The sequence below is a fragment of the Prauserella endophytica genome (assembly GCF_005146945.1).
GTDB classification, from domain to species: domain Bacteria; phylum Actinomycetota; class Actinomycetes; order Mycobacteriales; family Pseudonocardiaceae; genus Prauserella_A; species Prauserella_A endophytica.
The window spans coordinates 1-41,774 of sequence record NZ_SWMS01000038.1; the positions used below are offsets into that span (position 1 = coordinate 1).

A 41,774-nucleotide genomic window follows, 5' to 3' on the forward strand; every position below is an offset into this window, starting at 1 on the left:
CCTGCACAGATCAACCCTGGGCGGCACTATGTGACACTCGTTGACACCGCAAACCCGGGGATTAAAAGTCCTTTGCTCTACCAACTGAGCTAGCGGCCCTCCGCCAGTCTAACGATGGTCCGCTGATTGCGAGCACGCCGGGGCGGTACCAGTGGTCGTGAGTGACGAGGTTGACGCTGCGCTGTCAGCGCGAGGCACCGGGGCGAATCGCTCTCCGACACCGACGATCGCCGACGTCGAACAAACGACGGGGCGCGAAGGAACTGGCCGATGATGTCGACCTATGGATAAAGATCTGCGCTGGTTCGCATGCGCGAGCTGACCAGTACGTACAGCGCCCCACCGCCGCGCAATCGCTTGTGTCTTGACTGGTGAGCACAAGACCTGGACAGATCTGTCCTCCCGCGAAGGCTGCCTACGCGGCGGACGATGCGTCACGGTGGGGTCATGCGAGCCGATCGATACCAGGGACTCCGAGTTAGTTGGGGAGCGGTGTTCCTGGTCGCCCCGGTAGCAGGGAACACCATCCCAGGCGTCGCTGACATCGACTTGCTGGAAACAGCGGAAGCTCGAGGCGATGCTCCAGTCCGAGAGATTGACAACTCTAGGACGCAAAACGGGGACCTTGTCTGCCGGAGCACCAGTTGCTTCCGGCTTGTGCGGTGCGGCGGTTGCCAGGAACTCGGCCTACGCGTCCGCCGCACCGCCACATTGCATCAACCCCGATGGTCCGGCAGGAGCGCATAATGGCCCACTTCCTCCTCCGTTGCTCTCACACACGACCACTGGACGAAACCGATGACGCCGAAGTCGGCGAACTCGTCGACAATCCTGAGTCCATACCTCGGTTCGTGTGGTGCGACGCCTGCACCGTCTGGCAGCCCGTCTCGGATCTCGTCAGCGTCGCGGTGTCAACTACCGATAGCGGTGGCGAGAACGAACCTATGCTCGACGACGAGGTGAACGTTCAGTGGACTTCCACGGAGGTCCCGGAGCCCCGCGCCGGACAGTCTTCGGGAACGGCCAACCTCGAATCGTCCCCTGGCTTGGATGCAGTCGCGCCACCGACCGCCGGACGGCACCGCAGATCCTCGCAGTCGGAGGAGTACGCGCGATGACGGCATGCATCGGCTACCAGAGTCTCCACCTGGAATGTGCGCTATCCGCCGAGTGTCAGCATGATGAACGCCCCAACGAACAGACACGGGCCGAACGGCACCACCAGGCCACCGCGTTCGTCGCGACGGCGGGCACTCGGAACGGCGAGCAGTATCAGTGCCAGCACCGAGGCCACCAACAATGCACCGGCGACCTCCGGCCACCCGGACCATCCAGTCACCACTCCGATCACGGCTGCCACGCTCAAATCCCCGGCGCCCACGCCTCCGTCGCTGACCACCGCCAAGACCAGGAACAGCGCTCCCACCGCCACCAGCGCCCCCAGAGCACGCACGCCAGGGGCAGCTTCGCTCCGGACGATGCTCAGCACTGTGAAGCCAACACAGGCGCCGGCCAACTGCGGGTACACCAGCGCCCGGGGCAGCCGGTGCTCGCACCAGTCGATCACCGCCAGGGGAACCGCCAGCACCGCCACGAACCCGTAGACGACGAGTTCGCCACGGGCTCCGACTCGCCACGCCAGCAAACCCAGGACAGCGGCGGTGAGCGCGGCACCGAGCCACCACGAGCCGGCCAGCACACGGTCCCGTCGCAGAAACCGGCGCGTGAGTCCGCTCGCGACCGTGCCAAGGACCAGCCCGGCCGAGGCAGCGCCAACGGTCCACGCGCCGCTCGCTGTGACCTGCACGATCCCTCCACCCGTCGGATGATCACCCGCAACGCCATCCTGCCCGCCCGCTCCCCGGTCCCGCCCGCACTCAACCCAACGAGTGAACTTCCCGGCAGAGCGGCCGCTCGGAACAGCGTTGCCACGACAGTCGGTCTAGAGGCGAGCCCGCCATCGGGACGTATCACCGCCTGGCCTGCCCGCACTCACCTGCGATCGTCGACGAACTGGGGGACCGTGATGACCCACCGCAGCATCCGCCTCACCCTGGCCGCACTCACCACCGCGACCGGACTCGGCTTGAGCGTGAGCGCCTGCAGCCCGGACAGCGGTGCAGCCCCTGCCACCTCAGACCCGGCCCCACAATCTTCGACGACCACCACGGCCACCTCCCCAGCAGATAACGCCAAGCAGAAAGCCATCGCCGCCTACCTTGGTATGTGGAGTGACATGGCGACAGCCGCCACAACCTCAGATTGGCAGTCCTCGACGCTGGCTCAGAACGCGACGGGCGAGGCGTTGCAGACCATCTCACGCAGCCTCTATGCCGATCACTACAACGGCCTGGTCACCAAGGGGCGCCCGGTCAACCATCCCGAAGTAGCGTCGGTGGATCCGCAGGACAAGCCCACGTCGGTGACCATCACCGATTGCGGTGACTCGACGGACTGGCTCAAGTATCACGCCGACAGTGGCGAACTCGCCGATGACGAGCCAGGAGGCCGCCGGCACATCGAAGCCCTGGTGAAGAAGGCTGTCGATGGCTCCTGGAAAGTCACGACGTTCGCCGTGCACGAGGTCGGATCATGCGGCACGTAACCAAATCAGCGGTGACAACTCTCGCGGCTCTGGGGATCGTGGCAGTTTCGGCCTGTCCGGCCTTCGCGGACGGGTGGGGAAACGTCGAGTGTGGTGCGGGAGGAAATCCCTCCTGCGACCTCAGCGCTGGGAGCTCAGGTGCTGACTCCCCACACGCTCCGAGGAACCCAGGGGCGCAACACCATGCACAACCGGACGGTGACAAGCACAAGAGTGGTCCGTCATCACAGGGCGACAGCATTGTCGGTGTTGATCCCAATTTGGCGGATTGTTCCTATGTGCGTAGCAATTATCAGCCGCCGGCCAATGGGGTGCAGACGGCCAGCTACCGGCCACGGTCCTCGGGTTCGGGTGGGATGCAGTTTGTGTCGCTGACCCACTCGCGCCCTCAGGGGGTAGTGCTGGCGCAGGCTCCAGGCGAGGGGGGCGGGTGGTATGTCTACCGCTGTTCCGGTGAGGGCATGCGTGATGCTTTGTATCGGGCGCCGGTGTGGATTGCCGATGATGAGGCGCCGGGAGCGGAACCGGTGCCGTCGCCGGAGCAGTTGGCGGAGCAGGCTCGGGCGCAGCTGCGGTTGCCGAGCCCGGTGATCGCTTCGAGCCCGGCTGGGACGCAGTTGGTGCGGTTGCCGACGTGGCTGTGGCTGGACCGCGCGATGTGGCAGCTGCAGTCCGCGACGGCGGCGGTGTCGGCGGTGTCGGTGACCGCGACGGCGACACCGACGTCGGTGTCCTGGGCGATGGGCGATGGCAGCACCGTGACCTGCACCGGCCCAGGAATCCCGTTCCCGGGCGGTGGTGATCCGCGGTCGGCGTCGCCGGATTGCGGTCACACCTATCAACGGTCCTCTGCGGCTGTCGCGGGGGAGCGGTTCGAGGCCACGGCGACGGTGTCGTGGCGGATCACCTGGTCCGGCGGCGGGGCCTCGGGGACGTTTCCGGACTTGACCACCAGCGCCTCGGCGTCGTTCCGGGTCGCCGAAGCCCAGGCCCTGGGCACCGGATAGGCGCGACACCCCTTTCCAACTGAATGCCCCTTTTTTGTTCCTTTCCTGACCACGCATTAACGGCAGTGGAGATCGCTGGGTGAATGCGTGGTGCGGGTGATCTATGCCTGGAGGTCTGATCGTGACCAGCACCGACACTTCCGCCCCTGGCCGCACTGCGGCCGGTGACACCCGCCCGGTGTCCTGGCTGGATTCTTCGGGCTCGGCGCCGGCGTCGGCTCCGCGTCGGGGGCGTCGGCGCCGGTTGCCGCATTTGGTGGCGGGGATGTTGCTGGTGGTGGTGTGTGTCGGGGGTGCGGTGTGGTGGACCAGCAGCACTCAGGATCGGGTTCCGATGCTGGCGTTGGCGAGGCCGGTCACGGTCGGGCATGTGCTGACCCAGGCGGACGTGCGCACCGTCGCGGTGTCCGCGGCGCCGGGTGTGGCGTTGATTCCGGCGGAACAGGCGGGCAGTGTGGTGGGCCGCCCGATGGCGATGAGTCTGGGGGCGGGGGCGTTGCTGACCCCGGACGCGGTGGGCGCTGCGGTGCTCCCGGCGGCGGGTCGGGCGGTGGTCGCGGTCGGGGTGAAGCCGGGCCAGTTTCCCCCCGAAATCGCCACCGGCACCCCGGTGACCGTCGTCGTCACCGCCGCCAGTGCGACGGGAGCGTCGACCGGTAGTGCGCAGGGGGACGGTCCCGGGACGTCCTGGACCGCGACGGTCGTCGGTGTCGCAGCCGCGGGCACGGATCAGACCACGGTGGTGTCGCTGGATCTCGACACGGCCGGGGCGTCGCAGCTGGCGCAGGTCCCGGCCGGGCAGCTCGCGCTGGTGATGCAACCCGCGGGGGGTGGGCGCTGATGCTCATCGCCGTGTGTTCGGTGAAAGGGTCGCCAGGGGTGACCACGCTGGCGGTCGCGCTGGCCGCGCAGTGGCCGCAAGCCGAGAGCACCCGTCGTCTGATCGCCGAGGTCGACCCGTCCGGGGGTGATCTCGCGATGCGGTTCGGGCTCTCGGCCACCCCGGGCCTGGTCAGCCTCGCCGCCGCCGCACGCCGCACCCACGGGCCCGGGGTGGTGTGGGAGCACACCCAGGCCCTGCCCGGCGGCGCCCGGGTGCTGGCGGCCCCGCCCGGCGGCGGGCACGCCCGCGCCGCGCTGTCCACCCTGACCGCCACCCCGAACGGGCCGTCGTTGCTGCACGCGGTCGCCGGCGAGGCGGGGGTGGTGGTGCTGGCGGATTGCGGGCGCGTGGATCCCGGGTCACCGGCCGAGGCGATCGCGCGCCGCGCGGACGCGCTCGTCCTGGTGACCGGAACCCAGGGCGACGACCTCGCCCACACCGCAGCCCGTTTGGGCGAGCTGGCCGGCTGGACGCCGCGCCCGGGGCTCCTGCTTACCGGGGAGGGATACCCGACCGTGGACGTCGAGCGGGAGCTGGGCGTGTCGGCGATCGGCCGCCTCCCCCACGACCCGGCCGCGGCCGCCCTCATCAGCGGGCACCGGAGAGCACCGGCTCGCCGCCGTGGCAGTGGCGGGCTCGCCCGCCAGACGGCCGCGCTCGCCCGCGCCCTGGCCACCCCTGCGGCACCGCCCTCCGTCGCCGCCCCGCCGCAGGCGCATGCGGTGGGGATGGTGCCGGGCGTGCCTGCCCAGCAGGTGCGTCACCAGCCGGGCACCACGGTGAGCACCCCAATCGGACACCGGCCGTCCATACCGCCTCTGCGGCCTCCGATGCCCGTGCCGCCGCTGGGCAACGGCCTGTCTCGCAACGGCCACCAGCCCAGCACCTTCGGGAAGGAGCCACTCCCGTGACCCAGACCGACCACACCGCAGCACCTCATCCCACTCTGGCCGGGGATGTGGGGGAGGCGGAGCAGCGGTTGCGCACCCGGCTGCGCCGGGCGCTGACCACGGATTTGCCCGGCCGGGTCGAGGCCGCCACCGGCACCCACGGTGCGGGTGTGAGCCTGGCCCGGCGCCGGGAGATCGGCCGGGAGGTCCTCGACACCGCGATCGCCGCGCACAGTGAGGCGGAGCTGCTGGCAGGGCGTGTGTTGGTGGACTCGGTGTGCGAGCAGCGGCTCGTCGAGCAGGTGCTGGACGAGCTGTTCGGCCTCGGTGGTCTGCAACCGCTGCTGGCCGATCCGTTGGTGGAGACGATCGCGGTCAACCGCTTCGACCGGGTATTCGTCCAGTACAACGACGGCCGCCGCGCCCAGGTCGCCCCGGTAGCGGAGTGCAATGAGGAACTCACCGACCTGATCCGCACCCTCGCGGCGCGCGCCTCTTCCGAAGAGCGCCGGTTCGACCGCGGCTCGCCCGCGCTGAACCTGCAACTGCCCGGCGGCGAACGGCTGTTCGCCGTGCTGGGGCTGACCGCGGGGGGCGTGACGGCGTGCACGATCCGCCGGCACGGCTACCTCACCGCCACCCTCGCCCAGCTGCGCCGCCGCGGCACCCTCGACGTCGGGCTGGAGCGGTTCCTGCGCGCACTGGTGCGGGCACGCAAGAACGTGCTGATCACCGGCGGCACCGGCGCCGGAAAAACCACCCTGCTGCGGGCATTAGCCTCGGAGATGGACCCACTCGAACGCATCGTCACCGTCGAGGACGCCTTCGAACTCGGCCTCGGACTCGATCCCGGGCTCCACGCCGACGTCACCGCCCTGCAGGCCCGCGAACCCAACGTCGAGGGCGCGGGCAAGATCGATCAGGCCGAGCTGGTCCGCTGGGGCCTGCGGATGTCCCCGGACCGCGTGATCGTCGGGGAAATCCGCGGCGCCGAAGTCATCCCGATGTGCAACGCGATGTCGCAGGGCAACGACGGCTCCATGGCCACCCTGCACGCCTCCAGCTCGAAAATCGCCTTCACCCGCCTCGCCTCCTATGCCGCGCAAGGCCCGGAACGGCTGCCCCTGGAGGCCACCGCCCTGCTGGTCGCGAGCGCGGTGCATTTCGTGGTGCACCTCGACCGCGCCACCGACCGGACCACACGGGTGATCGCCTCGATCCGCGAGGTCACCGACGCCGAGGCGGGCTCGGTGATCTCCAACGAAATCTACCGCCGTGGCCCGGACCGTCGAGCCGTGCCGGTGGCCGGGGCGTTGCGCGCGGACACCCTCGACGACCTGGTCGCGGCCGGGTTCGACCCGAACCTGTTGAGCCGCCCGGAGGGGTGGTGGACGCCATGAGCATCGACACCAGCACCATTCTCGCCGCCGTGCTCGGCGTGGGTGCCGCCCTCGGCGTGCTCCTGATCGTGGCCGCCTGGCGCCGGCCCGCGGCGGCGTCGTCGCCCTCGCGGCGGGCCGGGCTGATTCGCGCGGCACGCGGCCATGCTGGCGAGCGGCGTGCGCTGCTGCGCCTGACTGTGGCCGTCGGTGCGGGTGTGCTGACCGGAGCCGTGACCGGGTGGATCGTCGGCGCCATGCTGGCCACCGCGACGGTGTGGTTCCTGCCCCGCCTGGTCGGCCCCGATCGCGCCCACACACAGCGGGTCGCGCGCATCGAGGCGATCGCCTCCTGGACAGAGATGCTGCGCGACGTCCTCTCCGCCGCGGCGGGGCTCGAGCAAGCCATCCTCGCCACCGCCAAGCTCGCGCCCGCGGCCATCCGCGGCGAGATCGCCGCCCTCGCCGCGAGGCTGGAAAGCGGGCAGCGCCTGGCGCCGACGCTGCGGGCCCTGGCACGCGAGCTGGACGACTCCACCGCGGACCTCGTCCTCGCCGCACTGGTCCTGGCCGCCGAGCACCAGGCCCGCCAGCTCGGCGACCTGCTCGGCTCGCTGGCCACGACCGCCCGCGAGCAGGCCGCCATGCGCCTGCGTGTGGAAACCGGGCGGGCACGGACCCGGACCTCGGTGCGGGTCATCGTCGCCACCACCCTGGCCTTCGCCGCCGGGGTCGTGGTGTTCAACCGCGCCTACCTCGACGTCTACAACACACCCACTGGCCAGGTCGTCCTGCTGCTCATCGGCGCATTGTTCGCCGGCGGGTTCGCCTGGCTCGCCCGGATCGCCACCAGCGGAGCCCAACCCCGGGTCCTCACCCTCGACACCACCGACCCGCCCACAGCACCCGCTGGGAGCGCGGCAACGACCATCGGAGGTGAGTACTCGTGATTCCCGCACTCGCTTTCGGCACGGGTGCGGGTCTCGGCCTGTGGCTGCTGCTGACCTGGGCCCTGCCACCTCACCCGGCACTGAGCGACCGCCTCGCCCAGGTCGACACACGGCCACCGGCCACACCGATCGTCCTCGCGGCCGACGCCGCCTGGGTCACCACCTGGGGCGGGATATTCGTACCGGGCCTGCGCAAGCTCGGGCTGCCCGGCGCGACGATCCACGCCGATCTGCGGGTCATCGGCCGCGGCGTCGACACCCACCTCGCGTCTCAAGCGTTGCTGGCCGTGGCCGGGCTGCTCGCCCCGTGGTTCCTGCATGCACTACTGGCCCTCGGCGGGTTTTCCTTGGGTGTGGAGGTGCCGCTGCTGGCTGGGCTCGCGCTCGCCGCACTCGGCTTCCTGACCCCCGATCTCGACGTCCGCGCCAAGGCGGCCCGGGCGCGGCGAGAATTCCGCGACGCGCTCTCGGCGTTCCTGGATCTGGTGTGGATCACCCTCGCCGGCGGGGCCGGCGTCGAGGCCGCTCTCGGCGATGCCGCGGCCGTCGGCGCGGGCCCGGCATTCGACATGATCCGCCGCACGCTGGACACCGCGCAGCTGACCCGCACCACCCCGTGGAACACCCTGCGCCGCCTTGGGGAGGAACTCGACATCACCGAACTGTCCGAACTCGCCGAGTCGATCTCCCTGGCCGGCACCGAAGGCGCCCGTGTCCGCGCCTCGCTGGCCGCGAAAGCCCACGCCCTGCGCACCCACCAGATCACCGCCGCCGAAGCCGACGCCCAGGCGGCCACCGAACGCATGGCACTGCCCGTGACGCTGCTGTTCGTCGGGTTCCTCGGCTTCATCGCCTACCCGGCCGTCATTCAAGTCCTCAACGGACTCTAGCCACTCATCCGATACCCGCCCAGCAGGAAAGGCGTTGCACGACAAGGGAAAGAAGGCACCATCATGTTGCACCACATCCGCACCCTGCGGGACCTGACGTGGGCGCGCATCACCCTGCTGCGCGCAGACCCGGAGCGCGGGGAGATCACCACCACCGTCATCGTCACCGCGCTGATGGCCATCGCCGCGATCGCGATCATCGCGATCATCGTGGCGAAGCTGACGCAGAAGGCGAACTCCATCGACCTCGGCCTCGGCCTCGGCCTCGGCGGCTGACCCATGCCCGCCCGGTCGATCGGAAGAACTCGCGCCCGTGGGCTGGCCGGGCGCCTGCGATGCGCGTTGCGGGGAGACCGGGGCGAGGCCACCCTCGAGCTGGTCATCGCCACCCCATTGGTGCTGCTGGCGTTGCTGGCGATCATCCAGTTCGCCGTGTGGTCCCACGCCACTCACGTCGCCCAGGCCGCCGCCTCCCAAGCCCTGGCCGCGACCCGGACCCAGGACGGCACCACCAGCGCCGGGCACGCCGCGGGCCAGCGCCTGCTCGCCGAGCTGGCCGCCGGGCCGTTGCGCCATCCCGACGTCACCGTGTCCCGCGGCGCGACCACGGTGTCGGTGAGCATCCGCGGCGAGGCCGCCGCAGTCCTGCCCGGTGTGCATCTGCACGTGCACGCCGAAGCCGTCGGCGAGGTCGAACGCTTCATGCCCGATGTTCACGAATTCACGGATTCTGAATTGTCCGTTGCCGGGAACTCGAGGGCTGGAGGCGCAGGATGACGGTATCGGGGCGCTCAAGTTCGGCGCGGCAGACAGGGATCGTTTCAGCTTGTGCGGTGCGCGGTGGCCAATTGGGTCATGTATCGCTTGGTTATCCGTCCGCCGTAGCCGGTGTCGATCAGGTTCGAGATGCAGTTGAGCAGCCCTGTTTGTTGGGCTGGTGGCATCGCTCGGTGTCCCGAGTAGGTCAAAAGCAGATCGATGTACTCGTGGGTGCTGTAGGTCTGCTCCCACTCGTAGCGGCGGAACTGGACGGGACCGAAACGTCGGGATTCATCGATCTCGGTCGAATCGGTTGGCACATCGCCGGACGCCGAAAGACGCAAGCCCGGCGGTGTGGTGGGGTCGAAGCGTTCGTAACATTCCTGAACCTCCGCAAAGAAGGATTCGGTGCCACCGGCGATGTGGTGGGTGGATATCACCGCCAGGGTGCCGCCAGGGCACAGGGCGTCAGCGGCCTTGCTCGTCCGTACCGCGAGGTCGAGCCAGTGGAAGGCCGTCGCGGACAGCACGATGTCGAACCCGGCGGCGGGCAGCGTCCAGTCCTCGAATGCCGACACCACTACCTGCGCTGTGGGAAAGCCGACGAGATGCTGCCGTGCGATGGCGGCCATGTCGGTGCTCAACTCGACCGCGACAATCGCGCATCCGAGCCGAGCCAAGGAAAGCGTTGCTTGGCCAGTGCCGCAGCCGATCTCCAGCACTCGGGACCGAGGACCGATGGTGCCGAGGTCGTCGAACAGCTCGGCGGGGTACCCCGGTCGGCAACGGTCGTAGCGTTCAGCGGCCTCGCCGAAGACCGTTCGCAGTTTTTCCCGCCCAAGTTCTGTCACGAACACAGGCTACTGGGGCGCGTTGATCAGCCCAGGCGGAACAAGCACGGCGGTGTACCGGCTCGCGACTTCGACGCTGAGCCCGAACAGGTCGCAGACAGACATCGCCTCTAAGTCCCCCTGCCGCGACGGCGATCCCGGTGCTGGCCGAAAGGACACCCTGATGACACACCACACAGCGACTCGACCGACGACGCCCGTGCGGGCCGCGCTGTTCCCGGACGGGCCGGATTTGCTGCTGTTGAACCCGGATATCTGCGAGCGGCGGTGGCGTGGTGAGCGTCTCCGTGCCGGGTTGCGTCCGCGGATCGTCCTCACCGGACTGACCGGCGCCGTCCTTGCGGTCCTCGCCGCCTCCTCAGACAGCGGTTTCAGTGCGGTGTTCGCGTTGGGCGCCGGAACCCTCGCGGTCGGCGCGAGCACGGTCGCCGGCTGGCGCAACGCCACCCGCGTGCTCACCGACCACCGCCATGGTTCGGGAAGTCCGTGTCGTCTCGATCGTGTGCGGGGCGAGTTCTTCCTCCGCAGCCCCGACCTCGCCGAGGTCGCCACCGCGGCGCGGACCTTGATCGCCGGGGTGGACGAATTGCACCGCAGCCCGGCCCGCGCCTGGATCGACCCCGCGCTGCTGGGGGAAGTGCACCGGGTGGTGTGGGAGACGCTGTGCTGCCTGGACCGCACTCGCCCCGCGCGCAGTCTCGCCGACGACCTCGCCGCCGAGCCCGACACCGAGGCCGGCGAGCTGGCCGCCGCGGCACGCCAGGCGGTCGACGTGATCGACGACAGCCTCGGTGAGGTGGTGCGGCACGTGCACGCCTGCCTCGTGCTCACCCGGGCCTGGGAGGCCAAACTGCGACAGCGCGAACTGGCCGCCCTAACCGATCGCACCCTCGCCGTCCTGCCCGGCCACGCCCACGCACGTCGGGTGGCCGAGGCCGCGGAAGCGTTACCGCGCGCGGTGTTCGCGCATATCACCGCGGCCCGCGACGTCACCGGCGCCGGAGCGTTCCCCTGGGAACAGCCACCGTCCTCGTGGCCGCGAGGCCGACGCATCCTGTCTCGCCGCGATATGCCGTCGCGGGGAGCGCGGTCAGACGAGGGCCTGTCGTGAGCCGCCACGGTCGGACGGCGGCCCGGGGGTGGCTGCGGCGGTGGTGGGCGGGCGAGGGCGGCTCGGTGACCGCCGAGGCCGTGCTCATCACGCCGCTGCTGGTCATGCTGCTGGTGTTCGTGGCCGTGGTGGTCCATCGTGGCGTCGACGCCCGGCTGCGGCTCGACGACGCCGCCCACCAGGCCGCGCGCGCCGCCACCCTGCACCGCAGCACCCCGGCCGCGGCCACCGCCGCCCGCGACACCGCCGGGGCCGCCCTCGCCCAGGCCGGGCTGGTGTGCCGCGACGTCGCCACCACCCTGACCGGCACACCGGAGCCCGGTGACGTGGTGACCGTGCGGGTGCGCTGCACCGTCGACTTCGGCCAGGCCCTGCTGCTCGGCGTGCCCGGCGAGACGACCCTCGAATCGACCGCCAGCGAGGTCGTCGATACCCACCGATCCCAGCCCGGCACCGGAGCGACACCATGACCCCCCGCGCCCCGAACGTCGGCGGGTGGGGTGTCTGGTGGCGCGCCGACGACGGCCGGGTGACAGCCTTCGTGCTCGCCCTGCTGGCAGGGCTGCTCGCCCTGGCCGGGCTGAGCCTGGATGGCGGGCTCGCGCTCGCGAGCAAGGTCCGTTCCAGCGGTCAGGCCGAGTCCGCCGCCCGCGCCGGCGCCCAAGCTCTCGACCTCGCCGCCTATCGCGCCACCGGCACGGTCCGGCTCGACCCGGCACGCGCGCGTGAGCTGGCGCAGCGGTATCTGGCGAGCATCGGCGCCACCGGCACCGTCGCGATCGCCGGCAACACCGTGACCGTCGACGTTACCGCCATTTACCGAACACAGCTGCTGTCGCTGGTCGGCGTCGAGGCCATCCACACCCACGGCAGCGGCGCCGCCCACCCCCAGCACGGGGTCACCGACATCGAACCCTGAGGACTCCCAGCACCGTCACGGAAAGGAAAAGTCGACATGGCCACATCGGAAGAGGAGATCGCCCGTCGCCTCGAGGAACGAGACTCCGCGCGCAGCACACGTCGCGCACAGGCGGCCACCACTGTGGGCGAGCTGGCCCGTCGGCACACCGAGCTCGCCAGCCGGGTTGCCGAGCTCGAACGCGAGCTCGGCGAGGTCCTGACCGCGGCCGGCGACGTCATCGACGTGCCCGAGCTGGCCCAGGTCACCGACATCCCCGCCGCCGACCTCACCCGCTGGCGCGACCAGGCGGCCAAGCCCACCCGCCGCGGCAAGCGCACACGCCCCAGCTCGACGAAAAACGACACCAACGGCACAGACACGCAGACGGCCACCGAGCCACCTGCCGCCCGTCCAGTGACACCAGCACCACCGGTCGCACCGGAGTCCGTCGGCACCGGCGGAGTCGCGGCAGTGGCGGCGAGCAGCGGATGAGCACGCCGGCCGGTCGCACCCGGATCACGCGCACCGCGCGGCTGCTGGGCCGGGCGGTACGCGGGCTGCTCGCGGCCATCCTGCTGGCCGCGCTGGTCGTCGGGTTGCCGGTCGCGCTGATCTACGCCGTGGGATGGCCGTTGCCGGACCATCTGCCCACTTTGGACGAGATCGGCTCCGTGCTCATGGCGCCGATATCGAGCAGCGTCCTGCTCGACACGCTCGCGTGCCTGACCTGGCTGCTGTGGCTGGTGTTCGTCCTCGACGTCGCCGCGTGTGCCCTCGACGTCGCCCGGGGCGCTCGGTGGCCGCACCTGCGAACCCAGAGCGGGCCGGTGCGGCGCGTGGCGGCCGTGCTCGTCGGCGCCCTGCTGATCGCCGTGCTGGGCCGCACCGCCACCGCCGCACCCATCGCCCCCGCCGACACCGCGCGGCCCGTCGGGCACGCCCCGGTGGCCGTAACCGCCCCCGCCTGGCCCACGCCAGCCGCCAGCGAACACACCCACACCAACATCCCGTTGCCCTGGTCCCAGCCCTCGGCCGAGCCCGGAACCGAGCGGGTTCGGGCACCGGAGAACGGGGTGCACGACTCGCTGTGGCGGATCGCGCAGCGCCGCCTGGGCGACGGCGCGCGCTGGCCGGAAATCTGGGCCCTCAACAAGGGCAGCACCCAAGCCAGCGGGCGCGTGCTGACCAACCCGAACCTGATCCACCCCGGCGACACACTGCGCCTCCCCGCAACCAGCCACACTCCCACCCCACCTGATGCACCGTCACCACCACCGTCGGAACACGCGCCCCTGGCTCCGGTTCCCGAGTCGGCATCTCCGGCGCCGAGCACCACCACACCACCGCCGCCGTCGACGTCCGCCCCGCCCACCACGCCCGCCGCCGATCATGACGGCGAGCAGGACGCGAACAACTCCGCAGGGGGAGCGGTCACCTGGGGTAGCGGCGAGGTGTTCGTCAGTCTGGGCTTGGCCGCGGCGATCAGTGCTCTGTTGCTGCTCGCGCGGCGACGGCACGCGGCGCGTTACCGGCCCGGCAGTGGCCGGCGCGACGACGATCTGCCGTTCGCGCCGGTGGTGTATCAGCTGCGCTTGGCTCACCTACGCGCCCAGCACCACGACGAAGACGCCGATCTGGACGCCGCGAGCGGACAGGACACCGACGCACCGACCCCACCGCAGCGCCCCCACGCCCAGTCCGCCGTGTCACCGAGATCGACCACCGGCGCCCCGGGGCACACGGAGTTCGGGACCGAGGGGCAGGTGCGGGTTCTCACGCCGCGCACCCGCCGAGTGATCGGCGCCCCCGCCACCTCCGGAACCAGGCCGGAGATTCCGCCGTCCATAGTGGATATCGCCTTTGATACCAACACCGACGGTGCCGGTGGCGAGGGGACGACCGCCACCCTGGGCGGGGGAGCGCATGTCGCCCTTAACTTGGCCCGCGTCCACGGCCTCGGCCTGGTCGGGCCCGGTGGATACGCCGCGGCCCGCGCATTGCTGCTCACCTTGCTCACCACCGGGACCGAAGGCGGATCCGCGCCGAGGGTGCTTGTGCCCGCCGCGGATCTGGCCCGCCTGCTCGGCGTCCCGATGCCCGCTACGGACCTCCCGGACACGGTCACCGTGGTGGCCGATCTGGACACCGCACTAGCCTCCCTCGACCCGCAGAACCCGGCATCACACCCACCGGCAGTCCTGATCACGACGCCGCCCGGAGAACTGGATCAACAGGCCCAGCTGCAGAACCTGCTCGACAACCACAGCCCCGTCGGCGTCACCGCGCTGCTACTGGGCCAATGGCGTGCCGGAGTGACCGCCTATGTCACCGCCGGCGGGATCATCTCCGCGACCGACCCCGGCCTCGGCGAGCCACTGCGTGGCACCCGCGCCTTCACCCTGCCCGAGACCGCGACGCGGGAGCTGCTGGCCTTCCTGCGCGCCCCCCAGCCTGTCGAGGGCGCGCCTGTCGAACTTGACACCGCACCCGGCCGCGACGTGGCGATGACCGCCCCCGCACCTCGGCAGGCGGCGCAGCCACCGGAGGCTGAACCGTCCCATCCCGGGAACGCCGGAGGCGGACCTGATCGCCTGGAGATCACCTCGGGCCCGCCCGTGTCGGAGACGCCTCCCGCCGACGTCAGTCGGTCCGACGATGAGCCGCGCCCGCTGCCGCCGTTGACGGCGGACACGGTCCCCGGGACACCCGCGCCGCTGGTGCTGACAGTGTTCGGCGCCCCGGCCCTGCATTGGCGACCCGACCCCGCACAGCCTGCGGTCGGGCACCGCGACTTATCGGGTGAGTTGAGTAGCCGGCTGGTGGAGCTGTTGGTGTATCTCGCCGTGCATCCCGGCGGGGTGTCCCGAGACGGGATCGTCGATGCCCTGTGGCCCGATGCGCCGCCCCGCAACCCCCCCAGTGTGCTGCGCACCGTGCTCTCCCGGATCCGCCGCGCCCTGAACACTGCCACCCGCGGCGCGGTCGGCGAGCTGGTCCTGGTCGAGCACGGCCAGTACCGGCTCGATCCGGCCGTGGTGGAGGTGGACTACTGGGGCTTCGCCGACGCGATCACCGCCCGCCGCACCGCCACCACGCCGGAACGGCGTACCGACGCGTGCGAGGCAATCGTGGCGCACTACGGCGGGCTCTTGGCCGAGGGCGTGGACGGGGAGTGGCTGGTCGCCGCCCGGCAATCGACCCGCCGCGACGCGCTCGACGCGGTGGCCGCGCTCGCCCGCGCCCAAGTGGACACCGACCCGGACTACACCCTGGATCTGCTGGAGACCGCACGGGCATTCGATCCGCACAACGAACTGCTCTACCGCGACATCATGCGCCTGCAGCACGCACTCGGCCGGCACGAGGCCATCTCGCGCAGCCTGACCCTCCTGCGCACCCGCCTGGCCGAGCTCGACACCACCCCCACCACCGACACCGTGGACCTCGCCGCGCGGCTCCGCGCCCACCACACCGGAATCCCCGCCGCCGCCGCCGACGCCGCCCAATCCACGGCGCCATAAATGAACTCGTCGACCGTTCTCGATCACGCTTCAGCGAGACGGCAATCGAGACGTGAATCCCGGGCGGTAAAGGCAATTGTGCGAAACAGCGAAATACCTCGTTTTCCGGTCCCGATCCCGTCGGCGCCGATGCTAACGTCGACCGCACTAGCACAACCGTCGAGGACGAAGACAAAGAATCCCGTGGGCACGCGCCTGTATTCCACACCATCACCGACACCATTGGTTATCGAGTGTCGTGTGCCGCTGTCGCGCGCCGCGAAGACGTCCCTGCGCAACATTTATGGCTGCGACGTTCAGCGAGACGTCAGCCTCTCTTGCGTCGAGCGTCATGCCCGCGTGCGGATACCTGTTGCCACGGTCATGGACAGGGGCGACCCGGAGGGTGATTGCCCACCGGGGGGCCGCCGACCCGGCCTATCAGCCTCGTTCTCCGGTATCCGACTAAGGTGGATCCCCCCGTGTCAGGCGTTCTCGCAGCTCAAGCGCCCTATAGAGGGATCCACCGGTGTCCCAGACTCGCTTGACACCAAGCAGGAAAGCACATCAGGCCCGGCGGCGGTGTCCCGCAACCTCATCATCCTGCCCCCATGCTCACCAGCGCATTCCGCCTACGCTATCCACCCCTCATTTCCCATTCCTTACTTCTTAAAAGAACCCGTAATTATCCGCGGTCTAATTCATGGCCGGCGTGCCCGCTCTGGATCGACCCGAAATGGTCTGACCTGTGCAAACATGTCCGGAAAATGCCCGCGATTCACGTCGAAAGGTGGCGAAAATTCCCCGGAATTGACCCCGGAAAACTATTGCGCGGCGTTCCGGGTCGAGTTACGTTTGTTGTGTCACCGGGACAACCGGAAACCACAACGAACCACCCGCCCCGGATTCGAACCACTACCCCGGGAAGTCGGAAAACCACCAATTCACGAATGGGGACCGCTATGTGCTACGCCGACACCGCCACCAACCCCGACGGAACCGCCGACGCGTTTTGCTACTGCGGTTGGTCCGAAATTCATCCCACCATCGCCGCCGCTGACACCGCCGCCGAATCCCACCAACGGGCAACCGACGCCGCCGAAGCCGAATTCGCCGCCGCCCACTGAACGACCACCCGCGACCGCGCACCACCCGAAAAGGGGCACACCGTGAACCACAACGCCAACGACCCGCGCACCGTGTTCGCCATCGACCCCGACGCCGACCCCGGGCCACTGCCGGACATCGTGGTGCGCCGTTTCGTCGAAAACCGGTGCACGGTCACGGGTGTGGTGATCGATCCCGCCGACGCGCAACAACTGTTGTTCGGGGTGGTCACCCGTCCCGACGGAAAACTCGCCGGAACCTATTACCCCGCCGACACCGTGCGCGGCGAGCACTGGCGAATCGTGACCGCCGACGGCACCCATTACCACGCCACCGACGAATACCACGCGGTCAAAGCGCTGATCACCACGTTCGCCACCGACTGACCCACGACACCACCCCCGCCGAACGCCTACCCGTTTTCGCGAAAGGACCCGACACCATGACCACGCCAGCCACGACTCCGGTCACGGGCAGCGCGCCCGCCGCCCCGGGCGCGGCCACCCGACTGCGCAACGGCGAACTTCGGCGCATGGTGGCCGAACAACTCGCCCACGACCCCACCGCCGCGCTCACCCCCGGCACCATCGCGAACCAGCTCGGCGGGAAGTCATCCGGTGCGGTCGGGAACGCACTGGCGACATTGGAAGCGCGCGGGGAAGCCAAAAAGGTCGACGCCAACCCGGTCACCTACCGGGCGACCGACAAAACCGCCGACGCCGCCACAACCGCCACAGTCACCCCGCGCGGGACCCGCGCCGCCCCCGCCGCACCATCGGCCCCCGCCGCCCCGCCCGCCCCGCCCGCGCTGGTGACCGGACCGGTACGTCGCCCGAACGGGCAGATGTATCACCCGCGCAAGCTGTCGGGGTTGTCGGACGTGACGGCGCTGCGGCGGTTGCGTGATGCGGGGGTGTCGGCGCTCATGTACGGCCCGCCCGGTACCGGGAAAACCTCGGTGGTGGAGGCAGCGTTCGACGACCTCGTGACCATTCAGGGCGACAGCGACACCGTGACCGACGACTTCGTCGGCTCCTACACCCAAACCCCGGACGGGCGCTACGAATTCGCCTACGGCCCGCTGGTGACCGCGATGCGCGAGGGGCGGGCTCTGTTCATCGACGACGCCACCCTCATACCGCCGACCGTGCTCGCGGTGGTCTACCCCGCGATGGACGGACGCCGCCAAATCCTGATCAAAACCCACAAAAACGAGGTGGTGGACGCCGCGCCCGGGTTCTACGTCGTGGCCGGACACAACCCCGGGGTGCACGGAGCGGTGCTCACCGACGCACTTTCGTCGCGGTTCTCCGCGCAGATTCACGTGTCCACCGACTACGACCTCGCCACCCAGCTCAAGATCGAACCGAAAGCGGTACGGGTGGCGCGGAACTTAGCTGCACGGCAGGACAAGGGCGAGATCGGATGGGCGCCACAGTTGCGAGAGCTGATCGCGTTCAACCGGATCGCCGACGTACTCGGCACCACCGCCGCCGCCGGAAACCTGGTCGGCATCGCACCCGAGGAGGACCGGGACGTGGTCGCCGAAGTAGTGCGCAACGTGTTCGGCGCCACCGTCGCCCCGCTCTCACTCGGACCACAGTTCTAGCCCTGCAACTCGCCGCACCCGCGACCGTCCGGAAAGGACGCACACGATGAGCACCCACGTAGCCACCCCCGCCGCCACCCCCACCGCCGTGTTTCCCGCCGCCCCCGGATGGCTGACCCTATCCGCCGCATTCGGCGACGAGGTACCCGCGATCGCCGACCGCGACGACCTTGTGGTGACCGTCGCCCCCGGGGCGGGACACGGTGCCCCAGCTTGTTTCTTCCCCGACTTCGCCACCATCGAGGTGGACGGGACCCACATGGACAACGGGGTCGACCCCGCCACCGTCGCCCCCCATCGGGTCGGGGACCGCAAGCGCTACCGCACCGCGTGGGGACTACTCACCCACGAATGCGGCCACGCCAAACATTCCGTGTGGCGCGCACCCGACGACGCACCCCCGGGCGCGGTCGCGGCGGCGGACCTGCTGGAAGAAACCCGCATGGAAGCCGCACAGGTGCGCCGCCGCCCCGGGGACCGGTACTGGCTACGCGCCAGCGCCACCCACCTCATCCTCGCCGACACCCAAGCACAGGACCCCGCCGCCGCACCGCAAATGACCCATGAGGACGCCGCCCGTAGCGCCGCGCTGCTGCTGGCGCGGGTGGACGGAGGCATCCTCAACCGCCGCGAAGTCGCCCGAGTCGAGCGCGTCGTGCGCGACGTTCTCGGCACCGACACCCTCGCCACCCTGCGCAGAATTTGGCGCGCCGCGCACCGCACCGCCGACGACAACGCCGAGGCCATGATTGAACTCGGGCGCCAATGGTGCGAAGCCATCGGGACCGACCCCCACCAACCGCCCGACACGCCCGACCCCAACGTCACCAACAACGGGAACGGGACACCGTCGCCGTTGGCGAACGCCATTAGCAGCGCCGCCGCCGCGATCGGGAGTGCGGTCGCTGCCGAGCCCGCCCCGACCGACCCCACCACGCAGGCCATGGATGCCCGTGCCGCCGACGACACGGCACGCCAGAAGGCACAGAACACCGCAAACGCGGTGTTCGGGGGTGCCTGTACCGGATACGAACCCACCGCCCGCCACATCCGGGGCACTCGCGCGCCGAGCACGACCGAACAAACCGCCGCACGGCACCTCGCCCGCGCGCTGACCACCGCCGGACACCGTGACCGCACAGCCACCAAAACCCGCTCGACCGTACCCCCGGGACGGTTGCGGATGCGGGGCGCGATGACCGCCGACGCACAACGCGCGGCGGGCGCAATCCCCAGCGCCGAACCGTTCACCCGCACCACCCGCTCCACCGTGCCCGCACCGCCGCTACGACTCGGCATCATCTGCGACGTCACCGCCTCCATGAGAGCGTTCACCGCCCCCGTGGCCTCGGCGGCATGGATTCTCGCCCACGCCGCCCGCCACACCGCCGTACCCGCCACCACCGCCACCGTGGTCTTCGGCGCGGGCATCGTCACCCCGATCACCCGCCCCGGCACCACACCCGCGAAGGTGACCGAATTCGGCACCCGCCTCGGCGGGCACGCCATCGACACCGCGATCAACGCCCTCGATGGTGGGCTCGACCTGTCCCGCCCGAACGCCGCGCGCCTGCTAGTGATCATTTCCGACGGCAACTTCGAACACGAAACCCGGAAACCGGGCCAGAACATGCTCGACCGGTTGCGGGCGAGCGGCTGCGCGGTGTTGTGGCTGGCGCCCGACAAGTTCGGAACCGACCCGATGGACGGTGCCACGGTGCACACCCTGACCGACCCCACCACCACCGCCCGCGCCATCGGACAGGCCGCCACCGCCGCCCTCCGCGCCACACGCTGACCCCGTCCCCTCGACCCCGGGCGGGGTGACAGGCCCCCCATGTCACCCCGCCCGGGCCCCACCGGCCAACACACCCATCCCAGACGCGAAGGAGTGTCCACAATGAACAACACGACGAACGCCACCGGGCGGCGTGTCACCGAACTCGACCACAGTGCCAGTTGCGATCCCCACCGCTACAGCTACAGCCGCATCGTCCGCATTGGCGAACACCGGGTGCGGGCCCGCATCCAGCGAGACTACTACCGCGCCCAATCATGCGCCGTGGCCGAGGTGTTGGCCGACGACATGACCTGGACCTGCCTCGCCGCTGACGACCCCGTCAACTGGATCGACGCCACCACCCCGCCCGGTCAGGGCTCGATCCACTGCGCCACCGAACTCGGCCACCTCGCCGACACCCTGATCAACCGCGCCGCCGCCATCCTCCTCGACTGACCGTTTTTTCCTCGACCTAGCAACGAAAGGACACCACCATGACCACCGCCCGCACCACTGCCACCACGCCCGCGAACTCCGCCGACCGTGCGCGATCCGTCCGTGTCGGGCTGTTCCTCGGCCGTGGCGACACCTCCACCCCGCTCGGTCTGCTGTCCACCTACCCCGACACCCCACCCCCGGACCCCGCCACCGTCGCCACGCTGCCCATCGGACGGCAGTTGCTGACCGCGACCACCGAACGCGACTACCGCGCCGCGCTCGTCGCGTTCGCCGCCGCGTGGCGCGCGGGCGGGTTCGGCGACACCCACTGCGACCACACCGACCCGCCACCCGACCCCGGCACGTGCCCACCCGCCGACGGCGACAACACCGACCACTGGGCGGGCACCGCCTACACCTTCGACTACGGTCAGGTTCTCTACTACCGCCCGCACCCGGACCGCCGCCGGGGCGGGCAATGGCACACCCTCACCCTCACCCTCACCGATTCGGGAGCAAGCGCGGTCGAGCTCACCCCGGCCAGTCGCCGCTACGGCGCCTCCTACCGCGACACCGCCGGACTCGACCTGGCGAACCTCGCAGCCTGGATCATGGGAACCCTGACCAGTTCAGCCACGGTAGGCATCCGCTACGCCGCCGCCGTGAACCCCGCCCGCGCCGAGATCAAGCTCTACCTCTACGGCCTCGACGACACCCCCGGGGACGGCGACGACCGCGCCACACGCGTCCGCGCCACGCTCGACCACGTCACCACCGTGACCACCCACCACAACTGGACCAACCCGCACGACGACCGGGACCACCGCTTCCGCCTGCTGCCCCACATCGTCAGCGAGTACGACGGCCCGGACCTGCGCGCCCACGGACGGGGACCGGGAACCGTCACCGTCGTCACCGACCCCACCCCGTTCTGGACCTGAGCAGCACAGGAGGAACCGTTCACCATGACCACCACGCCGACCGACGCCCCCGCCTCGTTGACCGCCCGCGCGATCACCGTCGCCCGCCGCCACCGCGACACCGCCCCACACGAATTCGCCGACCGCCACACCTTCCGCCTGCGGTGGGACCGTCGTGCGATCACCGCCGCCAACATCGCCACCGCCCTCGACGTCGGTGTCGACGCGGTGCTGGTGCGCGACGACCCCGACCGCCACCACGGCATCGCGACAGGCACCACCCCGGGTGACCTCATCGAAGTCACCAGGGAGGACGGCCGCTGCTGGTACTTCATCCAGGACCTGACCGGGTTCGACCCGTTGTGGGGCTGGCTGCTGCTGGGCCCGTGCCCGTTCTGCGGAGCCACCGCAGTCCCGATAGCGCGCGTCACCAGCCTCGCGGACCTCGGCGCCCACCTCGACCCGGACTCCGATCACGACAGCAACGACACCGCTCCCGACCCCTTCCACGGCGATCCCGGCCACCACCAGTATTGCTTCTACGCACCCAACTGTGGTGCGCGCGAGAGCCACCTCCACGAGAGCAGCGGAGGGTTGTGATGAACACCCACGCCGTCCCGCCCGACTATCCCGACAGCCTCACCCGGCATCTCGTGCCCCACGTGGACACCGACACCTGGTACGCGATCAGCGAACTCGTCGACACCCGTTTCCAGGTCCACGTCCTGACCGGACCGGACCGCTGGGCCGAGTACACGATCAGCCCCCTGGCCGGGATGACCCATTCTCGCGCCGTCGTCACAGCGGTGCACTCCCTGACCGGGCGCACTGTCGCGAGCGTGGGCCATGGCCGCTGCTGGGGCGACGGTGCCACCTACTACCGCGCCACCCTGCTCCCTGAGCTATGTCGAGCCGGGAGTGCTGCACCATGATCGCCGACGATCGCGCCGACACCGTCCCGCGCGAGGCGGACACGGCACACCCACGTGTACCGCCAGCAACACCGGGAACCGGGACCTGCGGCATCGGTGCAACGGGAGCCCTGCCGCATCGGCGTCGTCCCTGTGTCGAGTGCCCGTGGCGGCGTGACACACCGCCCGGTCAGTTCCCCGCCGACCGGTATGCCGCACTGGCCCATACCTCCGGCGCGTCCGGTGCCGAGGCGCGTCTCGACGCGCCGATGTTCGCCTGCCACAAGACAGCGGACGGTCAGGAACAAGCCTGCGCCGGATGGCTCGCGGTAGCTGGCGTCCATCACCTCGGAGTTCGCCTCGCCGTCGCGATCGGCCGCCTCGCCCCCGAAACACTCAACCCGACCCCCGGCTGGCCACCGCTATTCGGGTCGTTTCAACAGATGGCCGCCACCCAAGCACGGCGACCCTCCACTGAGGATTCAAATTTTCGCCCAAATGGCGCTCCGCCTGACCGCCAGTAGCCGTGACCGCCACTGGCGCCCGAGTAGGAATTCCGGGCCGGGGCATTTCGACCGTGACCCGACCAGTCATCTCATCGACGAATGGGGAAGGGGATCAAAATCCATGCACGACAGGAAGAAACGACTCATATGGGCCGTGCTGGCCGTGCTGCTGCCCGGACCGTGGACCCCCGTCATCGTGCTCGCCTACATCCTTGGCCGCGCCAGCGAACGCGACGAGGACACCGCACCCCACGACCTTCCGATGTCCCCGTACCCGTACCCACCGCCCGACCCCTACACCTGCCTACCGGCCCCGCTGTCCCAGGACCCGTACGCGCCACCAAGGTAAGGAGTGACAACCCATGTCGAGCTACACCGACTTCTACTTTGGACGTGGAGAGAACGCCGACTGGATCGGCTCCCTGCGCGGGGAATGCTACCCAGAGAACTTTCTCGCCGTCCCACCATCGCGGCTGGCGCTGACCGCGACCGACGAACACGCCTTCCGCGCGGCAGTCGCCGACACCCTCGACGTGTGGGAAGACGAACGCCTCGGCCACGCGTACCGGCGCGAACTCGGCTGGCCGTGGCCGTGGTACACCAGCCACAACAGCAGCTGGATCATGGTGTTCGATCCGGAACCGCAGGCGGTGTTCGTCACCGTGGGTGGCGGGATCAGCTGGCACCGCATCGACCCGCACGATCCGCGTTTTCCCGAGGGCGACGACCCACTCGGCCCGGACGATATCTACGCGTGGCTTCGTGATCCGGCCGCACCGCCCTCGGTGCCGATGCCGCTGATGCGCCCGAAACCCGTCACCGTGCCGACCTTCGGCGATGAGATCCGATGAGCCGCTCGACAACGCCCGACGTCGACCTGGGCGGGTATGCACCTGCGCAGCGCGGAGGCCATCACCGCCGGAGCCGGGCTGGTCCTCGGTCACCGCCAACTCCTCGCAGCCGACGTGCGGCTGCCGCGCAACCTATGTCAGCTCCGAGGTCCAGGAGTGGACCGAGTTCCTCCACGACCATGACGACACGACCAGGAGGCCAGCATGACCACTCGCCCCGTCGCCACCGATGTGACGCCGCTGCAGCCGTATTGCCCGGACTGTTCCGTCGGGACCGGCCATGCCCACCGTGAGGGCTGCGACGTGGCCCGCTGTCTGGCCACCGGGCTGCAGCGCCTCGGCCACGCCGAGTCGTGCCGCTGCCCGCAGGACGTCTGGGCCGGATGGTGGCCCGGGGAGGTCGAGTGCGCGGAGTTCGGGTGGATGCTCGGCCCCGGCCTGCCCGACCTCAACCGCCTGATGACCACCGCCACCTGGGATCCGGTCACCTACCGCTGGACCCGCCCCGGCAACCCACACCACGACCATCGAAGGAGAACAACGATGAGCACGCCCACCACCGCCACGGACTCGTCGGAGGGCATCGACCTCGCCGCCGGCGAGAACTGGATCGAACTCGTGCCCGCCGCCTACGCCCAACCGCACCAGGTCAGCTTCCCCGCCGTGATCGAACCGTGCCGCCACCACGGGCTGTGGGTGCGACCCCGGCTGCGTCGCGAGGTCGCCGAGGCCGTGTGCGAGTGGCTGAACCTGGTTTACCCACTCGACCCGGACTGGTACCCGTTGGCCCGGTTTGAAGACGACCTGCTGGTGGTCTTCACCGGGAAAGCCGCCCACCAGCACGAGATCGCCCTCGGCGAGGACGGCCGCTACCCGCTCGGGGAACTGGGCCGCTGGTTCCTGTCCGCCCCGCCCCGCACCCGCGCCCGCTTCTACCGCCAGCTCGATGTGCTGCGCGACACCGAACGCCACGCCCCGCGCTCGGGCGAAACGCTGGTCACCTGCGACCCCGACAACCTGCCCGCGAGCGGGTTCCCCGCCCGCATCGACACTCGACCCGCCGCGTCATGGGTGCCGGTATTCCGGCCGGAGATCGCCGAGGCCGTGGTCGTGTACTGCACCATCAACCACGACAAGTTCCCTGACGACCACCCGCAGGTCTACTTCGACGGCGACACCCTCGTCCACGTGCACCAGCACCTACGGGCGCTGGACGGGTACCTGCCCTGGCGCATCGAGCCCGACACGGACGGGAACTACCGCATCGACGGCGACGAGTGGACCTTCCACACGGTGCCCGTGAAATCCGAGGGAAACCGTGACTCCCACACGACCGCGACGACGTCAGACGATGGGCATCGGACTCGGCCGGGGAGCCCAGCGTGAGCGCGCCCCGCCTGGTCGACGAGCGGATCGCCACCAATCGGGCGTGGTGGGCAGGTCGCGGTCACGGTGCTGGAGCAGGCGCTGCGCGAGCCCGTCTCGGCCACGGTGTTCGGCGAGCGCTATGACGACACCGCCTGGCTCGAGCTACCGCAGCTGGCGGTCTGCCAGCCCGCCGAGGTCACCAGCCTGCTGTGGGCCCACCCGTACCCGAGGTGACGGGTCGTGCGGTGCGCGACCTTCGCCCGACCCGCGTCCCGGGAAATCCAGCTGAACCTCTATGGCCTGAGCGAACCCGCCGAATGCCGGGAACACAACGTCGAGGACCATCACGTGCACGTCCTCACCGACCACTTCGTCCCGGCTCTGCTAGCACGGGGCGAACGACCGGGCACGACCCATCATCGAGTCCTGAAACCCTGGGCCCGACCCATGTGGTCCTGCCGGGAACGTACTCGCTATGGCCAACCGCAGGTCACCACCGCACTCCGCGGCACACTCGCTGGCCGACGCCGAGGTGTTCACGCTGTCGGCAGGACCAACAGGCCGTCCTCGATTAATACCCGCTACACCTCGGCCTCGCGCCGCCAGGTGACCGCGCCCAAGCCGCGGAGCTGCTGCTCGACGCCGCCCGGGTCGTGGTGTTCTGCCTCGACGAGGAGCAGGCGGTCCGCCACGGGCAAATCGGCACCCGCGAGTACCTCGAGACAGCCGCGCACGCGTACGGCACCACCGCGCCTGAAGCCCGCGCTATGACGCCTGGGTCCGTCGCCTGCTCGGCCTCGACGACGGGCCGTTGCCTCCGGCCTCGTGGAACGGGGAGAAGGAAAGGTTCGAGTTGCCGGGTGGCCGACAGCCCCGGGGGCGGGAGCAGATGCTGTGCGCCACAGCCGAGTTGGGGGCGAGTGCGCGGATGACGGCCGGGAACTGCTGCCCGTGAAGCGAGGCGACTCCGGAAAATCCGTTGGTCGGCGACATCGTGATCGGCGACTGGCGCGCCGACGTGCCCCCCGGGGGCCGTCGGCAGCGGCCGAGGCACGGGGCGCGTGCGGGGTTAAGCGGTCCAGATGATGGTGGCGGGCGTGGTGCCGTCGTCGTCCGGGACGATGGTGATCGTCCAGGCCCAGTCGCATCCCCTGTGCCCGGGTAGTTTGCGGCGGTCGTAGCGCCGCCCGCAACGCATGACCAGCGGGCGTTCGGGAACCAGCCAGTGGTAAGCCAGCAGCGCGACGTCGACCCACGTGCAGGCACCGCAGCAGGGGGACGTGAGCACGGTGTACCGGGTTCCGGCGCGGTGCCGGATGACGGCGGGTTCGGTGGTGGCCTCGCCGCGCCGATAGGTACGGCGGGTCATTGTTGCCACCGCCGCTGGACCGTGGCGTGGGTGATCCACGCGGTGCGGATGTCCTCGATCAGCGCACCGGTGTCCCGGTCGCGCACGCTGATCAACGACCCCAGTCCGATCACGGCACCGGATACGCGACGGGGTACGCCGGGGTGCAGGTGGGCATCGGGGATCACGGCCGACACGATGAGCTCGTCGTCGCCGACGGTTCCGCGCAGCACTGCCCGCAGCAGCGGCAACGAATAGGGCGGGATGTGCATGACAGGGCCTTCCTTCGAAGGTTGCGGCAAATGTGTGTGCCGGACGAACCAGCGCGCAGGGGCGCCGCCCCAGAGTGTTGGCGGCGCTCCTACGCACGGGTAGCAAGTTGGTGTCGGTGGCCCAGGGGTGGCTACGCGCTGTGGTCCGCCGTCTCCGGGATATCGGTCTTGGCCGGGTGGATGGCGAAACGTTTCGGCGCCTCGCAGGTTTTGATCGCATACCCGTCGGCGACGAGCTTCTCCAGGGCGTTGTTGACCGCGCCGCCCGAACGGACCAGGTCCTTGCCGATCTTCGCGGGCCCGAAACTCTCGCCCGGGTGTGTGGTCAGGTACTCCTCCACCAACGCCCGCAGCCCGCCCTTACGCAGCCGATCCTTGTCCGTAGGGGCGGTGTCGGTGCTTTCGGCGACCGCCGGAGTTTCTGCCGGAGACGGCTCGGCCGCGATCGCGCTGTCCACCGGACCCTGCGGTGCTGTGTTGGACGGTGGTGTGGTGCCCTCGCTCTCGGCGTCGGCGTCGGCGTCGGCGTCGGCGTCGGCGTCGGCGTCGGCGTCGGCGTCGGCGTCGGTATCGGTGTCGGTGGATGGGGTGGGCGAGTGGTTGGTGGTGTTCGTGGCGGCGTTGTCGTCGTCGGCCTCCGATGTGGTCCCTGACCCTTCCTTCACCGTGCAGTCCTCGGGGGTGGAGTCATCGATATCGATGGCTGTCTCCTCGGTCGACCCCGTCTGTTCGGCCGTGGTGTCCTTGTCGGTGTCGCGGGAGTGATCAGTCGGCTGTTCGGTGCTGGGCGTCGCGGCCGTCGTGTTCGGCCGCGCGTCGTCGGTATCGGGTGCGGCGGTATCGCGGTTCGATGGTGCGGTCGTCCAGGTGTCGGGGTTGCGCGGGCCGTCACCTGCGGTGCGGGTCGCGGTGCCTTCGCGGTCCCAGCGGGCCAGGATTTTCGCTGCGGTCGAACGGCCCACCCCGGCTGCCATCGCCAGCGTGGCGGTGGTGGAACCGGGACTGTCGACCAGCGCCTCTCGTACTTTGTCCTCCGTGGACAGTTCCTTCTGCTGGCGGGGGTCGTCGACCACGGCGTGCAGGTGGCGGTCGCTGTCATCGGTGACGGTGGCGGCGTTGACGGTGCGGTTCTTTCGGGACATGACGAACTCCATGTGTGTTGGTGCGAAATGGGATGGTCATGCCCCGGCCGGGGCGCGGCCCGCCGGTGCGCATCCGGTCGTTCGGGCTACACGACTATGGACGCTTCGTCACCGCCTCCATGTCAAGCGATTCGTCAAACAAGACACGTGTCTCGTGTAGACATACGGCCGCACCACGGCGGCACGCCTCCGTTTCAGCGGAGAACGTTGATCAATTTTAATTAGTTTAATTGTGTGGGTCGAGTAGCGCCCGCGTAATCGTCTCCGGGATAGCGGTAGTTGCCGATCTGCACAGGTTGGTCGAATGTCGGAGCGTGCACCATCTTGCCTGCTCCGATGTACAGGCCGACGTGGTGGATGTTGGTTGCGGTGCCGTAGTAGACGAGGTCGCCGGGTAGTAGTGGTTGTCCGTCGGGGACATGGGGCCCTGCTTGGTATTGTGTGTGTGCGGTGCGCGGCAGATCGATCCCGGCGGCGTCGTAGGCAGCTTTGGTGAGGCCGGAGCAGTCGAAGCCGCTGTGTCCGTTGTCGGGGCCGTTACCTCCCCAAACATACGGCAGCCCTCTTTGCCCGCACGCGTAGTTGATCGCGGTCATGGCGGCGGCGGTGGGCGCTTGGATGTTGTTGCAGTCACCGGTTCCGGGAATCGCTGTTGCCGGTGTGCAGTGCACTCCGGATACGGCGGCGACGATGGTGCGCGCCGTTTTTTCGTGCTGTGCGTAGGCGTTCGGGTATCCCGAGGCCTGGACGGCTTCCGCGGCGTCGTTGACGCTCATCTTCTGCCAGTTCGGTGTGGCCGTGAGGCGTTCGAAGAACTTGGTTGCCGCGTAGGTGGGTGTGGTGACCTGTTGTGGGGTGCCCCAGCCCATCGAGGGACGTTGCTGGAAAAGTCCCAGGCTGTCGCGGTCGCCGTGGTGCAGGTTGCGCAGTCGGGATTCCTGCATCGCGGCGGCGATCGCGACTACCCAGCCAGGCTCGGGCACGGCCATCTGTTTGCCGACCGCGACGATGGTGGCGGCGTGGCGCATCTGTTCGGCGGTCAGGCCCGCCACCGTGCCGGTGGGCGCACCGTCGGGTGTGCAGATCAGCGAACCTGACGAACCGCCGGTGAACGCGCTGACCATTCCGGCGATCCCGGCGCCGATGAGGAGGGGGATGGTGAGGATGAGGGCGGCGAGGCCGGCTCCGAGTTTGGTTCCCATCGGTGGGTCGCTCTCCCTTCCGTGGTGCGTTAGAGCGCCTGGGCGGGTGCTGCCGTGGGGGTTCTCTAGTTGTTGTTGCGGGGGACGCGGTTCGGTGTGGCCGGAGGCGGGGTCGGGTTCGGTGGTGGCAGCCGGTACGGCGAGGCCGCCGCACTGTCACCGGTCTCGCCCTGGTCGTCCGTGGTGGCGGTGTCGGCCGGCGGTGGCAGGCTGGGCCAGGCGTCGGCGAGGTCGGCGAGGCGGTAGCGCGGGCCGGCGCGGTCGGCGCGGGCTGAGGTCAGCGGCAGCCACACCGCCTCGGCCGGGCTCGGGTGTGGCGAGGTGGGGTCGAGCAGGTTGGCTGCCGCGGTGGCCACCGGCACCGCGCGGGGGTTGTCGAGGTCGGCGTGGACGCGGGCCAGCGCGGTGCGGGCCCCGGCTTCGCGGCGGGTGGTGGGCAGCCACACCAGCACCGGTGTCGCGATGCCGGTGGACTCGGCCAGCCGCGCGTATCCGGTGAGTTTGCGGCCGACTTTGGTCAGGGATTCGGTGCCGGTGTCGAACTCGAGGAACCACTCCACCTCCTCCGCGGTGCCGCCGTCGGTGCGCCAGCGGCCGTAGCCGTCGGGGATGACGAGGTCGCCGAAGTGGCGGGCGCAGCGGGATTCCGACCACCACGCCACCGGCGCCTCGGTCCGGCTCGCCGCCAGGGTGTGGCGGGTGCGGGCGATCAGCGAGGTGAAGAAGTCGTTGACACCAACGGTGTGTGCGAGGCGCTGGTTGTGGGCGATGCCCATGACGCGGTCGTGCCGGTAGCCGAGTTCCTTGACCTCCAGGCCGTGTTCGGCGGCGAGGACTGCCGCCCCGGCGGGGCCGAGAACGTAGTGCATCGGCGCGGATCCGAGTTGCCGGAACGGCTGGAACCGAGACACCGCGCGCCAGAGGTAGAGATCGCGCAGCCGCTGGCGCGCCGAGCGGCCCGAGGGGAACGCGGCGTCCTGGATCTGGGCGGTGGTCAGGACGCGGTGCTCGTGCAGCAAAGCAAGAAGCCACTTGTCGCGGGCGGTGAGGCGGGAGGCGAGCATGGCCTGGTGCTCGACCGAACTGGCGGCCCGGCCGGTGCGACGGCCGGGCAGGTGACCGCGCAGTATGTGCTGGCGGGTCGTGGTGGTGATCACGGGCGTTCTCCTCGCCAGTGGTGCCCACAGGGTGTGGACAAGTGGTCATTAGGTGTGGATAAGTGCTGTGGGCAGTCCGAACTCGGCCCCGGACGGGACCGGCGGCTGCGGCAAGTTCGTTGTGTGGCTCGGTGGTTAGGGGCGAGTGCGGCGTGGATCGGTCTTGGGTGGCCGGGTCGGCGGAACCCGCCGTCCGGTTGGCGCGGACCGTGTCGAGGTGGTGGGCGCGCTGACGTGGGGTGTCGTGTCAGCGTTCGGGGTGGCGTGTGCGCGGCGCTGTGCCCGCAGGACAGACCGGATTTCCCGTGCCCGCCCGGGTATGGGGTCGGGCAGGGGTGTGGTGGTCATGGTGAAGGGCTCGGTTTCCTCGCCGTGCACGACGAGGCGGGTGGCGGTGTGGTAGACGCCGAGGTGGGACAGGTCGTGATCGGACAGCCGGGGCGCGGTGTGGCGGGCGAGTTCGCGGGCGTCCTCGGGGCTGGCGGAGAAGAAGATCTTCGAGCGGGCGTTGGTGGAGATGCCTTCCTTCAGTTCCCGGGTCAGCTGCCCGAGGTGCTGGTGCGCCAGCGTCATCGAGACCCGGAAGCCACGGGCTTCGGCGAGCATGTCCTCCAGCGGGTACGGCAAATTCAGAAAGTTGTGGCATTCGTCGACCACGAGGCTGGCGTCGGGACGCAGACGCTGCGGAACGCGGGCACGCGCGGTCGTGGCCTGCCAGGTGCGCGCTACCACCAGCGACCCGACCAGCCGGGTGGTTTCCTCCCCGAGCGAGCCTTTCGGGATGCGCACCAGGCAGATGCCGCCCTCGTCGAGAACCTGCGCCATGTCCACAGTGGAGCGCCCACCGGCGATAGCTTCTTTCACGAAAGGCCGCAACAGAAACGCCCTCAGCTTGTTCATCAACGGCGAGATCACCTGGGAACGGGAACTGTCGGTGAGATCGTCATACCACTGCCAGAACCCCGTCAGGGCCGGGTCGGTGAGCCCGGCGGTGATCCGGGACCGAAACGCCTCACTGGCCAGAAGTTTCGGCAAGTCAGCCAACGTGGGCACGCCTTCCTGAGCACGCAGTGTCAGGCACGCGGCGCGCATGAGGTCGTCGGTGCGCGGGCCCCAGAACGCGGAATACACCCGCCGGAACACCGACACCAGGTTGTCGACCTCACGGTCGGTTTCGCCGCCCTCCAGGGGGTTGAGGATGGGTGGGCGGTGTCGGGAGTCGGCGTCGAAGAGCACCACCCGCTGCGCGGCCGAGCGCGGCAGCCGGTTGAGGACGTCGGTGACCAGGTCGCCTTTGGGGTCGATCACGACGATCCCGCGGTGGTTGTCGGCGTCGTCGAGGATCATGCTGCCCAGCAGCGTCGACTTTCCGCTGCCGGTGGCGCCGAGCACGTGGAGGTGGTGGCGGGCGTCGGCGACGCGCAGGCCGACGGGCCGGGCGTGCCCGGAATCGGACTGCCCGAGCGGTTTGACCTCCGGTCCCGGCGTTGCCACCCCGGGCGGCGGGGCGACCGCTTTGGCGCCCGCGCGTTCGACTCCGGGGATCTCGGCGTCGGTGGGCAGGTGCGCGATCACCGCCAATTCCGGCACCGACAGCAGGTCCCCGCGATCGAGGCGCCGCTCGGCCATCGCATGGGCGGGGTGGCGCAGGCGGGTGCGGGTGTAGTGGTTGTGATCGGTGTAGGCAGCGAACGCGGCGGCCAGGGCGTGCGCCCGGCCCCGGGCGGTGTCGCGGGCCTGGCGGGCCAGCTCGTCAGAGGTGTCGCCGGGCAGGTCGGTGGCAACGGCGTAGCGAATCACGGTCTCGTACTGCGAGCCGCGCTGTTTGCCCACGATGGCCTTGTTCTGGGCGGAGTATTCCAGCGACAGCTGCGGATCGGTGCTGATCCGCCGCGAGTCGGTGCTCCGGGCGCCGCGGGTGGCGTTCGCGCCCGGGCTGATCGTGTCGAGAATCCGGCCACCGAGGCGACCCGAGGAACCCTGATGCACTCGGCGGGCTCGGGCCACGCGGCGGCCGGTGACCGGGCGGGCGAGGATCTGCACGCAGGCGCGCTCGTCGCGGCCCAGGCCCACCGGGGCGCCGAGCAGCCCGCGGATCGGGTCGGCGTCGAACGCCGTGCGGATCGGCAGTGCTTCCGAGCGGGCGAGGCGGAGTTGACCGCCGACGGTGATCCGCCGCCGCCCGGTCTGCAGGCCGGGGAAGGGGGGCGTGGCGGGGGTGGTGCGGGTGTGGGAGCCGGGCCAGGCGGCTTCGACTGCCCGTTCTACTAAGGACGGGGGGATGGGGCCTGGGACCCAGAACTGCACGGTGACGCCGTGCTCGCCGAACACGTACTCCATCGCCAGGTGGGGTTGCCCGGCCCACCACCGTCGCCAGGCCGGGCGCAGGAGCCCGACGAGGTTGGACCAGACCGCGGCTGCGCCGGCGGGATCGACGGTGGGCGGGGCGAGCACGGTGATCCTGCGAGCATCGACCTGCAACACGGCGTGGCGACGCGCGCGCCACCAGCGGCGCGCCACGACGACGCCCGCCAGCGTCACAGCCAGGACCGGAACGACGACCGGCGCCCACACCAGTGCCCACTCACGCAAGGCGGCGAGCAGGTCGAGCGTGGTGCCGCCGGGATCGCGCAGGTAGTCGCCCACCCAGTTCTGCCTCACCGGCGATGCCGCAGCGCGCGTAGCCATAGCGGGACTCCCTTCAAGAAAAGTCGTGCGCGACAAGGAAAGGTCGACAGCTGCGCCGGGGTCCGGTCACGTCGGATCGAGGTCGACCTGGCCTGCGTCGTCGAACTCGTCACCGTCGAGCTCCGCATCGGTGCCTGTGGCGACGGTGTCGGCTGTGTCGGCGGGGCCGAGGTCGATGTAGGCGTCGGCGAGACCGTTGTCGGTGGCGTCGGGGTCCTCCTCGGCGAACCGGGCGAGTTCGGCGGGGTCTGTGGTGATCAGGAAGTTCTCTGTGGGGGAGGCCAGCGATTCCAACGCCACCCGCTGCGTCCCCGAGCTGAGAAGACCCTGGCCCCGCTCGGCCGAGAGCAGGAACTGCCGCTCTCCGGCGGAGAGGTCGAAGGTCTCGGCGATCTCGTCGATGGCCTGCGGCGCCTGGCGCAACAAAACCTGGGTGGCCGCGTTGCTCACGATGGCTTTGCCGAGGTCGCTGCTGAGCACGTCGGCGGTGTCCTGCGTCGCCACGGTCAGGCCCGCCCAGTGTTTGCGGGCGGCTTTGGCCATGCGGAACAGGAACTTCGCGCCTTCGGGCTGCTGCATCAGCAGCCACGCCTCGTCGACCACCACCAGCCGGGGCCGCCGGGAGGCCGGGTTCGAGACGCGGCGCCAGACGGCGTCGAGCACGAGCAGAGTGCCGATCGCGCGCACCTCGTCGGGCAGATCCCGCAGGGAGAACACCACGAGGTGCCCGTCCGGGGTGGCGGTGGTGGGCCCGTCGAAGAGGTCGGCGAACGACCCGTCGACGAACGGGTGCAACCGGGCGGCCAGATCGGCGGCCACCCGATCACCGCTGTCGCCGGAGGCGGCGAGCACGTCACGCAGATTCCGCAGCAGCGGCGCCGGGCGCGTCCACGTCCGGGCGTCGTCGGTGATGCCCGCACGGTGGTAGGTGGCGGTGATCGCGGTGTCGAGCACCGCGCGTTCGGCGGCGGTGACCTCGGCACCGAAGAGCACGGCCAGGACGGTGTGCAGGAACAGGCTTCGCCGCTTGAGCGCGTCCTGGGGCGCGGTGCGCCGCCCGCGCGCGTCGGTGTGCACGGGCAGATCGAAAGGGTTCAGCCGCACCCCGCCCGCGCCGAGGTGCACATAGGTCCCGCCGACCTGAGAAGCGAGGCGGGCGTACTCGTCCTCGGGGTCGACGACGAACGCCTGCACCCCGTCGGCTGCCCATCCGTCCTCGTCGTCGCCGAGGGCGCGGTAGAGGCTGCGCAGCGTCTCGAGCTTCACGAAATATGACTTACCCGCGCCACTGCGTCCGAGGACGACGGAGTTGTAGTTGTCGCAGGCGAACCGGTCCCAGTGCACGAGCCCGGACGAGCCGATGTTGTAGCCGTAGAGCACCCCGGACGGCGCCGAGGTCGTCGGGTCGGTCGGCGGCAGATCCGGCGAGGTGAACGGATACGCGGCCGACACGGCCGCGGTGTCGAATGTCCTCTTCAACCCCAACGGGTCCAGCCCGATTGGCAGGGTGCTCACCCAGCCCTGCAACGCCCGGTAGGTCGCGGGTTTGGCGTCGAGCAGCAGCGACGCGCACAGCGACCGCAGCGCCGAGACTTCCTCGGCGAGCGCGGTCTCGTCGGGTGCGTGCACGGTGAGGTACAGCCCGAATCGGAACAGGCGCCCGTCGCCGCGGGCGATGCGCCGGGACAGGTCGGCGGCGTCCTCGGCTGCGGCGTCGAGCTCGGGGTCGTCGAGCCGGTCATGGCGCGCGCTGTGGCGGCGGGACGATTCCAGCTTGGCGCGCTGCTTGCGCAGTCCGCTGGCGGCGGTGGTCGGATCGACCGGCTGCACATGCACCGATACGTCCAACCGCGCCGGGTAGGTCAGCAGCGGCGCGAGCCAGCCGGGATAGACCTCCTGCGGATACCCGGTGACCCCGAAGCTCGCGACGAACTCGTTGCCGACCTCCAAGTGCCGCGCGGACACCGACAACGAGTCGGGGGTAAATGCTTCCGCTCCGGGACAGGCGGCCGGGGCGTGGTGTCTGGTGCGGGCCATGGGTGTCTACCTGCTTTCGATCTCGTCGTCGTAGTCCCAGTCCTCGTCCACCGGCAGCCACGGCCCCGCCGCCTGCGAGCGGCCGGAGCGCGACGGCCCGGGGCGGACCGGGCGAGACACCGCCGCGAGGTCGGCATCGTCGGGGCCGTAGAGGTCGGTGAAGGTGGTGGTGGCGGTGACGACCTCGTCGGCTCCGGCCAGCTGCGCCGAGGGCGGCAGGAACGTGTCGGGGTTGCAGGCCGCCGCCAGCACGCCGGTCGCGGCGGCGGCATTGAGCGGGGTGGCCACGATCCCGGCGGGGGAGAGCAGGTCGATGGCTTCGCCGAGACGCCGCACCAGCCGTTGCTCGGCCGCTTGCCGCACCCCGTCGTCCATCCGCTTCTCGTCGTCGTTGCGGTGGCGTCGCCACGGCAGCACGCTCGACGCGGAGGCGGGCACCGGGCCGGTACGCAACGGTTCGCGCAACACGAGCAGCACCTGACGGCGCAGCAGATCGGCGTGCGCGGTGAGCTCGGCGAGGTAGTCCGCGTGATCCCGCGCGGCGGCCTCCAAAGCCGGGTGCGGCAGCCCGCCGGCACGGGCACGTAACTCGGCGATCTGGGGGGCGAGGTCGAGCCGTTCGGCCCGCACCAGGATCTGCACCGGCGCGGTCAGGGAGTGCAGGTAGCGCGCGAAGGACGCGACGAGCGCCTCCTGCTCCCCGGGCGTGCGCAGGCTGAAGTTCACTGTCGAGCAGACGGCGATGACCGCGAGCCCGTCGGTGCCGAGGTCGACGACCCCGGCCTGTGCGCCGGTGTCGGTCACGCCGCTGGCGGGGAGTTCCAGCGGTGCCGGGGACACCGGTTCGGCGCCCGCTGAGGTCGCCGGGTGTCGTGCACGGCGACCTCGCGTGCGGGTGTCGGGTTGCTGGGCGCTCAGCCAGGCGGGGGCCGCGCGCACGCCTTCGGGCGCGGCGACCCGGTGCCGCGGGGACAGGTGCTGGCGCACGGCGGCGAGGGCGAGCTTGTCCAGGGACAGCCCGTCACACTGCCCGAGGGCCAGCACGGTGACCATGATCCCGACGGGCAGGGCGACGATGAGGAACACCGGCAGCGGCACCACGGTGCGGGTGAGCGAGTAGAAACCGTAGAGCAGGAGGCCGGCGACGCCGAGGATCGCGAGTTGCCGGGCGGTCAGGGGCCCGAGCACCCGGTCCGGGCGGTCGACGTCGGCGGGCACACGCACGGGAGAAGTCATGGCTCACGGTCCTCACTTCTTCTGGGGCCCCGGCGACCGGGCAGGTCCAAGGGCAGGGGCAGTTGCGTTCCGGCGCGCCGCTTCGGCGGCGGCGCTGAGGCGCCCGCGTCCTTGGCCGGTGGCGGTGGCGTGGGTTTGGGCTGGCGTCGGACTCCGAGCGGCAGCGGGTACTGGCCCGAGGCCAGTGGCCGGTTGCCGGTGTAGGCATCGCGCGTCGGGCGACGCGGGGCGCGGGCGGCGCCGTTGATCTGCCCGGACGGGGTGATCAGCCCTGGGCCGGTCTGCCGGGGCGGGCTGGCCGGTGCGTGCTCGGCGAGGTCGTCGGCCAACGCCCGGCGCCCGACGCGATCCGGCTCTCGCCGCGTGGTGATCGGCAACCCGAGCTGATCGCGAGGAAGCGCGCCGGGGAGATCGTCGGGCGGCAGTGCTCGCGGGTTCGCCGACACCGTCTGCTCGTCCCCGGAGCCGCGCGTGGTGAACAGCGACATCTGCCCCGGACCTGCCCGGCGGTCCGTTCCCGGGCCGGTGTCCGCCAGCTCGCCGAGGCGCGGTGACCGGCGCGGCCCGGGGCGTGTGCGGCGGACTCGCATCGGCAGCATGAACTGGCCCGAGCGGGTGACCGGCGGGTCCGCCGGAGCACCACCACCGCCGCCGCGCACTCGGGGCCCGCCGCCTTTGCCGCCGAACAGGGAGCTGGCGCCGCCGAGCAGGCCCATGGTCTTGTAGGCGATCGCGCCGCGCACCAGCGAGCCCAGCATCGAGCGTCCTCCGCCGCTCACCGGGCGCAGGCACCAGAACGGAATCTTGATCAGCACCCACATCAGCGCCAAGCACATCAGCAGGTTGACTAGCCCGTTCAGGGTCGGGCCGAACACGGTGAACCCGCCCGGCGCGAAGAAGACCCGCAACGCGACCACCAGCGCCAGCGACTGGCCGACCTGGATGGCCAGCACCCCGCCGAAGGCTTTCCACCACGCGTGCGCGATGCCCTCGGTGTGGGGCAGGGCGTGCCACATCAGCGCGATCGGGGCGGCGGCGATCAGCAGGATCGTCACCATCACCCGCACGATGAACGTGACCAGCAAAACGATGATCATCACCGCGAGGGCCAAGCCGATGAAGATCAGCCACAGTCCGCCGCCGTTGAGGGCATTGAGCACCATGTCGGTCAGCGCCTTGCCCGCCGCCTCCGGGCTGACACCGGAACCCATCACCGCGTGGGCGAGGGCGTTGGCGATCTGGATCGTCTTGGTCGCGAGAAACAAGCTCAGAGTTCCGGCGAGAAACCCGATGACAACCCGGGGCCCGATCTCCTTGATGGTGTAGCGGGTCTGCAGGGTCTCGTAGCCCATGACGACCATCCCGGCGATGAGCACGATGATCACGTAGGCCGTCAGCAGGATCTGCCACGACTCGGTCCACAGCTGTCCGACACTGGGCAGTGAGCTCGGCTCGGGCGTGGTCAGCAGCGTCTGGCCCAGCAACTCCAGCAGCGGGTTGAGTGCGTCGGTGACCACACTGCGGAAGAAGCTGTCGATGCCCTCGGTGACGCAGGCGATCGGGTCGGTGAGCCCGCACTCATCGGGCCGGTCTCCGCTGCCCGTGCCCGGCGTCGGGAGGTTGCCCGGCGCGTGCGGGTCGATCGGGGTCGGCTGCGGAATGCAGTTCGGCCCTTCACACGGCGCGGGCACGGATGTTGTCGGCGGCGGAGTGCCGCCGAGCGGGCCGCACTCGGGCATCAAGGCACCCGGGAAACACGACACCGGCGGCTGTGACGGCGGCGGCACCAGGGGAGTGCTCGGCAGCCCCGAGGGTGTCGGCTCCTGGGGGCCGGTGGGCAGCATGCACGCGGGGTCGCCCGAGCCCGGGCCGCAGTCAGGTTGCGGTACCGGAGGCAACGGCAGTACCGGCGGTTGCGCGGGCACCAGCGGTGCCGCCGCTGCCCTGGGCGTGAGTGCACCGCCGGGCGCGGCCGAGGCGGTCAGCGCGATTCCGGCGAGGGTCGCCAGCAGCGACACCAGCACCGCGAGGGCGCCGGCCCAGCGACGTGGGGGCAGCCACTGTGCCCCACCGCCGTGTCCGCGACGGCTCCTCGCGCGACCCGTCGGCGCCCCGACCATGAGCCGCTCGTCGCGGCCGGGCCCGATGCTCGCGGTGCTGGTGTCGCTGCCCGAATCGGTGGCTCGGGCAGGACGCACGCCTGACGTCATCGCGTGGCGCCGGGCGAGGGCGCGTGGCCGGGCTGACGGGGGGTGGCGCTGTGCGGTCATGGGTCACACCCCGCCCACGATGCCTTTGAGGATCTCGACCACGAGCGGGGCGAGTGCGGCGAGGCCGAAGCCGATCCCGGCGGCCTTGAACGCGCCCTTGGCTTTCTCGATCTCGCCCGGGTCGCCGGAGGCCATCAGGTAGCGCAGCCCGCCGATGGTCAAAAACACCACGGCGACCCCGGCGAGGATCCCCATGATCCAGCTGCGGATGTTGTTGAGGACCTCGTCAACGGTTTGCGCGAGTGCGACGATCTGGACCGTCTCCGCTCGCGCGACTGAGGACGTCAGCAGCAGCCCGGCGGCGACCAGCCACCCGAGGAGCAGGACGACACGGGGGTGGCGCGTACCTGGCCGTGGCCGCCCGGGCGCGGGGGCGGTGTCGGCCGAGCCCGCGCAGCGACTCCCGATGTGGTGGGTGGTTGCGGTCGCGGACTGGGGAGGTGCCGGACGCGGTCGCTGCGTGGGAGTCGAGGAGCCGGGACGGCGCGGTGCCGTACGGCGTGCGGGCGGGCGGAGATGGCGGTGGCGATGTGGTGTCAGTCGCATGAGCGGGCCTCCTGAGTGAGCGCCGAGCGGCGGGGCGGGTGTGCGGGCAGTTGGGTCCCGCGTGCGCTAACTCCGGATTTCGGGGCGTTTGGAGACACCGGGCGCACGAATTTCTTCGCCAGTTCCGGACTCAGGCGTGTCACGGTGCGTAGCCGTTGCCGATGGGTGTGGGAGAGACGCAGGGCTGGGTGCCGGGGCCCGCTGGGGTGGCCGCGATAGCTGGTGTCCGGGGCCGGTGGGGAGGTGTCGTCGGCGGGCTCGTCGACTGGCTCGGTGAGGTAGCGGGTCAGTCGCTGCTCGGCGCGATGACGTGTTTTCTGAACTGCCTTGTACGGCTCGCCGCGCGCGTGCGCGGCCTCGGTCAATGACAGTTCCCCGAAGCGAGTGGCCGAGATCAGCGCGGCTTCGTCGGTCGTGATGACGCCCGCGCGCACGGCGGTCACGAGCACGAGGTCGGGGTGTCCGCCCGGGCGGTGTGGTGGAGTGGAGCGGAAGCCGATGTCCTCCATCGGCGGCGCGGCGTCGAGGGCTTCGCGCAGCGCGGTGTATCCGGCGCGGTAAGCCGCCCACCGCAGTCGCACGAGGATCGCCGGGCGATCCAGAGCGACCTCGCCGAGCCCGTCGAGGAACCCGGTCAGAACGGCGGCGTGGATGTCGTGCTTGTCACCGCGGAACCGGTTGGTCAGCTGCGCGGCGACCGGCAGCAGCACCGGCATCGCCAGGCCGACGCACGCCATGGTCCAGGTCCCGCCTTCCGCGCGCGCCCGGGCGATCAGATAGGTCCACGTCGCGTCGCGGGTCGCCTGGGTGCAGTCCTCTGTCAACAGCAGCGCCCCGAGTTCGTCCAGCGGTATCGGACGGGAGGGAAGCCCGAGGATCGAAGCGCCGTCCACGCACACCGGATGCGGGCCGGTCACCAGCCACTCTAAGGTCGAGGCGGCGACGTCGAACACCCCGTCTTCCCGTGCGTATTCGTCACTGCGGCGAAGAGAGAAAACGCCCGATTCGTGATCGGTTTCCGGTAACGACGAATCCATGTTGGCTACTCCCTGGTAAAGGCGGAATCGGTGCCCCACCAGAGAGCCATCCAGGGCGCCTCGAAACCGCCTCAAAAGCGCCTCCCGGCCGCCTCACAAGCGCATCAAAGGGCGCCTCAAGCGCAGCTGCGCGTGCATTGCCGAAGATCGACGAACGTGACCTTCGGACGGGGTTGCAGCGCTTGAGGCGCCCACAGTTATGGCCTTGAGCTGCGCTGACACGCGTTAGCAGGGGTAACCGAGCGTGTCGCTTCAAGCGCTTTGCGTTACAGGCGGAGGTGTGGATGCGCGCAGCAGGGTGCGACGGGAAAGTTCTTGCAACCCTTCGCGAAGCCTCGGCGAATAGGGGGACAGATCATCACCTGAGTGGCGAAGTCGCGATTCTTTGTCCCGACCAGGCGGAATGACGTTCGCTGTCCTGAATCTCGGAAGTTTTGTGAACTTTTCCGGGAGCGAGTGTCTCCAAATGGCCTTTTTTCCGGAGTTAGCCGGTGACCGCATCCACCGTCGGGAACGCACCGGCGGCACTCACTTTCAGGAGGCTTCTCATGACCCAGCGCGCGCAGTCCCCGGACGGCCGTCCTGGTCGCCGGACAGACTCGACTCGCCCGCCGCGCACCCGGCGCGGTGGCGATCGCGCCCCCTACCCCGGAGCCCGCACGCGCACCGCCGCGGCGGGCGCCGGCGGGACCCGCGCGACCTCGCGTCCCGAAGGCGCGCCGTCGCCGTCGCGCCGTCGCCGGGTGCCCTCGTCGACGGCGCCAACTCCGGCCACCGTGTGGACATGCGGGCCCGAGCCGATCGACGCCCACGCGGCGTGGCCGGTGCCCATCGTGAAGACCCTCACGGCGGCATTCACCGACCCCGGCGCACATGTCGTTCTGGTCGACATCGACACCGCGCCGACCATGGTCACGACCCCTGCCACCGACGGCGTCACGACGGCTGGGGCGGAGTCGGTGGCGACGGCGCGGGAGGCGGTGCGCGCGCTCGACCGAACCCCCGAGACGCTCACTCTCGACCCACGCACGCACGTGCCCGCCGCGTCGTCGCGGCCGTTCTGGGCCGACCTCGTCACCGACTCCGCCGACCCGTCCGCGGCGCTTGCCGGAACACCGTCGCTCCCGGCGAGCACCGGAGCCCTCGACAACGCGGACGCGTCCGCTCCGGCGCGCGGCGCGCGTGCGGATCTGGTGCTCGTGTCAGTGCCCGCCCGTGCCGCCGAGACGGTGTCACTGGACCGGCTCGCGCTGCTGGCAGCGGACCGGCTGCGCTCGGGCGGCATCTTCGCGGTGTATACGCACAGTGACTGGACGCGGGGGCGTTTGGTCGACCCGACCGGCGCGATCGTGGCCGCCTGCCAGCACGCCGATCTGCTCTACCTACAGCACATCGTCGCCCTGCACACCCCCGTCGAGAAAGGGCGCCTGCGCGCCGCGCCGACTGCGACCGTGGCCGCCGAATATGACCGCACCCGGCACCGCGCGGCGGTGCGCGGACTGCCCGCACCGCACCTTCGCGCGCACGGCGATGTCCTCGCGTTCGCACAACCCGCGAGCCCCGTGAGTTCATGCGAAGTGAGGGGTTTTCAGGACGAACCCACGGGTGGGTTGACCGGATCTT

43 protein-coding genes are annotated in these 41,774 nt (G+C 70.3%); 28 read left to right on the top strand and 15 right to left on the bottom strand.

Annotated features, from left to right (window positions below; translation table 11 throughout):
- Positions 1 to 1,159: 1,159 nt before the first annotated feature.
- A complete protein-coding gene (locus tag FCN18_RS35485) occupies positions 1,160 to 1,699 on the bottom strand; it encodes a prepilin peptidase (RefSeq protein WP_228714287.1) in 540 nt (179 codons plus the stop codon).
- Positions 1,700 to 2,026: 327 nt separating this feature from the next.
- On the opposite strand from FCN18_RS35485, the gene FCN18_RS35490 reads away from it, so the two are divergent.
- The 9 genes from FCN18_RS35490 to FCN18_RS35530 all read left to right on the top strand — a co-directional run bounded on the left by FCN18_RS35490 (position 2,027) and on the right by FCN18_RS35530 (position 9,381).
- Positions 2,027 to 2,605, top strand: a complete 579-nt coding sequence (locus tag FCN18_RS35490) for a hypothetical protein (protein ID WP_228714288.1) — start codon at positions 2,027 to 2,029, stop codon at positions 2,603 to 2,605.
- A gap of 278 nt (positions 2,606 to 2,883) precedes the next feature.
- Complete coding sequence (locus FCN18_RS39595) at positions 2,884 to 3,612, top strand: hypothetical protein (RefSeq protein ID WP_228714289.1); 729 nt, start codon at positions 2,884 to 2,886, stop codon at positions 3,610 to 3,612.
- A 121-nt stretch (positions 3,613 to 3,733) separates the two neighbouring features.
- Complete coding sequence (locus FCN18_RS35500) at positions 3,734 to 4,453, top strand: SAF domain-containing protein (protein WP_228714290.1); 720 nt, start codon at positions 3,734 to 3,736, stop codon at positions 4,451 to 4,453.
- A gap of 38 nt (positions 4,454 to 4,491) precedes the next feature.
- On the top strand, positions 4,492 to 5,406 hold the full coding sequence (locus FCN18_RS35505) for a MinD/ParA family ATP-binding protein (protein ID WP_228714291.1): 915 nt from the start codon (positions 4,492 to 4,494) through the stop codon (positions 5,404 to 5,406).
- Entirely contained in the window at positions 5,403 to 6,785 is a 1,383-nt protein-coding gene (locus FCN18_RS35510; protein WP_116051731.1) for a CpaF family protein, read from the top strand. Before FCN18_RS35505 ends, FCN18_RS35510 begins: the two co-directional genes overlap by 4 nt.
- On the top strand, positions 6,782 to 7,714 hold the full coding sequence (locus tag FCN18_RS35515) for a type II secretion system F family protein (RefSeq protein WP_116051738.1): 933 nt from the start codon (positions 6,782 to 6,784) through the stop codon (positions 7,712 to 7,714). The genes FCN18_RS35510 and FCN18_RS35515 overlap by 4 nt, the downstream gene beginning before the upstream one ends.
- Positions 7,711 to 8,604 carry a type II secretion system F family protein gene (locus FCN18_RS35520; protein ID WP_116051732.1) on the top strand — a complete coding sequence of 298 codons (894 nt, stop codon included), beginning with the start codon at positions 7,711 to 7,713 and terminating at the stop codon, positions 8,602 to 8,604. Before FCN18_RS35515 ends, FCN18_RS35520 begins: the two co-directional genes overlap by 4 nt.
- A 63-nt stretch (positions 8,605 to 8,667) precedes the next feature.
- On the top strand, positions 8,668 to 8,880 hold the full coding sequence (locus FCN18_RS35525) for a hypothetical protein (protein WP_116051733.1): 213 nt from the start codon (positions 8,668 to 8,670) through the stop codon (positions 8,878 to 8,880).
- A 3-nt stretch (positions 8,881 to 8,883) separates the two neighbouring features.
- A complete protein-coding gene (locus FCN18_RS35530; RefSeq protein ID WP_116051734.1) occupies positions 8,884 to 9,381 on the top strand; it encodes a TadE/TadG family type IV pilus assembly protein in 498 nt (165 codons plus the stop codon).
- 44 nt (positions 9,382 to 9,425) lie between these two features.
- Here the strand turns inward: FCN18_RS35530 and FCN18_RS35535 are convergent, their stop codons facing one another.
- Positions 9,426 to 10,214, bottom strand: coding sequence for a class I SAM-dependent methyltransferase (locus FCN18_RS35535; RefSeq protein WP_116051739.1), 789 nt, complete (start codon positions 10,212 to 10,214; stop codon positions 9,426 to 9,428).
- Between the two features lie 199 nt (positions 10,215 to 10,413).
- Here FCN18_RS35535 and FCN18_RS35540 point away from each other — a divergent pair, with 199 nt between their 5' ends.
- From FCN18_RS35540 to FCN18_RS39350, 18 genes are all read left to right on the top strand, one after another.
- Entirely contained in the window at positions 10,414 to 11,325 is a 912-nt protein-coding gene (locus FCN18_RS35540) for a hypothetical protein (protein ID WP_116051735.1), read from the top strand.
- Positions 11,322 to 11,795 (top strand): TadE/TadG family type IV pilus assembly protein, encoded by a 474-nt coding sequence (locus FCN18_RS35545; RefSeq protein WP_116051736.1) that lies wholly within the window; start codon positions 11,322 to 11,324, stop codon positions 11,793 to 11,795. Before FCN18_RS35540 ends, FCN18_RS35545 begins: the two co-directional genes overlap by 4 nt.
- Positions 11,792 to 12,244: a hypothetical protein gene (locus FCN18_RS35550; protein WP_137097272.1), complete on the top strand. Its 453-nt coding sequence runs from the start codon at positions 11,792 to 11,794 to the stop codon at positions 12,242 to 12,244. The genes FCN18_RS35545 and FCN18_RS35550 overlap by 4 nt, the downstream gene beginning before the upstream one ends.
- A gap of 36 nt (positions 12,245 to 12,280) precedes the next feature.
- On the top strand, positions 12,281 to 12,718 hold the full coding sequence (locus FCN18_RS35555) for a hypothetical protein (RefSeq protein WP_116052066.1): 438 nt from the start codon (positions 12,281 to 12,283) through the stop codon (positions 12,716 to 12,718).
- Positions 12,715 to 15,747, top strand: a complete 3,033-nt coding sequence (locus FCN18_RS35560) for a BTAD domain-containing putative transcriptional regulator (RefSeq protein WP_116052065.1) — start codon at positions 12,715 to 12,717, stop codon at positions 15,745 to 15,747. Before FCN18_RS35555 ends, FCN18_RS35560 begins: the two co-directional genes overlap by 4 nt.
- Positions 15,748 to 16,688: 941 nt before the next feature.
- Complete coding sequence (locus FCN18_RS39600) at positions 16,689 to 16,853, top strand: hypothetical protein (RefSeq protein ID WP_170200643.1); 165 nt, start codon at positions 16,689 to 16,691, stop codon at positions 16,851 to 16,853.
- A gap of 42 nt (positions 16,854 to 16,895) precedes the next feature.
- Positions 16,896 to 17,219: a hypothetical protein gene (locus tag FCN18_RS35565; RefSeq protein WP_116052064.1), complete on the top strand. Its 324-nt coding sequence runs from the start codon at positions 16,896 to 16,898 to the stop codon at positions 17,217 to 17,219.
- Positions 17,220 to 17,275: 56 nt separating this feature from the next.
- Complete coding sequence (locus tag FCN18_RS35570) at positions 17,276 to 18,442, top strand: AAA family ATPase (RefSeq protein WP_137097273.1); 1,167 nt, start codon at positions 17,276 to 17,278, stop codon at positions 18,440 to 18,442.
- A gap of 46 nt (positions 18,443 to 18,488) precedes the next feature.
- Positions 18,489 to 20,240: a VWA domain-containing protein gene (locus tag FCN18_RS35575; RefSeq protein WP_137097274.1), complete on the top strand. Its 1,752-nt coding sequence runs from the start codon at positions 18,489 to 18,491 to the stop codon at positions 20,238 to 20,240.
- Between the two features lie 102 nt (positions 20,241 to 20,342).
- Positions 20,343 to 20,678 (top strand): hypothetical protein, encoded by a 336-nt coding sequence (locus FCN18_RS35580; protein ID WP_137097275.1) that lies wholly within the window; start codon positions 20,343 to 20,345, stop codon positions 20,676 to 20,678.
- A 38-nt stretch (positions 20,679 to 20,716) separates the two neighbouring features.
- On the top strand, positions 20,717 to 21,601 hold the full coding sequence (locus tag FCN18_RS35585; protein ID WP_137097276.1) for a hypothetical protein: 885 nt from the start codon (positions 20,717 to 20,719) through the stop codon (positions 21,599 to 21,601).
- Positions 21,602 to 21,625: 24 nt separating this feature from the next.
- On the top strand, positions 21,626 to 22,180 hold the full coding sequence (locus FCN18_RS35590) for a hypothetical protein (RefSeq protein WP_116051966.1): 555 nt from the start codon (positions 21,626 to 21,628) through the stop codon (positions 22,178 to 22,180).
- On the top strand, positions 22,180 to 22,512 hold the full coding sequence (locus FCN18_RS35595) for a hypothetical protein (protein WP_116051967.1): 333 nt from the start codon (positions 22,180 to 22,182) through the stop codon (positions 22,510 to 22,512). The genes FCN18_RS35590 and FCN18_RS35595 overlap by 1 nt, the downstream gene beginning before the upstream one ends.
- Complete coding sequence (locus tag FCN18_RS40950) at positions 22,509 to 23,015, top strand: DUF6283 family protein (RefSeq protein WP_407675809.1); 507 nt, start codon at positions 22,509 to 22,511, stop codon at positions 23,013 to 23,015. Before FCN18_RS35595 ends, FCN18_RS40950 begins: the two co-directional genes overlap by 4 nt.
- A gap of 103 nt (positions 23,016 to 23,118) precedes the next feature.
- The gene (locus tag FCN18_RS35605; RefSeq protein WP_116051968.1) at positions 23,119 to 23,346 is read left to right on the top strand and encodes a hypothetical protein; all 228 of its coding nucleotides are present in this window, start codon (positions 23,119 to 23,121) and stop codon (positions 23,344 to 23,346) included.
- Between the two features lie 13 nt (positions 23,347 to 23,359).
- Entirely contained in the window at positions 23,360 to 23,848 is a 489-nt protein-coding gene (locus tag FCN18_RS35610; protein WP_116051969.1) for a hypothetical protein, read from the top strand.
- Positions 23,849 to 24,052: 204 nt separating this feature from the next.
- Entirely contained in the window at positions 24,053 to 25,234 is a 1,182-nt protein-coding gene (locus FCN18_RS40405; protein WP_228714292.1) for a hypothetical protein, read from the top strand.
- A 66-nt stretch (positions 25,235 to 25,300) separates the two neighbouring features.
- Complete coding sequence (locus FCN18_RS39350) at positions 25,301 to 25,450, top strand: hypothetical protein (protein WP_158303254.1); 150 nt, start codon at positions 25,301 to 25,303, stop codon at positions 25,448 to 25,450.
- Between the two features lie 347 nt (positions 25,451 to 25,797).
- On the opposite strand, the gene FCN18_RS39355 is transcribed toward FCN18_RS39350, so the two are convergent.
- The 13 genes from FCN18_RS39355 to FCN18_RS35675 all read right to left on the bottom strand — a co-directional run bounded on the left by FCN18_RS39355 (position 25,798) and on the right by FCN18_RS35675 (position 40,983).
- Positions 25,798 to 25,950: a hypothetical protein gene (locus FCN18_RS39355; RefSeq protein WP_158303255.1), complete on the bottom strand. Its 153-nt coding sequence runs from the start codon at positions 25,948 to 25,950 to the stop codon at positions 25,798 to 25,800.
- Between the two features lie 335 nt (positions 25,951 to 26,285).
- Positions 26,286 to 26,585 carry a hypothetical protein gene (locus tag FCN18_RS35620; RefSeq protein WP_116051970.1) on the bottom strand — a complete coding sequence of 100 codons (300 nt, stop codon included), beginning with the start codon at positions 26,583 to 26,585 and terminating at the stop codon, positions 26,286 to 26,288.
- Positions 26,582 to 26,836: a hypothetical protein gene (locus FCN18_RS35625; RefSeq protein ID WP_116051971.1), complete on the bottom strand. Its 255-nt coding sequence runs from the start codon at positions 26,834 to 26,836 to the stop codon at positions 26,582 to 26,584. Before FCN18_RS35625 ends, FCN18_RS35620 begins: the two co-directional genes overlap by 4 nt.
- A 131-nt stretch (positions 26,837 to 26,967) precedes the next feature.
- Positions 26,968 to 27,978, bottom strand: a complete 1,011-nt coding sequence (locus FCN18_RS39910; RefSeq protein WP_206078066.1) for a hypothetical protein — start codon at positions 27,976 to 27,978, stop codon at positions 26,968 to 26,970.
- A gap of 221 nt (positions 27,979 to 28,199) precedes the next feature.
- Positions 28,200 to 29,180 (bottom strand): C40 family peptidase, encoded by a 981-nt coding sequence (locus FCN18_RS35635; protein ID WP_116051974.1) that lies wholly within the window; start codon positions 29,178 to 29,180, stop codon positions 28,200 to 28,202.
- Between the two features lie 65 nt (positions 29,181 to 29,245).
- The gene (locus FCN18_RS35640; protein WP_116051975.1) at positions 29,246 to 30,337 is read right to left on the bottom strand and encodes a replication-relaxation family protein; all 1,092 of its coding nucleotides are present in this window, start codon (positions 30,335 to 30,337) and stop codon (positions 29,246 to 29,248) included.
- A 135-nt stretch (positions 30,338 to 30,472) separates the two neighbouring features.
- Positions 30,473 to 33,025, bottom strand: a complete 2,553-nt coding sequence (locus tag FCN18_RS35645) for a type IV secretory system conjugative DNA transfer family protein (RefSeq protein ID WP_137097277.1) — start codon at positions 33,023 to 33,025, stop codon at positions 30,473 to 30,475.
- 66 nt (positions 33,026 to 33,091) lie between these two features.
- On the bottom strand, positions 33,092 to 35,062 hold the full coding sequence (locus FCN18_RS35650; protein WP_116051981.1) for a VirB4 family type IV secretion system protein: 1,971 nt from the start codon (positions 35,060 to 35,062) through the stop codon (positions 33,092 to 33,094).
- 6 nt (positions 35,063 to 35,068) lie between these two features.
- On the bottom strand, positions 35,069 to 36,298 hold the full coding sequence (locus FCN18_RS35655) for a PrgI family protein (RefSeq protein ID WP_116051980.1): 1,230 nt from the start codon (positions 36,296 to 36,298) through the stop codon (positions 35,069 to 35,071).
- The gene (locus FCN18_RS35660; protein ID WP_228714293.1) at positions 36,295 to 38,568 is read right to left on the bottom strand and encodes a hypothetical protein; all 2,274 of its coding nucleotides are present in this window, start codon (positions 38,566 to 38,568) and stop codon (positions 36,295 to 36,297) included. Before FCN18_RS35660 ends, FCN18_RS35655 begins: the two co-directional genes overlap by 4 nt.
- Before the next feature lie 3 nt (positions 38,569 to 38,571).
- Positions 38,572 to 38,892, bottom strand: coding sequence for an Mbov_0395 family pilin-like conjugal transfer protein (locus FCN18_RS35665; RefSeq protein WP_116051983.1), 321 nt, complete (start codon positions 38,890 to 38,892; stop codon positions 38,572 to 38,574).
- Between the two features lie 212 nt (positions 38,893 to 39,104).
- The gene (locus FCN18_RS35670; protein ID WP_228714294.1) at positions 39,105 to 40,190 is read right to left on the bottom strand and encodes a sigma-70 family RNA polymerase sigma factor; all 1,086 of its coding nucleotides are present in this window, start codon (positions 40,188 to 40,190) and stop codon (positions 39,105 to 39,107) included.
- Positions 40,191 to 40,794: 604 nt separating this feature from the next.
- Positions 40,795 to 40,983 carry a hypothetical protein gene (locus FCN18_RS35675; RefSeq protein WP_116051979.1) on the bottom strand — a complete coding sequence of 63 codons (189 nt, stop codon included), beginning with the start codon at positions 40,981 to 40,983 and terminating at the stop codon, positions 40,795 to 40,797.
- Between the two features lies 1 nt (position 40,984).
- Here FCN18_RS35675 and FCN18_RS35680 point away from each other — a divergent pair.
- Positions 40,985 to 41,774: serine/threonine-protein kinase (locus FCN18_RS35680; RefSeq protein WP_228714295.1), on the top strand; the 790-nt coding region annotated here is incomplete at its 3' end.

Bases quoted from the DNA above. Each gene is read 5' to 3' on its own strand.
- FCN18_RS35515 (WP_116051738.1), top strand. From the start codon at position 6,782: ATGAGCATCGACACCAGCACCATTCTCGCCGCCGTGCTCGGCGTGGGT.
- FCN18_RS35595 (WP_116051967.1), top strand. From the start codon at position 22,180: ATGAACACCCACGCCGTCCCGCCCGACTATCCCGACAGCCTCACCCGG.
- FCN18_RS35550 (WP_137097272.1), top strand. From the start codon at position 11,792: ATGACCCCCCGCGCCCCGAACGTCGGCGGGTGGGGTGTCTGGTGGCGC.
- FCN18_RS40950 (WP_407675809.1), top strand. From the start codon at position 22,509: ATGATCGCCGACGATCGCGCCGACACCGTCCCGCGCGAGGCGGACACG.
- FCN18_RS35580 (WP_137097275.1), top strand. From the start codon at position 20,343: ATGAACAACACGACGAACGCCACCGGGCGGCGTGTCACCGAACTCGAC.
- FCN18_RS39600 (WP_170200643.1), top strand. From the start codon at position 16,689: ATGTGCTACGCCGACACCGCCACCAACCCCGACGGAACCGCCGACGCG.
- FCN18_RS35585 (WP_137097276.1), top strand. From the start codon at position 20,717: ATGACCACCGCCCGCACCACTGCCACCACGCCCGCGAACTCCGCCGAC.
- FCN18_RS35625 (WP_116051971.1), bottom strand. From the start codon at position 26,836: ATGCACATCCCGCCCTATTCGTTGCCGCTGCTGCGGGCAGTGCTGCGC.
- FCN18_RS35575 (WP_137097274.1), top strand. From the start codon at position 18,489: ATGAGCACCCACGTAGCCACCCCCGCCGCCACCCCCACCGCCGTGTTT.
- FCN18_RS35590 (WP_116051966.1), top strand. From the start codon at position 21,626: ATGACCACCACGCCGACCGACGCCCCCGCCTCGTTGACCGCCCGCGCG.
- FCN18_RS35555 (WP_116052066.1), top strand. From the start codon at position 12,281: ATGGCCACATCGGAAGAGGAGATCGCCCGTCGCCTCGAGGAACGAGAC.
- FCN18_RS35645 (WP_137097277.1), bottom strand. From the start codon at position 33,025: ATGGCTACGCGCGCTGCGGCATCGCCGGTGAGGCAGAACTGGGTGGGC.
- FCN18_RS39910 (WP_206078066.1), bottom strand. From the start codon at position 27,978: ATGTCCCGAAAGAACCGCACCGTCAACGCCGCCACCGTCACCGATGAC.
- FCN18_RS35490 (WP_228714288.1), top strand. From the start codon at position 2,027: ATGACCCACCGCAGCATCCGCCTCACCCTGGCCGCACTCACCACCGCG.
- FCN18_RS35655 (WP_116051980.1), bottom strand. From the start codon at position 36,298: ATGACTTCTCCCGTGCGTGTGCCCGCCGACGTCGACCGCCCGGACCGG.
- FCN18_RS35525 (WP_116051733.1), top strand. From the start codon at position 8,668: ATGTTGCACCACATCCGCACCCTGCGGGACCTGACGTGGGCGCGCATC.
- FCN18_RS40405 (WP_228714292.1), top strand. From the start codon at position 24,053: ATGACCACTCGCCCCGTCGCCACCGATGTGACGCCGCTGCAGCCGTAT.
- FCN18_RS35605 (WP_116051968.1), top strand. From the start codon at position 23,119: ATGCACGACAGGAAGAAACGACTCATATGGGCCGTGCTGGCCGTGCTG.
- FCN18_RS35610 (WP_116051969.1), top strand. From the start codon at position 23,360: ATGTCGAGCTACACCGACTTCTACTTTGGACGTGGAGAGAACGCCGAC.
- FCN18_RS35675 (WP_116051979.1), bottom strand. From the start codon at position 40,983: ATGGGCACCGGCCACGCCGCGTGGGCGTCGATCGGCTCGGGCCCGCAT.
- FCN18_RS35620 (WP_116051970.1), bottom strand. From the start codon at position 26,585: ATGACCCGCCGTACCTATCGGCGCGGCGAGGCCACCACCGAACCCGCC.
- FCN18_RS35530 (WP_116051734.1), top strand. From the start codon at position 8,884: ATGCCCGCCCGGTCGATCGGAAGAACTCGCGCCCGTGGGCTGGCCGGG.
- FCN18_RS35570 (WP_137097273.1), top strand. From the start codon at position 17,276: ATGACCACGCCAGCCACGACTCCGGTCACGGGCAGCGCGCCCGCCGCC.
- FCN18_RS35650 (WP_116051981.1), bottom strand. From the start codon at position 35,062: ATGGCCCGCACCAGACACCACGCCCCGGCCGCCTGTCCCGGAGCGGAA.
- FCN18_RS35635 (WP_116051974.1), bottom strand. From the start codon at position 29,180: ATGGGAACCAAACTCGGAGCCGGCCTCGCCGCCCTCATCCTCACCATC.
- FCN18_RS35660 (WP_228714293.1), bottom strand. From the start codon at position 38,568: ATGACCGCACAGCGCCACCCCCCGTCAGCCCGGCCACGCGCCCTCGCC.
- FCN18_RS35560 (WP_116052065.1), top strand. From the start codon at position 12,715: ATGAGCACGCCGGCCGGTCGCACCCGGATCACGCGCACCGCGCGGCTG.